Below are 55410 nucleotides of genomic sequence, written 5' to 3' on the forward strand. Positions count from 1 at the left end.
CCATTCCTTATTCTGACAATGGTGGTACCGGCGAAATTAATGTGAGCGTTTTAGAGGGAGACAGTAAGTCGTTTCCATCAGAAAACCTGCGTATTACCAAAACCGGAAACCCCGATGAATACGAAATTGTACCGATAAATAGTGATGGTACGATTGTCAGTGGTGCCGATACTATTACGGTTACTCAGGCCTCACCGGGGACGGTTGATATTACTGAGCTGGGTATTTCTCTCGATTTGACTGGTGCTGCAAATGCAGGTGACCAGTTCTTAGCAAAACCAGCGGAAAGTGCTGCGTCAGAAATCAGTTTGGCCATTCGCCGCCCGGAAGATATTGCATTAGCAAACCCTATTCGGGTTAAAGATGGTATGGATAACCAAGGCGCGGCCGGCATTGAAATAGCGGCCATTAATACGCCAGATAGTTATTATGATACTACTAACAATACACTGTTAGACAGTGCTCCCGCCCGTATCGAAGTAACAGGGCAGACAGGTAATGCTTATGACCTGGAGGTCTTTGCTAAAGACGGAACCAGTTTAGGAACTATTACCGGCACGACCGATTTAAACGGTATTTTAGATCAAGCCAGCTTAGCCAACCCAGACTACGAAGTTGACATTAATGGCGAACCAGCTGTAGGCGATGAGTACTTTATTGAATACAACACCAACGGTTTTGATGACAACAGTAACGGACAATCTATGGCTGATTTGCAACGTCAGCAGTTGGTCCGCCGCTCTGGTGGCGAAGAAGCGGAACCGACAATGACTTTTAACGAAAGTTACGGTCGTTTGGTATCTGATGTCGGTAGCCGCGTGAGCCAAAATCGTGTTTTACGCGACTCGGCTGAAGCTATTAAGTCACAAACTGAGGCGCTGTATGACTCACAAGCCGGAGTGAACTTGGAAGAAGAGGCTGCGAACTTAATTCAGTACCAACAAGCTTATACGGCCTCGGCCAGAATTATCACTACGTCGCAAACCATTTTTGACACGCTGCTGAATTCACTGAGGTAATTATTATGCGCTTAAGTACCAACTTATTTTTCCAGCGTGGTCTGGACAGTTTACAAACCTCGCAGAATCAGCTGGATAAAATTCAGCAAATGCTGACTAAGCAAACCAAAATTCTAAGTCCTGCAGATGATCCAATTGGCAACTCTCAGGTACTGGCACTGAATGAAAAAATTGGCCAGAACGAACAGTTTGAACGTAACTCGGTAACGCTGGAAAATAATCTGCGCCGCGAGGAAAGTGTATTAAGTAGCATTACTGATGCGATTCAGAAAGCGCGCACTTTGGCGGTGCAAGCGGGGAATGGTAGTTATGATCAAACCAACCGTAAAGCCATAGCGTCAGAGCTACGAAATATTGAAACCTCTATCTTTGATTTAACCAATGCGCAAGATGAGTCGGGCGAGTATATTTTTGCCGGGTACCAAAACCGTACCCAGCCGATGGAATTTGATGATGCCACCCAGTCGTATCAATATGTAGGCGACCAGGGGCAGCGTACAATTCAGTTGTCACCGACCTTATACCTGCCCGCTAACGATCCGGGTAGCCGCGCGTTTTCAAATGTGTCTAAGCGGGTGGACTTTGAGCTAACCGGCGGAAACAACTTTATTGAAAAAGTAGAAGTTACCGACAGAAACGCGTTAATTGCGGATACTGAAGCGCGCCTCGATGCTGGTGACCCGACCGATTTTACGGTTAATTTTACCGGGCCTGACACTTATGAAATTGATGATGGTGTAAATCCGGTAGTGACCGGCACAGTGAATGAAGGTAAGGTTGAATACAACGGTATGGCACTGGAGCTTAATCCTGACAACTTACCAGCAGCGGGAGATTCTTTTAGCTACAGTATAGGCGAGCCAGTCTCCCGTAACCTGCTGACTCAAATTGGGGATTTAGCTGATGCGTTGGAGGCATCGGGTCCAGACAGTAAAGGCTTCCATGAAAGCGAAATTGGTTTTGCGTTGGATGATTTTAATACGGTGATTAGTGATTTGACGGATACCCAGGCGTCTGTCGGTGCGCGTTTAAACGTTATGGATAACGCAAAACTGAGCAACGCTGATATTGAAATAGTGAATAAAAAGGCACGTGCGGATATATCCGATGTGGACTATTCAGAAGCCGTAACCGATTTGGTAAAAAATGAAACAATTTACTCAGCCGCTCAGCAAGTGTTTACTCGTATCAGCCGTTTGAGTCTGTTCGATTACTTATAATGTGTGATGTAGCCTGACGCTATTGCGTCAGGTGAGATGCACCCCATCGTGTACGCCAGAACTCACACCAATTAAAAAAACTTCAAATTTTTTCAAAAAAATTCTAAAGCTCCCCAAAACCCTGCCGATATCCTTTGTGAGAGGAAATTTTAATCAGGCGAAACACGAAGCCGAACACTTCCTCCGGCTTGGCAACAACGATTGAATCCAAGCTTAGGCTAGAAACTGAGGAGCAATACCATGGCACTTTATGTAAACACTAACGTCAGCTCACTGAACGCACAGCGTCAGCTGATGGGCTCAGGTAACCAGCTTGACCAAGCATTCGAACGTTTGTCGTCAGGCTTCCGTATCAATAGCGCTGCAGATGACGCTGCAGGCTTGCAAATCTCAAACCGTTTGGGTTCTCAAATTAACGGCTTGAATCAAGGTAACCGTAACGCGAACGACGGTATCTCTATGGCGCAAACCGCTGAAGGTGCGTTGGACGAATCAACCAACATTCTGCAACGTATGCGTACACTGTCTATTCAGTCAGCAAACGGTTCGAATTCAGATACAGATCGTGCAGCGCTGCAGAAAGAAATTGGTAACCTGCAACAAGAATTGACTCGAATTGCTGAAACTACTAGTTTTGGTGGTAAAAACTTATTAGATGGCAGTTTTGGTACTGAAAAATACCAAGTTGGTGCCAATGCGAACGAGACAATCTCTGTTAGCCTCCGCGATGTAGGTGCTAATTCAATTGGTAACAATAAAATTGAAGGAGCCGGTGGTACTTTAGGTACGCAAACTGCAACAGCAGCCGCAGACTTTACTGTTGGCCTGACAGCTGGTGATATCACTCTAGGTGGTCCTGACGGTAATTCTGTAATTAGCCTGACAGCCACTGATAAAGCAATGGATGTTGTTGGTAAAGTCAATGGGGCAGGTACTGGTGTTACAGCTTCTACTAAAGTCGAAGCTACTATTTCTAACTTCCAAAGTACTGACGAGGGCACGCTTAGTATTGGAGATGAAAGTTTTAATTTGGCTGAGTACAACGGCTCTTTGACTAAGCTTTCTGAAGATTTAGGTAAAGCAGGGATTGATGCTACCGTAGACAATGGTGAACTTACTATTTCTGCCGAAAACGTAAACGGTATTCAGATTTCAGGTGGTGTGGCTGGTAATACGGTTACGTTAACAGGCGCTGGTGCTCCAGGTACGTCGCTTGCTGTTGATGATACTAATACTAGTGTGGTCGTTGATGCAGAAATACAGCTCGAGTCTCGTGATTCATTCTCTATTACAAATGATGGAACAGCGGATGAAACGGAAGTATTTGGTGCGAGCGAATCAACGCTAAGTGAAGTCGGTCAGATTGATGTAAGCACTTATGAGGGCTCTCAAGATGCCCTTGGAACTATTGATGCCGCAATCGCTCAAATCGATGCACAACGTGCAGACTTAGGTGCGGTTCAAAACCGTTTCCAGGCGACAATTCGTAACCAATCGAACATCGCTGAGAACCTGGAAGGTGCGAAGTCTCGAATCAAAGATGCTGACTTTGCCGCAGAAACTGCGAAACTGACTCAGGCTCAGATCCTGCAGCAGGCTTCACAGACTATCTTGGCGCAGGCGAACCAGCGTCCACAGGCGGCACTGCAGTTACTGGGCTAATTGCTTAACTAACTCAACCGTCACTAAAAACCGGAGCTTTTGCTCCGGTTTTTTTATGCCTGTAATTCAAAGAGTTAACAATAAAAATCGATACCGCTTAAAAAAACTTCAGTTAAACGCTAAAGTTTTCAGCATGGCTTACCGATAACATACATGGATAATTGTTTTAGTGCTAAACTGCACAGTAACTAAGGAAAAGGTGAGTATTATGGCAGACATGTCAGTTGAAAGCCGCGCGTTAAGTCCCTTAAGTAGTGCAGCGGGTGGTTCACCGAACAAGGCGGAGCGGCCGCAGGACCAAAAGGTCATGGACGCGGTCAGCCAAGTTCAGGAACGCACCGCTGATAAAGTGGAAAAGCAGGCAAGTAGTGAGAGTATTGCAGACACGGTAGAGGAAATGAATCAGTCATCGACTATTCGGAATACCAGTTTGCAGTTTGTATTCGATGAAAGAGACGAGCCACCGGTGGTTAAGGTGATTGATACAGACAACGGTGAAATGATTCGTCAAATTCCGTCAGAATTGGTTGTGAAGTTATCTAAAGCTATTGAAGAAATGGCCGATAACGAGAACAGTCGGATGGGATTTTTATTCGACAACCAGATTTAAGTGAGGTGTTGATATGCCATTAATTTCATCAACGGGTGCGCGTTCAGGTTTAGACCTGCAGGGCCTCATCGATGCGACATTACAGGCCGAGCGTGTTCCTAAGAAAAACCGCTTGGACCAACAGGAAGGCCGCTTAACAGTGGAGCTATCGGCTGTTGGTGAAATGCGTTCGGCATTATCAAAGCTCCAGGAAAGTGCTGAGAAGCTGACTGACGGTAGCTTGTTTAGTGCCATGAAAGCGTCAGTCACTCAGCCAGACTCTGGTGATGTTGTCAGTGTTGAAAGCTCAGAAAACGCTAGTGCTGGCAACTTTGAGCTGTTTGTTCAACAGCTGGCTAAAGGAAGTCGAGCAGTGTCTGCTGACGGTGCTTTTGCCAGTGCGGATGATGAGGTTAATACCAATGCGGGTTCGTTAACCTTTGGCGCTGGAGATGAGAGCTTTACGCTAAATATTGAAGCGGGCTCAACGCTGGAAGATATTCGCAATGCGGTCAACTCATCTGATGATAACTTTGGCGTTACAGCGGATATTATTAATACCGGCACTGAGGCCAAGTTAGTCTTCCGCTCAAGTGTCACTGGTGCGGGTAATGACTTAACCGTTACTAACGACAACGCTGAGTTTGATGCTATTTCAACTCAAGCCAACGGCGGTGGTGCTGGGGGCATGGCCATTGCCGCAGATGATCAGGCGACTGATGCCATTATTGAGATTGACGGCATTCAGGCTACCAACGACACCAATACTTTCACTGATGTTATTCAGGGATCGACCATTACGGCTCTGAAAGAATCGGAAGGCACTGAAAAGGCGCAGTTGTCGATAGCTCGTGACGACGCCGGTGTTCAAAAGTCCATAGACAGCTTTGTAAAAGCCTATAACAGCACTGTTGATTTGCTCAGTGAAATTGGTGGCGAAGACAGCATGATGCAGGGGGATGCAACTGTTCGTACTCTGAAAGGACAGCTTAACAATGTGCTGACCAGCACTTTTGGTGAAGGGCAAACCTTGTTTGACTTAGGTTTCGGTTTAGACAACGATGGCCGCTTGCAGCAGGAAAACCCAGTCACTAACGTCAAGGATGTGCTCGCTGAAAACCCATCGGCATTACAAAATGTCATTGGTGGCGAAAACGGCTTGGCAGCGCGCATGGAAACTCTGCTAGATGGTTATGTAAGTGCCGGCGGCTCACTGCAAATGCGCCGAGACTCTATCAATGAAAGTTTGGACCGTGTCGAAGAAAGCCGAGAGTCATTGGCATTGCGCATGGAATCACTGCGCGAGACACTAAACTCAAAATATCAGGCACTGGATTCCTTAGTTGGCCAGCTACAAAGCCGTGGCAATGCAGTCACTGCACAGTTAGCAAACTTACCGGGTTTTACCCGGGACAATGATTAATTAGAGGTAATTACTTATGAATATGAAGCTTAAAGGCTATACTAAAGGCTCACTAGAAACCCGTGTTGCGGGTGCAGACCCTTATCAGCTAGTACAAATGCTGATGGCGGGTGTGTTAGAGAACCTGAATTACGCCAAAGGAGCGATTCAGCGTAAAGACCTTGAGAAAAAGAGCCATTATTTAAGTAAAGCGCAGGCTATTGTTGATTCTCTGCGTTACAGCCTGGATGACACTGCAGGAGCACAGGCAACTGGCAACTTACGCGAATTGTATATGTACATGAGTACGCGTATTGCTGACGCCTCTATTGATATGGATGTTGATGCGATTGATGAAGTAGCACGTTTAATGCTGGACATTAAAGGCGCATGGGACCAAATTCCTGTCGACCAGCGTGACGTTGCGATGAACCAAATGCAGCAGGCCGCCGGGGCTTAAATTGTCTGAAGAGACACGCTCACCTAAACAGTTAAGTGCGCTCTACGAGCAGCTAAAACGACAAGTGGCAGACTCAGAGTATGAGTCTGCGGCTGACACACTTCCTAAAATACTTTCCTTTTTAGAGCAATTACCTGATGGCTGGACAGAGTCTCGCGAATGGGTGACTGTAGTTGCCGAAGTTGATAGCTACCTCAATGAAGTACAACCCGAGCTAGAAAAAGTCCTTGAAGAAACCAGCGCAGCTATCACTAAAATCGGTAAAAGCAAGAAAGGCGTCCGAGCTTATACCAAATAGTCCCATATAGACATAAGCCATTTCACAATTTACTCCCCACTCATTGAATGTGAACTAGACTATTAACTGTTTTTAGACTGTTGACAATTGTCAACGGTTGATTAATATGGAGTCTGGTATCAAAAAACACCCGAATAAGGAAATTCAGGCAGCCATTGACTTCGCTTTAGTCTATGGCTGGACGTTTAAGCTGAGTAAAGGTCATGCTTTTGGGCGCTTAAAGTGTGGGAAGGGGCATCGGCAACACCAAATTAGTGTTTGGTCAACGCCACGAAACCCATATAACCACGCCAAGCAAATAGTTCGACAAGTCATTGCCTGCGAGGAGTTAACTAAATGAACACCTACAATTTTTCTCTTGTCTTAGGTGGTATTTCCAACCGCACTCCGCTGTTGGAAGACAAGATTTATAGCGCGGGTTGTGATGATGCATTGGTGTGCTTCTATGGCTCAACAGTTTATTTGCAGTTCGACCGGGAAGCGAAAAGCTTTCAGGACGCGGTGCTGTCGGCCATTCAACAGATGGAATCATTGAGCGACTGTCGAGTAACGGCCGTTGATGCCGGTGGTTACGTCGGTATTAGCGATATTGCGGAGCGAAGCGACTTAACTAAGCAGTCTATTTCTTTGCTAAAAGAGGGTAAGAGAGGGAGTGGTGATTTTCCATCGCCTTTGTATCGTTTAACAGGTAAACAGCCATTATGGCAATGGAGTGAAGTGGCTGAGTGGTTGGCCAGCTATGAGAAAATTCCAAAGCAGTTAGCGGAGCACGCAGAGCTTGTCAGTAACCTGAACTTAGCCTTGCAGTTAAGAGACAATAAAGTGCGTATAAAGGTTGGGGAGCTAATGGAAGCTTTACCAAATAAACACTAGATACAAAAAAACCGGCTCAAAAGCCGGCTTTTCTTTCCCTGCGCCTAAGCCCAGGTCAGTAATTCTTCTTACAGTGCTTTGATCTTAGCATTCAAACGGCTTTTATGACGTGCCGCTTTGTTCTTGCTGATAAGACCTTTAGTTGCGTAACTGTCCAGCATTGGGGTTACGTCTTTCATTGCAGTGTTTGCTGCATCTTTGTCTTTCTTTTCAATAGCTGCGATTACACGTTTAAGGTAAGTACGCATCATTGAACGACGGCTTGCATTGTGGCGGCGATTTTTCTCGGCCTGAATCGCACGCTTTTTAGCAGACTTAATGTTAGCCAAGGTGAACTCCTAAATTCATTAACAGAACGCTTCTCTTATAAAGGCCGCAGATTATGCCTTTTCTGCTGTAAAAGTCAACAGCGAAAAGGGAAAAACTCACCGCTTTAAGTCAGGTTTTGATAAAATAGCATCCACCATTGGTCTCAGTTACAATCAAAAACAGAAACTTAGCTGTCAGCCGAAAGGATCTCTCTTGTCAAAAGCTTTGCTCCGTTCAGGATTTATCGTCAGTGCTATGACTCTTATATCGCGTGTACTGGGTTTGGTGCGCGATGTGGTCATTGCCAACCTGATGGGCGCCGGTGCTGCAGCGGATGTGTTTTTCTTTGCCAATAAGATCCCTAACTTCTTACGCCGGCTTTTTGCCGAGGGTGCTTTCGCGCAGGCGTTTGTACCGGTTCTGACCGAGTATAAGCAGGGTAAAGAACTGCCGGAACAGCAATTATTGATAGCTCGGGTATCCGGTACTTTAGGTACTATTGTTACTTTAGTGACAATCTTCGGTGTGGTGGCTTCCCCGGTTGTGGCCGCGCTTTTTGGTATGGGTTGGTTTTTAGATTGGTGGAACGACGGGCCGCAAGGGGATAAATTTGTACTGGCCAGTGACTTACTCCGCATTACCTTTCCTTATTTATGGTTTATTAGTTTTACCGCTATGGCCGGCGCCATACTCAATACGCTGGGCAAGTTTGCCGTAGCCGCTTTTACACCGGTATTTTTGAACGTGGCTATTATTGCGGCGGCTATCTGGTTGGCTCCGCAGCTTGAGCAACCGGAATATGCACTGGCCTGGGGCGTATTTTTTGGTGGGCTAATTCAGCTTTTATTCCAACTGCCGTTTCTGAAAAGAGCCGGGTTGCTGGTTAAACCCCAATGGGGCTGGAAAGACCCCGGCGTAACCAAAATTCGCAAACTGATGTTACCGGCTATATTTGGTGTGTCAGTCAGTCAAATTAACTTACTGTTTGATACCCTCATTGCCAGCTTTTTGATGACGGGGTCAATAAGCTGGCTTTATTACTCGGATCGGTTGCTGGAATTCCCGCTTGGGCTATTTGGTATTGCCATTGCCACGGTTATTCTGCCGGCGCTTTCTTCACGCCACGTAGACCAGTCAAAAGAAAACTTCAGTTCCACGCTCGACTGGGGCATTCGTATGGTGCTGTTGTTAGGTGTACCGGCCATGGCGGGTCTTTTTGTATTAGCAGAGCCCATGCTTATGGTGTTGTTCATGCATGGCGCCTTCAGCCCGGACGATGCGCGTATGGCGTCCTACAGTCTCATGGCCTATTCGACAGGTTTGCTGAGTTTCATGATGGTGAAAGTGCTGGCAACGGGCTTTTACTCCCGGCAGGACACTAAGCGACCGGTGAAGTATGGCATTATTGCTATGGCAGCCAATATGGTATTTAACATTGCTTTGGCCATTCCTTTTAGTTATGTCGGATTAGCCCTGGCAACGGCGGCCTCTGCGGCTATTAACGCGGGGTTACTGGGCGTTACTTTATGGCGTGAAGGCGTGCTGAAAAAGCAACCGGGAACCGGACGCTTTATACTCCAGGTGCTGTTCGCCACCACGGCGATGATAGCGGGCGTGCTCTGGTTAAGTCCGGATATTGCTACCTGGCGGACCAGTTCTTTAGTTGAACGCCCCTGGCTTTTGGCGCAGGTGATTGGGTTCGGCGCGCTGATTTATATTGCTGTGCTTGTAATAACCGGTATGAGGCCACGACATTTCCGTGCGCGTGAGTACTGATTATCGCTTCAGTATCAGTTATAATCGCGTCTTTTCCGGAAAACATTAAGATTGTGCGGGCATGGAACTGATTCGCGGTACTCATAACCTAAGAGCTGGGCATAACGGCTGTGTGTTGACCATCGGTAACTTTGATGGTGTTCACCTGGGCCATCAGGCGGTATTGAGTCAGGTCCGTGAAAAAGCGCAGCAGCTGGGCGTCCCCTCGGCAGTTATGACCTTCGAGCCTCAGCCGCAAGAGCTTTTTCAACCTGAAAAAGCCCCTGCACGGCTAACCAATTGGCGTGAAAAGTATCTCGCTCTACAGGCTCAAAATGTCGACCGACATATTGTCATTGAATTTAATAAGAAGTTTGCCAGTCAACCGGCTCGTGAGTTTATTGAGCAGACGTTGGTTGGCAAGCTGGGTGTTAAGTTTCTGGTGGTAGGCGACGATTTTCGTTTTGGCTATAAACGTGAAGGCGACTTTGAGTTGCTGCAAAATGCCGGTAAAGAGCTGGGTTTTGAAGTGGTGGACACCCGCAGTTATCGCCAACAGCAACAGCGCGTAAGCAGTACTGCCATACGCCAGGCATTAGAGCAAGGCGACTTTGATCTGGCGGAACAAATGTTGGGCCGGCCTTATCAAATGTGCGGGAAAGTCGTACACGGGCGAAAGAATGGTCGAACTATTGGTTTTCCTACCGCTAACGTGCCGCTAAAGCGCTTAAAAAGCCCCCTACACGGGGTGTTCGCGGTAACCGCTCAACTTGGTAAGGGCGGAAAAACCTATTCCGGTGTCGCTAACTTAGGAACCCGGCCAACATTAAATGGCGACGAAGTACAGCTGGAGGTGCATTTGTTTGAGTTTTCAGGCAATCTGTACGGTCAGCAGATGACGGTCACGCCAGTGGCCAAATTGCGTAACGAGCAACGGTTTGCGTCGTTACAGCACTTACAAGAACAAATTGAAAAAGATGCCGCCCGCGCACGTGATGCATTAGCGTGCCGGAGTCAGTAACTATGCGGAAATGGAAACAGTGACCCATGAGTGATTACAAACACACCTTAAACTTGCCAGAAACAGCGTTCCCTATGCGCGGTAACCTGGCTCAACGCGAGCCAAAAATGCTGGAGCAATGGTATGAAGCTGACCTGTACGGTCAAATTCGTCAAGCTAAAGCGGGCAAGCCTAAATTTATTCTGCACGACGGCCCTCCGTACGCGAACGGGCAAATTCACATTGGTCACGCCGTAAATAAAATTTTAAAAGACGTTATTGTTAAGGCAAAAACCTTAAGCGACTTTGATGCGCCTTACGTGCCGGGTTGGGACTGCCATGGCCTGCCAATTGAGTTGCAGGTAGAGAAAAAGCACGGTAAGCCGGGTAAAAAATTAAACTTGGCTGAGTTTCGTGAAAAGTGCCGCGAATATGCCATGACTCAAATTGATCAGCAACGCACAGACTTTAAACGTCTGGGCGTGTTAGGTGACTGGGATAACCCTTACCTGACCATGAACTTTAAGCAGGAAGCGGACAGTGTTCGGGCTTTGGCAAAAATCATTGATAATGGCCATTTGCATCAGGGTTTTAAGCCGGTTCATTGGTGTACTGACTGTGGTTCCGCGCTAGCTGAAGCGGAAGTGGAATATCAGGACAAAAACTCACCGGCTATTGATGTGCGCCTGCCGGTTGCTGCAACGGCGGAAACCGTCGAGCGTTTTAGCACGCCGGAAGGGCATGTTGGTGAGGGCGATGTCAGCATGGTTATCTGGACCACGACTCCGTGGACCATTCCGGCTAACCGCGCCGTTACTCTGGCAGAAGGGCTTGAGTACACGTTAGTGCAGATTGAAGCCAGCGATGACCAACCAGCAGAGCGAGTAATACTTGCTGATGATTTGGTTAAAGACTGTATGGAACGCTGGAACATTACCCACTACCACAAGCTGGGTTTCTGCAAAGGTAAAGACTTAGAAGGTCTGCAGCTACAGCATCCGTTGTTTGAGTTGCAGGTGCCGGTAATACTGGGCGACCACGTAACCACTGAAAGCGGTACCGGTTGTGTGCATACAGCGCCAGGACATGGTGTCGATGACTTCCTGGTAGGCCAACGATACGGTATTGAAGTTTATAACCCAGTTGGTGATAACGGTGTGTACAAAGACGATACGCCACTGTTTGCCGGGCAGCATGTATTTAAAGCAAATGAGCCTATTGTCGACAAGCTCCGTGAAGTCGGTAACTTGATGCATGCAGAAAGCTACCGTCACTCATACCCGCATTGCTGGCGCCACAAAACGCCGATTATTTTCCGTGCAACGCCGCAATGGTTTATCAGCATGGACAAGAAAGGTTTGCGTGCCGGTGCGTTAGATCAAATCAAAAAAGTGGGCTGGTTCCCTGAGTGGGGACAAAGCCGCATAGAGTCGATGGTAGAAGGGCGCCCTGACTGGTGTATTTCTCGTCAACGTACCTGGGGTAACCCCATTGCCATTTTCGTGAATCGCGAAACTGATGAGCTGCATCCAGACACGCTGGAACTGATGGAAAAGGTCGCTCAGCTTATTGAAAAAGACGGTGTTCAGGCGTGGTTTGATTTAGAGCCGGAAACGCTGTTGGGCGATGAAGCTGACAAATACCGTAAAGTAACCGACACGTTAGATGTCTGGTTTGACTCGGGCGTTACGCATCACTGCGTATTGCGTGAGTTTGATGGCCTGCGCTGGCCCGCTGACTTATATTTAGAAGGTTCGGATCAACACCGGGGCTGGTTCCAGAGCTCGTTGGTTACAGGCGTTGCGATGTATAACGAAGCGCCGTACCACCAGGTTCTGACTCACGGCTTTACTGTGGATGCACAGGGCCGCAAGATGTCCAAGTCTATCGGTAACGTAGTTGCTCCGCAGGACGTGATGAATAAGTTGGGTGGCGACATTCTGCGCTTATGGGTTGCATCAGCAGATTATTCCGGCGAAATGACGGTTTCTGATGAAATCCTTAAACGCTCTGCGGATGCGTATCGTCGCATTCGTAATACGTCGCGCTTTTTATTAGCGAACTTAACCGGTTTTGACCCTAAAACGGACTTAGTTGCCAGAGAAGACATGGTTGAACTGGACCGCTGGATTGTGGGACGGGCCGCTGACTTGCAGAAAGAACTGCTGGAAGCCTACGACAACTATCAGTTCCATAGCGTTGTGCAGAAGCTTATGCATTTTTGCTCAATTGAACTGGGTAGCTTCTATCTGGACATCATTAAAGACCGTCAGTACACCGCAAAGTCGGAAGGACTGGCTCGTCGTTCTTGCCAGACAGCGCTGTATCATATTGCTGAGGCACTGGTGCGCTGGATGGCGCCAATTTGTAGCTTTACGGCTCAGGAAATTTGGGACTTGTTGCCGAACGAGCGCAGTCAGTATGTCTTTACCGAAAACTGGTATCAGGGTTTTGATGAATTTGCCGGTGTGAAAGACGATGAAAACGCATTCTGGATGCAGTTGCTGGAAATTCGCGACGTGGTTAATCAGGCACTGGAGCAGTCACGCCGTAACGATGTTATTGGTGGTTCATTGCAGGCCGAAGTGACCTTGTATACTGACGATAAGTTGGCGACCTCTTTGAACCGTTTAGGTGAAGAGCTGCGTTTTGCACTACTGACATCAGAAGCGCAAGTGGCTTCTATTAATGATGCACCTGCTGACGCAGTTAAAGCTGAAAAGATGGCGTTGGCGGTTAGTGTAAAGAAATCTGAATACAAGAAGTGCGAGCGTTGCTGGCATCATCGCAAAGAGGTTGGCACATTAGAAAGCCATGCCGATTTATGCCAGCGTTGTGTAACCAATATTGAAGGTGAAGGTGAGGAGCGTCGTTTTGCCTGATTTTGCTGACCAGACTAACCGTGCAACCGGGCTACGTTTTTTGTGGCTAACGTTGTTGCTGGTGGTTGTTGATCAAATTACGAAGATTTGGGTTGCAGGTGAATTTGAGCTTTACGAAAGCCGGGTTGTTATTGAAGGCTTATTTAACTTCACCTACGTACACAACTATGGTGCCGCATTTAGCTTTTTAAGTGACGGTGGCGGTTGGCAGCGTTGGTTCTTCACCGCTATAGCTATTGCTATTAGTGTTGTTTTACTTATCTGGATGCGCCGTAACCCGGTAGGCTTGTGGCGCCAGAACCTGGCCTTTTCGCTGATTCTGGCAGGGGCTATTGGTAATGTCGCTGACCGTTTAATGTACGGCTATGTCATCGACTTTTTTGATGTGCACTATCAGGGTTGGCATTGGCCGGCCTTTAACGTAGCGGACATGGCTATTACTATTGGTGCTGCACTCATGTTGCTGGAAGCTTTTTTTGATAACCGTCGGGATAAAACTGAAGACGGTCACAAGCAGTAAGGAGTTTCGTTTGAGTCGTTTACCTATTGAGCACGGACGTGAAGTGGTTATGCACTTCACCATTAAACTTGCCGATGGTTCGGTTGCGGACAGCACCAAAATGTCTGGCAAGCCAGCGAAGTTTCGTATGGGCGATGGCAGCCTGACGGAAAACTTTGAAGCTTGTCTGGTAGGTCTGCGTGAAGGCGCCGAGCGTGAATTCACATTAGAGCCCAAAGACGCTTTTGGCGAACCCAACCCGGACAACTACTACTATGTCGACTCGGCAAAGTTTAGCGACGAAACAAAACCGGAAGTTGGCGCTATTTTGGCGTTTACTCAACCTGATGGTACCGATTTACCGGGAATTGTTCGTAAAATTGAAGGTCCAACAGTGACCATCGATTTTAATCATCCGTTAGCGGGACAAACGGTGATTTTTGAAGTAGAAATTATCAGCGTTGAGCCGTGACTGGTTAAACAAGCGGGCTGAGCGCAGGAGGAAATGATGCAGATTTTGTTGGCGAACCCACGTGGCTTTTGTGCCGGAGTTGATCGCGCTATTACTATCGTCGAGCGGGCCCTGGAAATATTCGAGCCGCCGATTTATGTGCGTCACGAAGTGGTTCACAACAAGTATGTCGTCAGCAAGCTGCGCGATGCCGGTGCGGTATTTGTGGAAGAGTTGCACGAAGTGCCGGACGACCAAATCGTTATTTTTAGCGCCCATGGCGTTTCTCAGGCGGTAAGACAAGAAGCCAAAGATCGCGGTTTGAGGGTGTTTGATGCCACCTGTCCATTGGTAACCAAGGTTCATATGGAAGTGACGCGTGCCAGTCGAAAGGGACATGAATGTGTACTCATTGGCCATGCGGGACACCCGGAAGTTGAAGGCACCATGGGTCAGTATAAGAACGCCGATGGTGGTATCTACTTAGTTGAGTCGCCTGAAGACGTGAGTAAATTGGAAGTTAAAGACTCGAAAAACCTCCATTATATGAGTCAGACAACTTTATCGGTTGATGACACCGCCGATGTTATAGAGGCTTTACGTCAGAAGTTTCCTGACATTAATGGTCCACGTAAGGACGATATCTGCTACGCCACCCAAAACAGGCAGGATGCGGTGCGTGAATTAGCCAGTGATGCCGATGTTATGTTAGTTGTGGGCGCACGCAATAGCTCAAACTCAAACCGCTTACGCGAGCTTTCAGAGAAAATGGGAACTCCGGCTTATCTAATTGATGATGCCAGTTGCATCGACAAAGCCTGGTTAGATGGTCAGGATAAAGTTGCGGTAACCGCTGGCGCTTCTGCACCAGAAGTATTGGTAAAAGAAGTTATTGCTAAGCTGCAGGAATGGGGTGGTAAGACCGCCATTGAACTCAGTGGCCGTGAGGAAAATATCACTTTCTCAATTCCGCCAGAGCTAAGACCGCACCCGGCAGCGTAGCGCTAATATCTAGCGCACGAGCGATGCGTTTTAACGTGTCGCTCCTTCTCACTTTTTCACACGCAAGCAATTGGGAAGTCTTTGCAAAGCTGATATTTAAGTTATTGCTAATTTTATCGAGACAGCCAGACTTTCAATAAATACCTATTTTTTTCTCCCCAGGTTATTTCAACATCCATAGAAGCGTTGTTTTCGTCTATTGAATTAACATCTGAATGGATAATAAAACCGTTCGAAATGACTTCAGGTGAGGGGGAAGAGCCATTTATCCAGTCAATATGGGTGTCTTGTATATAGCGATTCAAAACTTCGACGGCTTGGGCTTTGCGTTTTACTTCTTCAATAGCGCCTAACCCAATCTGGAGCAGCTGCTGACTACTGACAGCCCAAATAGCGACTATTGCAGAAGCAACCAAGGTTTCGGTCAGGGAAAAACCTTTACTTTTGTGCTGACTCATAATGTTCTTTCTGTCGGTTAAAATCGGCTTCTAACTGGCCAGAAAGTACTTGCCACTGATGCTCTTGCTGAGCTTCCAGCATTTGCGCGTAGAAAAACAGGGCGGCGACGCTTGCGGAGCTTAGACTAATGAGTGTTACTAAGGTGAGTATTAACGCGAATCCTTTCGCTTGCATTGTGAACATCCTTCTCTGTGGTTAAAAGCAAAGGGCTAAGAAAATATCGTTATGCTTCGTTTAAACGATTGCTCTTGCACGCCGTTTTTAGTGACCCGTGAAATAATCATTGTAATAAACAGCTTTGATGCGCCGTCAGAGGCTGGCGGAACACTGGTTTCAACCATTAACTCCTGAACCTCAAACTGTGTTTTGTCGGTCAGTGACTGCCAACCATACCCTGAACAGTCCAGTGTCATAGGGTTATGCTGTAACTGGGAATTCTTAACCCGAAAGCCAACCGACCCGCCGCTTTGGGTAGGGAAAATAAAGCAATTGCTCTGTGGGTTTTGCATGCCTCCAGCTACTGTCTGGTTCAGGTTTTCAAAAAACTCATAAGAAACGGCTTGCCCACCCAGAATAAATTGTGCACTCGACACCGCACGAAACTGAGCGCCTTTTTGCCACTGCATTATGTGCTGAGTGGTGATCACAATAATAGAACCAAGTGCAGCAGCAATGAGTACTTCAACCAGGCTATAGCCATTACTTTTACTAACTAGCATAAGGAGGTTCCGGGCAATGACGAGCCAAGGCTAACGCAAGAGCGAATGCGACCTTTGCTGCTTATAATTACTTTTATCATTCTGTCACCGCTTACAATCCGGACATGCCCAGGTACAGCCGCACCGGAGTTACCGTAGAACTTGAGTGGACTTGCTGCGCTGTACGTCGATTCTGTCATTGCTTTAAAAACACTGGAGCGAGCGTCAAGAGGTACCAATTCAGCAACTATTGAGCGCTGTTCCTTCTGTGCCTTTGCTTTTACTTGATGCAAATACAACAACCAGCGATTACTGGCCTGTTGCAACAGCAAGGTCTCCATTTGTTGACTCAATAACGGCATTGATAACGCACCTAGGCCTGCGCTAATTGTCAGTGCAATAAGCATTTCAAGGAGGGAATAACCACGCACGGTAATAACCTTTTTGTTAAAGAGCAGAGAGTGTAGCTGCCAGAAGATAAATATCTGTAGGCCAAAACGTATCAATGAGTCAGAAAATATTTAAAAGCTGGCTCGATTCTTGAATGAAACACCGCAGGTTCAACTTTTTGACGCAACAGGAAGACGTATGGCGGGCGGTGCCGAAAAGTTAGTAGATTTAAGAAATTTCACGCAGAACAACGCGCATCTGATTAAAGGATTCGGAACGCCTGTGGCCATTATGGCCATTCTGGCGATGGTAGTTCTGCCAATTCCGGCCATGGTGCTGGATATTCTGTTCTCGTTTTCAATTACCTTGTCACTGGTAGTTATGCTGGTGGCGGTTTATACCCAACGTCCGTTAGATTTCGCTGCCTTCCCCACGGTATTGCTTATTGCGACGGTCTTACGGTTAAGCCTTAACGTTGCTTCAACCCGTATTGTTTTGCTGGAAGGTCATAACGGGCCCGGCGCGGCGGGCTCAGTGATTGAGGCTTTCGGTAGTGTTGTTATAGGCGGTAACTACACCGTTGGTCTGGTGGTGTTTGCCATTCTGGTTATTATTAACTTTGTGGTTATCACCAAAGGTGCCGGCCGTATTTCAGAAGTTACTGCCCGTTTTACCCTTGATGCCATGCCGGGTAAACAGATGGCTATTGATGCCGACCTGAACGCGGGTTTAATCAATCAGGAAGAAGCCAAAGCCCGACGCAGTGACGTAACCCGTGAGGCCGATTTCTACGGCTCTATGGACGGTGCCAGTAAGTTCGTAAAAGGGGATGCCATAGCCGGTATCCTTATTCTCTTTATTAACATTATCGGCGGCCTGCTCATTGGTATGATCCAGTACGGCCTGACCTTTAATGAGGCCGTGGAAGTTTATACCCTGTTAACCATTGGTGACGGCCTGGTCGCGCAAATCCCCTCTTTATTACTGTCGGTTGCGACCGCCATTATCATTACTCGCGAAAATGACAGTAAAGACATGGGCGATGCCGTTGTCCTGCAACTGCTTGATAACCCCAAGGTTCTGGTCATTACCAGTGCGGTACTCTTTGCTATGGGTGTTATCCCTGGTATGCCGCATCTGGCGTTCTTGAGTATGTCAGCGGTACTAGCCGGTGCAGCGTACTTTAAGCTTAAAAAGTCAAAAGTCGAAGAAGGCGAGCTGGTAGAGAAAGAACAGGAGCAGCAAGTCCAGCAGGCGCAGCAAAAAGAGCTTAGCTGGGACGATGTGCGCCATGTAGACACTATTGGTCTGGAAGTTGGCTATCGTTTAATTCCTTTGGTCGATAAGCAGCAGGGCGGCGAGCTCCTGTCACGCATAAAAGGCGTGCGTAAGAAACAGTCACAGGAATTTGGTTTCCTGGTGCCAGCTGTTCATATCAGAGACAACCTGGATTTAGGCCCTAACAGTTACCGAATTACCCTAATGGGTGTGACTATGGGCGAAGCTGAAATTCGCCATGACTGGGAAATGGCGATTAACCCGGGTCAGGTTTTCGGCGAACTGGAGGGCGAAAAAACAACTGACCCTGCCTTTGGTCTGGATGCGGTCTGGATCCGCCCTGAACAACGAGAGCATGCGCAGACCCTGGGTTATACCGTGGTGGATGCGGCAACTGTGGTTGCAACACATTTAAGTCAAATAGTGACAAACCATGCGTCACAGCTACTGGGTCATGAAGAAGCACAAGAATTACTGGATCGTTTAGGTCGCACGCATCCTAAGCTGGTTGAAGGCCTGATTCCGGATCTGCTGTCATTGGGCAATTTTGTGAAAGTACTGCAAAACCTATTGGATGAAGGTATTGCGATTCGTGACATGCGCACCATTGTACAAACCCTGGTTGAGTACGCGGGGCGTAGTCAGGACCCAGAAGTATTAACGGCTGCGGTCAGAATTTCATTACGCCGTTTAATTGTTCAGGACATTGCTGAAGGGGCGGCGGAATTGCCTGTCATAACTTTGGCACCAGAGTTGGAACAGATGTTGCATCAGTCATTGCAAATGGCTGGTAATGACGGAAATCAGCAAGGCGCCGGAATCGAACCTGGTTTGGCCGAACGCCTGCAACAGTCATTACGCGAAGTGCATCAGCAGCAGGAAATGAATGGTGAACCTTCAGTACTGCTGACCTCCGGACTTCTGCGGTCAACCATGGCGCGATTTGCGCGTCACGCTACCGATGGTATGCGAGTGTTGTCCTATCAGGAAGTACCGGATGATAAACAAATTCGCATTGTCAGCTCAATTGGTGGACAACAAAACGGTGGTGAACAAACCGCCACACAAGAGTAACGGGAGTCGCTTGTGAAGATTAAACGCTTTTTTGCCGAAGATATGCGCCGTGGTTTGCAACAGGTTAAAGAAACCTTAGGTCCGGATGCTATTATCCTGTCCAATAAGAAAGTGAATGGTGGTATTGAGCTGGTTGCAGCCATTGACCCCGATGCGCAACAGGCACAGCCAATGGCTGATCAGGCACCGAATGAGCCGGCCGCATCAAAGACACCGGAAGTACCGGCTGAATCTTTGCAGGAACTGTTACAGCGTCAGGCGCAGGCTGAACAGCCAGCGCAACGCACTGCTGAGCAAGAGGTTGCTGAGCCGGCCACACAACGGCCAGAACCGAAACCAGAACCACAAGGCTTCGCCGATTCTCAGTTAAGCGACGATATTTTTCCTGAACAAGTAAACGCACCAGCAGCGGACGACTCCCAGGCCATTGCTGAACTGCGCTCTCAGGTAAACGGTATTCGTCAATTACTGGAGCATCAGTTAAGTGGCTTGATGAAGCAGGAAATGGATCGCGAAGAACCAACCCGTGCGATGCTGATGAATCGCTTGATGTCTATGGGCTTAAGTGAACGAGTTGCGGACCAGATTGCCTGTTTTATTCCCGAAGGTGGCTCAGACGATGAAGCCTGGGAACAGACCCTGCATTTATTAGAAGGTCAGTTGAATACCACGTCCGACGATATTTTGACACGCGGCGGTGCGGTTGCTTTAGTCGGCCCTACCGGCGTGGGTAAAACCACCACTATTGCGAAGCTGGCTGCTCGTTACGCTCAGCGCCATGGTGCGGATAAAGTGGCATTAATTACTACGGATACCTTCCGTATTGGTGCCAGTGAACAATTACAAACCTATGGTCGTATAATAGGGTGTCCGGTAAAAGTTGCTAAAAATGCGCAAGAGCTGGCAGATGCGTTACTTTCACTGCGCCAGAAGAGTTTAATTTTAATTGATACTGCAGGCATGGGCCAACGCGACAAGCGTTTGAGCGAGCAGTTAAACCAGCTTATCCAGAATTCAAGACTGCGTATTCGTCCATATCTGGTGCTTTCAGCGACATCACAGAATCAAGTATTGATGGATGCCGTTAAGCAGTTTAAAACTTTGCCTTTATCCGGTTGCATTTTTACCAAGCTGGACGAATGCTTAAGTTTAGGTGAGAGTATCAGCGTGGCTATTGAGCATGGCTTACCAGTAGGCTATTTAACCAATGGTCAGCAGGTTCCTGAAGACATTCGGGTTGCCGATGCGAACTTTATGGTAGCGGAAGCCGAGCGTTTGCTTGATAAAAGCATTTGTTCCTCAGTGTCAGACGTGCCAAAATCGTATTGGAATGCGGCGTTTTCTCGCTGAATGAGCCTAAGTAATATGAAGCTGTTGTCAATTTAGTCAGAAAAGAGATACGCCCGATGGATCAAGCAAGCGGTCTGCGAAGAATGAAACAATCAAAAGTAAAAGTTATTGCGGTAACCGGTGGTAAAGGTGGCGTGGGTAAAACCAATGTGTCGCTGAATATGGCTATTGCAATGGCAAAGCAGGGCAAACGAGTATTGGTGCTGGACGCCGACTTAGGCCTGGCTAACGTCGATGTGATGTTGGGCCTTCGCGTTGAGCGTAATCTCTCTCATGTATTAAGTGGCCAGTGTGAACTGGAAGATATTCTGATAGAAGGCCCTGCGGGAATAAAAATTGTTCCGGCAACGTCTGGTACACGTTCGATGGTGGATCTCAGTGAATCTGAGCATGCTGGTTTAATTAGAGCGTTTAGCCAGTTACAGGGCAATTATGACGTGCTGATTGTGGATACCGCAGCTGGCATAGGTAACACCGTTGTCAGTTTTGCCCGAGCCTCACAGGACGTGTTAGTCGTAGTTTGCGATGAACCAACATCGATTACCGATGCTTATGCTCTTATTAAAGTATTGAGCCGTGAGCAGGGGCTTTTCAAATTTAAAGTGGTTGCCAATATGGTGCGCAATATGCGTGACGGGCAAGTACTGTTCAATAAGCTCACTAAGGTTACCGACCGGTTCTTAGATGTTGCGCTGGAGCTGGCAGCAATTATTCCTTTCGATGAAAACTTGCGTTTAGCCGTGCGGAAACAGCAATCGTTTGTCATGGCTTACCCTAAATCTCCTGCGTCATTAGCGATAAAAGCACTGGCTAAGAAGGCGCTGGACTGGCCCGTTCCGGCTCAAGCCGGAGGACATTTAGAATTTTTCCTTGAACAATTGATAACTTCTGCCGATAACGAGAGTAAGCGGGATGTTGCCAATGAATAAAGCTGCCGTTTATGCCGCCACTGCTGACAACCGGAATGCCATTATTGAGCAGCATACCGGACTGGTTAAGCGTATTGCCCACCACATGATGGCGAGACTACCCGCCAGCGTGCAAGTGGATGATTTAATACAGGCAGGCATGATTGGCTTACTAGAAGCTGCGCGTAACTTTGATAACAGCAAAGGTGCCAGTTTCGAAACTTTTGCCGGCATTCGCATTCGTGGTGCGATGCTGGACGAAATTCGTCGCGGCGATTGGGCCCCTCGCTCAGTACACCGTAACCACAGACGTGTGCTGGAAGCCATTCGCCAGGTTGAAAACGAGACCGGGCGGGACGCAAAAGATACGGAAGTAGCCGCAAAATTGAATATGGGTATGGATGAATACCACCATATTTTACGGGATGTGAGTTCAGGACGAATTGTCGGAATTGAAGATCTTGGCGTGTCGGAAGATGCGTTAATGCCAGAGCAGGTAACAGGTTCAGCTTATGAGCCACAACGAGATGTTGAGAACGCTGCGTTTCATAAAGCATTGGTATCGACAATTTCATCGTTACCAGAACGTGAAGCCTTGGTGCTTTCGTTGTATTATGACGAAGAATTGAATTTAAAAGAGATAGGTGAAGTGCTGAGCGTGAGTGAATCACGTGTCAGTCAGATTCACAGTCAGGCAATGTTGCGACTGAAGTCGCGAATGCAAAATTGGGTTGAATAAACTTTGGTGGTAATCGAGAGCCTCAGTGGAGGGTGCTTTGGATAAAAATATGAAAATTCTTGTTGTGGATGACTTTTCTACAATGAGACGAATCATTAAGAATTTACTTCGTGATCTTGGCTTTACCAATATTCAGGAAGCTGATGACGGTAATACGGCTTTACCCATGTTGCAGAACGGTGATTTCGACTTTGTCGTAACCGATTGGAACATGCCCGGTATGCAGGGAATTGACTTGCTGCGTGAAATTCGCAAGGACGATAACCTGGCGCATTTACCGGTATTGATGGTAACGGCCGAAGCTAAGCGTGAGCAAATCATCATGGCCGCACAAGCGGGGGTTAATGGTTACATCGTGAAACCGTTTACAGCCGTAACGTTGAAAGAAAAGCTCGACAAGATCTTCGAACGTATTAGCTAAAGGGCGAATGACTATGTCTGATAACGCCCATGATATTTCTCTGGAGCAAGCCAAGGAACTCGTAGCCTTGCTTGAAGACGGGAAGCAGCAGCAGGCAAATCAATTACTGGAAGACGTTTACAACCGTCGTAACGACAAGTTATTTACTTCTGTCGGCCAGTTAACACGCGACCTCCACGAAGCACTTCAGGATTTTCAGGTAGACCCTCGCATTGTGCAAATGACACAAGATGATCTTCCTGATGCGCAAAACCGTTTGTTGTATGTCATTGAGAAAACCGAAGACGCAGCCAATAGAACAATGGATGCGGTAGAGGCTTGCCTGCCTTTAGCAGATGAGATGCATCAGCGTGTAGAGAAGGTCATGCCAGCCTGGAACAGGCTGATGAGTAACGATATTGAGTTAAATGAATTCAAGTCTTTATGCCATCAGGTCGATGACGTACTTAAGCGCTGTGGTGAAAACATGCCACAAGTGCATGGGTTGATGACTGAAGTATTGATGGCTCAGGACTTTCAGGATATTACCGGGCAAGTCATTCGCCGGGTTATTCAGTTAGTTGAAGACGTTGAAAAGAACTTAATTGAGCTACTCAAAATATTCGGTAAAGAAGAAGAGCGCCGTAAGGCAGCAACCTCAACGCCTGATAAGAAAAATGCAGGTGTTGCGGAAGGCCCTATTATAGATGCTGATCAACGCGATGACGTGGTTGGCGGACAAGACGAAGTGGACGATTTGCTGTCCAGTTTAGGTTTCTAGGAGCATCAGTCGCATGAGCTTTGATATGGACGAAGACATTCTGCAGGACTTTTTGATCGAGGCGGGAGAGATCCTCGAGCAATTGTCTGAACAGCTGGTTGAACTGGAAAATGATCCAGAAAATAAAGACCTGCTGAATGCTATTTTCCGTGGTTTTCATACCGTTAAAGGTGGTGCCGGTTTTTTGTCGCTGGGCGCACTCGTTGATACCTGCCACGGTGCGGAAAATGTGTTCGATACCCTGCGTAATGGCCAACGTACCGTCACCTCCGACTTGATGGATGTTATTCTACAGTCGCTGGATACCATTAATGCTCAATTTGCACAGGTTCGGGCCAAAGAAGAACCTGAAGCTGCATCACCTGAATTACTGGAGCTTCTGCATAAGTTGAGTCAGCCGGAATCGGAAGATGAAGAGCCGGTTAAAGCGCCGGAGCCCGAACCAGAGCCAGAACCAGAACCCGAGGCAACCGACGCAAGTAGCGGCGAAAGTATTGATGAAATTCAGGACGATGAATTTGAAGCCTTACTGGATGAGCTGCATGGTGAAGGTAAAGGACCAGGCAAGAAAGAAGAAGCTAAAGCTTCCGCTGCTGGGTCGGCACCGGGCGATGACAACGATGAAATAACAGACGATGAGTTTGAATCGTTGCTGGATGAATTGCACGGTAGTGGTAAGGCTCCTCAGAGTGCAGAGAAGACACAAGAGAAGCAAAAAGAGCCGGCAAAAGATGACGAAATAACAGATGACGAGTTCGAGTCGCTGTTAGATGAACTCCATGGCAGTGGTAAAGCGCCGACGCCGAAAGGAGATAAGCCAGCAGAAAAAGCCGCTGAGAAGAAACCTGAGCCAAAAGCGCAAGCTAAACCTCAACCTAAGCCTGCAGCTAAACCAGAGCCGAAAGCAGCTGCGGCCAAAGCGGAAGATAAACCTGCGGCAGCAAAAGCCGTGGATAAAAAGCCAGCGGCGCCGGCACCAGCTCAGGCTGAAACCACAGTCCGGGTTGATACCAAACGTTTAGATGAAATTATGAATATGGTCGGTGAGCTGGTTTTAGTCCGGAATCGTCTATTAAGCCTGAGTAACTCAGATGAATCAGACAGTGACGAGATGGGTAAAGCCATTTCTAATCTGGATGTTGTAACTGGCGACTTGCAAGGCGCGGTTATGAAAACCCGTATGCAGCCTATTAAGAAAGTTTTTGGGCGTTTCCCTCGGGTTGTCAGGGACTTAGCGCGCAGCCTTAAGAAAGAAATTAACCTTGAGATGTACGGTGAAGATACTGACCTGGATAAAAACCTGGTAGAAGCACTGGCCGATCCTTTGGTGCATTTGGTTCGTAACTCTGTTGACCACGGTATTGAAATGCCGGACGTGCGCGAAGCTAATGGTAAACCGCGTGCGGGGACGGTAACGCTGTCGGCGTCTCAGGAAGGCGACCATATTATGCTGTCGATTAAAGACGACGGTGCAGGTATGGATGCGGAAAAGCTTAAGGGCATTGCTATCAGCAAAGGTATTCTCGATACCGACGCCGCTGCGCGTCTGAGTGACGAAGATGCTTATAATCTGATTTTTGCCGCTGGCTTTTCGACCAAAGAAGAAGTTTCAGACATATCCGGCCGCGGTGTCGGGATGGATGTGGTTAAAACCAAAATTAGTCAGCTTAACGGTAGTGTCAAAATTCAGTCTGAGCTGGGTAAGGGCACGGAGCTTTTAATTAAAGTTCCACTGACTCTGGCGATACTGCCTACCTTAATGGTTGCGGTAAAAGAGCAGACATTTGCTCTGCCACTGGCTGTGGTAAGCGAAATTATCGATCTGGATATGAAGCGTACCAATACCGTTGATGGTCAATTAACACTGATTGTACGTGACCGTGCTATTCCGCTGTTTTTCTTAGAGCATTGGTTGGTTCGTAATCCGGATCGTTCAAGCCGTAATGAGAAAGGCCATGTCGTGGTTGTGCAAATTGGCAACCAACAGGTTGGTTTCGTCGTCAACGCATTGATTGGTCAGGAAGAAGTGGTCATAAAACCATTAGATAAGCTATTGCAGGGTACACCGGGTATGGCTGGAGCAACTATCACCAGTGATGGCGGTATTGCTTTGATTGTTGATGTACCAAGTATGCTTAAGTATTACGCAAAACGATAACGGGACACACCGTTCATGACTGTAAAAGTTCTCGTGGTAGATGACTCGGCGTTTTTCCGCCGCCGGGTGACTGAGATTTTAGAAGACAATGCCAACATTAAAGTGATTGGTAGTGCCAATAACGGAGAAGAAGCGGTTTCACAAAGTCGCGTGCTTAAGCCGGATGTCATTACCATGGACATTGAAATGCCGGTAATGAACGGTATTGATGCTGTGAAAGCCATAATGAGCAGCAACCCTTGCCCTATTTTGATGTTTAGCTCGCTGACTCATGAAGGCGCTACAGCTACGTTAAACGCGTTAGAAGCGGGCGCCGCTGACTTCCTGCCAAAGAAATTTGAAGACATTGCACGGAATCGCGATGAAGCAGTGAACACGCTGCAGGATCGCGTACTGGCAATTGCCCGGCAACCTGTTAGCCGCACGCCTGCCAGACCCTCACCGGCACCGGCAGTAAAGAAACCAGCAGAACGCCCGGATGAGCCAAAGACCGCGCTTGAGCGTATTCGTCAGCGCAACCAGGAATTACAGAGCCAGCGTGAAAGTGATGCCCGCACCGCAAAGTCTGCAGGGTCACTAACAACGAACCGGGCGTATCAGATTTTGGCAATAGGAACGTCGACTGGAGGCCCTGTCGCGCTGCAGAAAATACTGACTCAGCTACCGGCTAATTTCCCTTATCCAATTGTAATGGTTCAGCATATGCCGGCAGCGTTCACAAAAGCTTTTGCACAGCGTCTGAATGGTTTGTGTCAGGTTAATGTGAAGGAAGCAGAGGATGGCGACGTGCTCAGAGCCGGGACAGCGTATTTAGCGCCGGGCGGAAAACAACTTATGGTCGAAGGCAGGCCGGGTAGTGCACGTTTAAGGGTAAAAGACGATACCAGTGGACGCATTACTTATAAGCCGAGCGTGGATTTAACCTTTGCAAGCTTATCAAAGACCTATATGGGTAAAGTGCTTGGTGTCATTTTAACCGGTATGGGAGCCGATGGTCGTGATGGCTCTCGTATGCTGAAAGATCAAGGAGCCACGATATGGGCCCAAGATCAGGCCAGCTGTGTTGTCTATGGTATGCCGCAGGCTGTTGCGCAAGCGGGAATTTCAACTCGCAGTATTAGCCTGGATGACATGGCCAGGATGATTATGAAAGAAGTCGGTTACAGCGGCTTATAGCGGGATGAGTGAATGATCGTATGGACGGTAGCTAATCAAAAAGGCGGGGTCGGCAAGACCACGACAGCTGTTGCTTTGGCTGGACTTTTGGCTGAGCAGGGTAAGCGAGTCCTTTGTATTGATACCGATCCTCACGCGTCATTAACTTACTATTTTGGCATTGACTCGGAAGAACTTGAATCCAGTGCTTTTGATGTATTTAGCGCCGGTAAGAACATAACGGCTGAGCTAATGCGTCGCAGTATTTTGCCAACCGAGTTTAACAACCTGAGTGTTATGCCGGCCACTATGGCATTAGCAACGCTGGATAGAAAGCTGGGGACTCAGGACGGCATGGGGTTAGTACTTAAGCGCGGCCTGGCGATGATAGCCGATGACTTCGATTATGTCCTGATTGATGTACCGCCGGTATTGGGGGTTCTTATGGTCAATGCGCTGGCCTGTTGCCGTCGAGTGCTAATTCCGGTGCAGACTGAGTTTTTGGCCTTAAAAGGCCTTGACCGGATGATGCGAACCCTGACACTCATCCATAAGTCGCGTGGCGAGAATTATGCTTATACCATTATCCCGACACTTTACGACAAACGAACCAATGCATCGCTGCAAACATACAAAAAACTGATTGCCCGTTATGGACGTTCGGTCTGGAATGGCATGATTCCAATAGATACTAAATTTCGGGATGCATCCAACGAGCAACAGCCTCCTTCAGTTTATGCGCCTAAGGCGCGGGGAGTTTTGGCTTATCAATCCTTGTTGACCAATTTACAGCAGTTGGATGTACGTTGATTTATGAACATGAAACGCGATAACAGTGAAGCGGCAATGGCCGAATACCTCGACGCTTTATTGCTCGAGGAAGAAACGGTTGAGTTTGATAATGAGCCGGTAAAACGACTGCTTGCACAGGCTGCGCCGAAAATTCAGGCGGTATCTGAGAAAGAAACCGTTAGTCTGAATCGCGAACAGGATTTATTACCTTTAGTTTCTGTAAAAGCTGACGATATCTATACAGAGCCGGAGGTTGAAGTTGCCACTGAAGTGGATACCTCGACCGAAACAGTAACCGATGATTCATCGGCTGCTGAAATAGATAACGAAACAGACAACGAAACAGAAACTGAAGCGGAAGTTACTGAAGAACTGGAGACACAGGCAGAGCCACTGCCGGATGCGATGTCTGAGTACATGGAACACGATTTTCAGGCTCTGTTTTTTAAAGTAGCCGGACTGACACTGGCAGTACCATTGAAAAGTCTTGGCGGTATTCATCAATTGGGAAAAATTAGTCCGTTGATGGGTAAACCGAAATGGTTCCGCGGTATTATGACCGAACGAGACAACAAGCTTCAGGTGGTCGATACGGCTCGCTGGGTTATGCCGGAGAAATGCACGCCTGAGCTGGAAGAGAGTTTAGACTATCAGTATTTGATTACACTAAACGACAGCCCGTGGGGCTTGTTGTGTGAAGAGCTGGTTACCAGCGAACCTTTGCAGCCGCATTCAATTCAGTGGCGTAAAGAGACGAATAACAAGCGACCCTGGCTTGCCGGGGTTGTCCGTGACAGAATGTGTGCATTGCTCGATGTTAACGCATTGATTACACTTCTGGATAAAGGTCTGGGACATATCCAGCAAGATTAATAACGCATGGCGGAGTAAGACATGAGTAAAGACAATCGCGCTATCAAGAATGAAACTGACGTTGATAGTAATGACGAAGTTCTGCAGTGGGTAACATTCCAGCTGGAGCAGGAAACTTACGGTATCAATGTAATGCAGGTTCAGGAAGTGCTGCGTTACAGCGAAATTGCTCCGGTACCTGGCGCACCTAACTATGTATTAGGCATTATCAACTTGCGCGGAAATGTCGTTACCGTTATTGATACGCGTCTGCGTTTTGGTCTGCAAACAACAGAAGTCACCGACAACTCCCGTATCGTCATTATTGAGTCTGAACAGCAGGTGATTGGTATACTGGTCGATAGCGTGGCTGAGGTTGTCTACCTGAAAACGTCAGAAATTGACAGCGCACCAAATGTTGGCACCGATGAAAGTGCTCGCTTTATTCAGGGGGTCAGTAACCGCGATGGTGAATTACTGATTTTAGTCGATTTGGACAAAATGCTAACCGATGAAGAATGGGATGAAATTTCCCGTCTGGGTTAATTCATGACGAACTGGTTATTTGTTATTTCAGCGCTGGCTCTTGGGCTGGCCCTCATTGCGTTAGTAGCCGTGGTTATTACTTCGCGGCGGCAGGCTGAGTTAATTGAGCGTCAGCAGCAGCGCCTATTAATGCTGACAGAAACGGCCAGTGAAGTTTTATCGCTGCGTGAGCAGTTTAAACAGCAGCCAGAAGCATCATCTAAAGCTGATTTCGCCCAGCAGCAGGTGGTTGCACAACTGCAACAGCAGGTTGCACAGCTAAACGACGAGCAACAACAGTTGCAGCAGAAATTACAGGAAGTGGCGGAGCAGGACCCGGGCAGTAAGCTTTATCAGCGCGCGGCTAAGCTGGTTGCCAGTGGTGCCAGTGCAGAGGAACTGATGCAAGAATGTGACTTACCTCAGGCCGAAGCGGAGTTGCTCATTTCCTTGCATAAAAAAGGCGCGTAGCTTCGTATTAACCTTCTTCCCATTGCCTTGGGAACTTGCCATCCAACAAATAAGCGAAAGCAATAATTTCGGCGATAATAATGTAAAGCTCTCTGGGAATTTCATCGCCTACATTGAGCTTTGCCAGTGAATCTGACAAGAGCGGATCTTCGTGCACTAAAACTCCATGCTCTTTAGCTACGGCGATGATTTCTTCCGCTAGTTCGTCGAAACCGCGAGCGATTACCTTGGGCGCGTTAAAGCCGTCGTACGACAGTCCTATTGCCTGCTTTTCTTTTTTCTCACTCATACTGTCACCCGAATAATGCCACTGTGCTGCTGTGCCAGGTTGTCTGGAATTTTGCCTTGCTGAACCCGAAGTTTAACGCTGTTTACTTCTAATTCTTCCAGTCTGTTATCGAGCTTTTCGACATGACTTTCCACAACTTTTTGCGCTGTTTTAGTTTCAGTATAGAAGTCAACTGAAGAGCCCTGAGGGTGGTAGCGACCTTTGACCAAAAGAGGGCCTGTGCTATCTAATTCGAAGCGCAGAGTAAATAACCATAAAGTACGGCCGCTGCTTTCTTTGTTGCTACTGTCCTTTTCTCTGCGAATAAGAAGCTCATGTTGCTGCGGCTTTTGTGTGTCGGCCGGTAGCAAAATGTAATATTCCGGTTGCTGCGGAGCCGACTCCTGCAGCCGTGCCTGACTGCTTTGCGCTGAATTCAGAATGCCGGTAAAGAGTTGCAGTAGTCGCTGCAATTGCTGTTGTGGCAGCTGTTGTAACAGCGCATTTATGCGCTCACGAACCTCTCCGGCATTTTCCGGAGCCGGGTTAAGTATCTGCTGTATCAGCGCTTGAGTAAACTGGTTAGGCAAGGCTCTGGGGGCTGAGTTATTGACCGTTGTTGTTTCAGGCTTTTGTTGCATAGCCAGCCCCAGCAGCGTCATTAACATTTGCCCCAGGCTGCCCATTTGCTGGCTGGGTTGGGCACTGACCGGACGTGCAGCAAACCAGTCGCTGACCCAGCTCTGTAGTGCTTGTGGGCGTTGCATAGACTCCGGAGCAGGCATTTTCTGCAACACCTTCAATAAAAGCTGCTGCAGGGCTTTCGGTGGCGACTGAGTGGCTTCCCGCATTGCATCAGCAGACAGCCGCGGGGTTGTTTGTTGTAGCCCTTCAACCGTTGGCTGAGTAAAGAGCTTAGGCCTGATATTTTCAGGTATAAAGCTCTGCAGGGCTTGCTGAAATTGCTTTGGGGTCAGTTGTTGAGCCTGTTTGATTGCCAGCCCACTGGCAACAGGCACCGTTAATTTTTGCGCTGCCTGCAAGTTTAAGTTGCTTTGGCTGCCCGGCTGGCTATCGACTTTAGCTGCAGGAGTTGTTTGAAATGCTGACTGCGAAATAGGTTGAGGTTTAACCGGTAGCTGCACGGTTGCAACTTTTCCCTGTTCAACAAAGGCTTTAATCAACTTGGCCGGTAACTGTGTTAACGGTATTTCTGCAACGGCAACCGGCTTCGCATTACCGGTGGTATTCAGGCTTAACTGCACAACCGGTAGCTTGGGATCCGGCTGGGTAATGGTTAGCTGCAATTTTGCGGGGGCGGTCAACTGGGGTTGTAAATTCTTAGGTGGATTCGGCCACTGCCAGTTGTTGCCCTGAATACGCGCTGGTTGCTGTTCGCCTTTTGCCGGTTCATAAGTCACGGGCAAACTAATTTGAACCAGTAGTTTAGAGAGTACTTTTGCAGTGCTGGCCTGAACTAAAGGTGAATTGTTGGTGGTAGCTGATACCGTCTGGCCCTGTTGAATGTTAGCCGAAGGCGAAGATGGCATATTATTGGTTTTCGGTGTATCAGCCCCACTATTAAAAATGCGCATGAGACTGGATAATTGCTGTTGTTCGGCACGAGCTAAAGTCCGTTCCGGTGATGCCATCATTTGTTGTAGCAGTTGCTTAATATCAGCCATGCGCTTTACCTAAATTTTATGGTAGAATCGTGGGCATTTGCGTCAGCTTACCAGTAAGGTTTCGGTTGTAAAATCCGCATGACACAGGTTGCTTCCACCAATAGTCCACTATTGCACGCAGAGCAGTTAAGCTCAATCCGTGGTGGGCGAGTATTGTTTGAAAATCTCAACTTTTCGGTAAGTGCTGGTCAGTTGTGGCAAGTCAGCGGACCTAACGGAGCCGGCAAGTCCTCACTGTTACGCATTCTGACAGGCTTATTAGAGCCGTCAAATGGTCGTGTGTCGTTTTACGGCAAGCCATTAAGTCATAACTGGTCAGAGTATTGCGAACAACTCTTGTTTATTGGTCATAAGGCCGCCGTCAAAGGTGAGCTAAGTGCCCGTGAAAACTTTCACTGGCAGCAACAATTGTCTTCGACCGAAAATATCGATGCCTGGGAGCTACTTGAAAAGCTCGGCTTACTCGGTTTAGAAGATGAACTGACAACCCGTTTATCGGCAGGTCAGCAAAGACGGGTGGCTTTAACCCGGCTGTGGGCTACGCAGGCTTCACTTTGGATCCTGGACGAACCTTTCACTGCACTCGATGTGCAGGGAATTGCTTTGTTGCAGCAGCGCTTTGTAGAGCATATACAAAACGGCGGTACTATCATTTTTACTTCGCACCAGTCGCTGACCCTTTCCGATCTGACCCCTGAAAAACTGTCACTGGAATATCAGGGGGAAATACTATGAGCCAGTTATCGAGCCGGCAAATTTGGGTGACCTTGCTAAAGCGCGATCTTCGCATAGCGGCACGGCGGCGCAGTGACGCACTGAACCCGTTACTTTTTCTGTTGATGGTTGTGACTTTGTTCCCCCTGGGCATTGGCCCCGGGCCGGATATTTTAGCCCGCATTGCACCGGGTATTATTTGGGTCGCGGCATTATTAGCCAGCTTACTGGGTCTTGAACGGCTGTTCCGCGATGATTTCCAGGACGGTACATTGGAGCAACTATGCTTGTTGCCCCAGCCTTTGGCTTTTACTGTGACGGCAAAAATGGCCGTACACTGGTTGTTAAGCGGATTACCCTTAGTTATTTTGTCACCCGTGCTGGCATTGCTGCTGAGTTTACCGTTGCAAGGCTGGTGGGCATTGGCATTAAGTTTATTGTTGGGCACCCCGGCGTTAAGTGCTTTAGGCGCTATTGGTGCGGCGCTAACCTTACAAGTTCAGCGCGGTAGCTCGCTGGTGAGTTTAATCCTCATTCCGCTCTTTATTCCTTTATTGATATTTGCCACAGCTGCGGTGGAAAATGCGTCGATGGGGCTTGCAGTTCATGGCCAGTTAGCGATACTGGCGGCAATTTCTGTTTTAACCGTAACATTGGCTCCGCTGGCTGTCGCAGCGGGCATTAGAATGAGTGTAAATTAATATGTGGCGATGGTTACACCCTTACGCAAAACCGGAAGCAACTTACCATTTATTGCAGAAACTGCTGCCTTGGTTCGTAGCTCTGACATTAGTGACCCTGGTTACAGGTGTTATCTGGGGGCTGGCGTTTGCTCCGGGTGACTACCAACAGGGCGACAGCTATCGAATCATTTTTCTGCACGTGCCTTCCGCTATTTTCTCTATGGGGGCGTACATGGGTATGGCGGTAATGGGGGCTATTGCTCTTATCTGGCAGATTAAGACCGCGGAGTGGTCTATTCCGGCCATAGCTCCGGTTGGTGCTGCGTTGACTGTGGTTGCTTTGCTTACCGGGGCTATCTGGGGTAAACCGATGTGGGGAACCTGGTGGGTATGGGATGCGCGACTGACCTCTGAACTCATTCTGCTGTTTCTTTATGTTGGTGTCATGGCTCTGTATTTCGCCTTTGATGACGCCAGAACAGGGGCAAAAGCTGCGGCAATACTGTCTCTGGTAGGGGTTATTAACTTACCGATTATTCATTTTTCTGTGGAATGGTGGAACACCTTGCATCAAGGCGCCACCATTACGAAGTTCGAGCGGCCTTCAATAGCGACCAGTATGCTTATACCTTTACTGATATGCCTTGCAGGCTTTGCTTCTTTAACGGTTTCACTAGTGATGATGCGGTTAAAAAATGAGATACTCAGACATGAATTACATCGTCCATGGGCACAACAACGACTGGAGCAGGACTAATGGCTTTTGACAGCTTCACTGACTTTGTCGCAATGGGTGGTTATGGATTTTATGTCTGGTTGTCATTCTTTCTCAGTTTTGTGGTGCTGGCTGGTGTTGCGCTTGAAACTTTATTAGCAAAACGACAGCTGGCTAAGAAAAGCAAGCAGTTACAGCAGCGTCAAGAGCGTTTAGCAAGACGCAAAGCAAGCCGTGCAGAAGTAGGAGACGGTAATGAATCCAAGACGTAAAAAACGCTTAACCTGGGTGGCTGTTTTAGTCATTGGGGTGTCTGTTGCAACCGGGCTTATGTTGTATGCCCTAAGTCAAAGTATTGACCTGTTTTATACACCAACTGAGTTGGTAGAAGGCAAGGGCAAAGACAAACAGAAGCCGCAGGTTGGTCAGCGCATCCGGGTAGGCGGTATGGTGGTTGAAGGTTCCGTCGAGCGTAACCGCGAAACTCTGGAAGTCTCCTTTGAAATTACTGACATTGGGCCCGAAGTTACGGTGCTGTATCAGGGCATTTTGCCGGACTTATTCCGCGAAGGTCAGGGCATTGTCGCGCAAGGTGAACTGATTGAGCCAACGGTGTTAAAAGCCAGCGAAGTATTAGCTAAGCATGACGAAGAATATATGCCACCGGAGCTTGCCGAGCAGATGAAAGGCATAAAGCACGTTAACCCCAATAAAGTTGAAGAGGGTGGCGAGCAATGATTGCTGAAGCAGGACACCTTGCCATAGCCATTGCTCTGGCTTTTTCAGTATTACTAGCGGTTTACCCGTTATGGGGAGCGGCAAAAGGTAACGGCGGTATGATGTCACTAGCCCGTCCTTTTGCCTATGGCCAGTTCTTCTTTACCGCTATTGCCTTTGCTTTACTTGTCGCAGGCTTTGTTACTAACGACTTTAGTATTGCTTATGTTGCTGCTAACTCAAATAGCCAACTACCGGTCGTGTATCGGGTAACGGCTGTATGGGGTTCTCATGAAGGGTCGTTCCTGTTATGGATGTTAATGCAGGCCGGCTGGATAGCTGCCGTTGCGATATTCTCCCGCTCTATGCCGCTACCAATGATAGCTCGAGTGTTAGCTATTCTGGGTTTGATTAGCATTGGCTTTTACCTGTTTATGATCACGGTGTCTAACCCCTTTGATCGCAGTTTGCCATTAATTCCCGTTGACGGAAGAGACTTAAACCCGTTATTGCAGGACCCGGGGATGATCATTCACCCGCCGTTGTTGTACATGGGGTATGTCGGCTTTTCAGTTGCTTTTGCGTTTGCTATAGCCGCACTATTGTCGGGTAAACTTGATGCTGCCTGGGCGCGCTGGTCTCGTCCCTGGACACTCGCCGCGTGGATTTTTCTGACGCTGGGTATTGCTATTGGTAGCTGGTGGGCTTATTACGAGCTTGGCTGGGGTGGCTGGTGGTTCTGGGACCCAGTCGAAAATGCGAGCTTTATGCCATGGCTGGTAGGAACCGCATTGCTGCACTCGTTAGCAGTAACTGAGAAGCGGGGGAGTTTTAAATCCTGGACCGTTTTATTGGCAATTTCTGCCTTTAGCTTAAGTTTACTGGGGACATTCCTGGTGCGCTCAGGCGTTCTCGTTTCAGTACACGCCTTTGCTTCTGACCCCACTCGTGGTCTGTTTATTCTGGTACTGCTGGGGCTGGTTGTTGGCGGCTCTTTGATTTTATATGGACTGCGTGCCGGCAAAATGCAAAGTTACAGTCGTTACGAATTGCTCTCTCGCGAAGTCATGCTTTTGGGTAATAACGTACTGTTAATGGCAGCCATGGTGGTGGTGTTTTTAGGAACCATGTTACCGCTGGTTCATAAAGAAATAGGGCTGGGTACCATTTCAATTGGCGAGCCTTTCTTTAATGAACTCTATAGCTGGCTAGTTATTCCATTTGCGTTAATGCTCGGCCTGGGGCCTTTAATGCGCTGGCGCCGTCAGGCTATGAAGCCGCTTTTAAAACCGCTGGCGTTGGCGTTATCGATAGCTATTGTTCTGGCGTATGCGTTACCCAAAATTTGGGCTGATGAGCTTCCTGCGATGGTTGTTATTGCTTTGTTTCTTGCCTTCTGGGTAGCGCTTGCGACTCTAACGGAAGTTCAGCAAACCGTGAAGCAACGCAAGCAAGGCTTATCGGGGCTTACGAAGATCTCCGGCAGTCACTGGGGAATGGTGCTTGGACATTTAGGGTTTGCTGTAACACTTATCGGTATTAGTCTGGTATCGCACTACGAGCAAGAGCGCGATATTGCGATCGCCCCGGGCCAATCAGCGGACGTTATGGACTACCAGGTGGTATTCGAGAGGCTGGAACATCGAGAAGGGCCTAACTACGACGCAGATAAAGGCTTGTTTACGGTGTATCAGGACGGAAAACAAATTACTCAGTTAACGAGTGAAAAACGCTTCTACCGAGTTCAGCGCACCAGCATGACCGAAGTCGGTCTCGATGCCAGTCTATTACGTGATATTTACATTGCCATGGGTGAGCCCTTAGATGATGAAACCTGGGCAATTCGCTTTTATATAAAACCTTTTGTGCGCTGGATATGGCTCGGAGCCATTATTATGGCGATTGGTGGCGCTATGGCGTTGGCCGACAAGCGCTATAGAAAGCGCAGTAAAAAGGAGGCAGCCGATGACTAAGTTTCGTTGGTTGATTCTGTTTGGGCCGTCGGTTTTGTTTGCAGGTCTTGTGCTTTTCTTACTGAAAGGTTTAGGTAGTGACCCGACGGAGCTGGATTCTGCACTGGTCGATGACCCCGTGCCGCAGTTTCAGGCGAAAGACCTTTATGATACTGATATTACTTATGACCAGTCTGTACTTCATGACGGTCCGCTACTGATGAATGTATGGGCAACCTGGTGTCCTACTTGCCGGGCTGAACATGAGTTTCTAAATGAGTTGGCGGCTAAGGGGATTCCTATTGTTGGTCTCAATTATAAAGACGACTCCAGGGAAAAAGCGATTAATTGGCTGAACACGCTGGGCGACCCTTATACCGTTAACCTGTTCGACCCTGAAGGTGAAATTGCCTTTGATTTTGGTGTCTATGGGGCGCCGGAAACCTACTTTATTGACCATAAAGGTGTTATCCGATATCGCCACGTGGGCGATGTGAATGAACGTAATTGGTCGAATAAACTGCAGGGAATTTATCAGCAGTTGGTGGAGGAAGCGAAATGATACGCACACCTCTATTGGCTTTAATTACTGCTTTTTTGATGGTTTCTTTTGTTTCCGCGGAAGATGAGAACACTCGCCAGTTCGAAAACGAGCAACAACATGAGACCTATCGTCAGCTGATAAAAGAATTGCGCTGTCCTAAGTGCCAGAACCAGAATATTGCCGACTCTAATGCCCCTTTAGCTGAAGATATGCGCGACCGCACATATCAGATGCTGAAAGAAGGCAAATCTAGAGAAGAGATTATCAACTTTATGATCGCGCGTTATGGTGACTTTGTTCACTATCAACCTCCGTTTACGAAAGTGACCAGTATTTTGTGGTGGGGGCCATTATTAATTCTGGTTATTGGTGTGGGCACAGCGATAGCACTAACTCGAAAGAAAAAAGCAGTAGCGGAATTAACACAGGATGAGCGTGAGCGTTTAGAGCAACTGAGGAAGTCGCGCGATGAGTAGTTTATGGTTATTAATGTTGTTGATGTTGCTCGTTGCCGTAGTTTTCGTCTTACTGGCAACAGGCAAGCAACGCCGTTATCACAAGCGTCAGGATGAAAACCAACGCTGGTATGAACAACGTCTGGCCGAGCTTGAAGAAGAGCGCTCTCAATATGACCTGCCTGAAGAAGATTATCAGCACGCAAAGCAAGAATTGGACAAAACGTTTTTGCATGACAGTGAAGACGTTGAAGAAAACGTTCACTGGCACCGGGCTCCTGTGGCATTGCCTATTGTTTTGTTGTTGGTTGTTTCTGCTGGTCTTTACTGGGCTTTTGGAAGTTGGCAATTACAGCTGCAGGCGGAAGATGCACGCAAACAACTTCCGGAATTAGGCAAGACTTTACTGCAGCAACAGAACCAACAAGCCAGTCGTGAAGATTTAAATACCTTTGCATTAGGCCTGCGACAGAAGCTGATGCGTGAACCAGAGGACGCCATAGCCTGGTGGATTTACGCGGGCATAATGGTTGATTTAGGAGCCGGAGAGGATGCTGATGAAGCATTCCAGAAGTCACTGCAAATAGAGCCCAATAGGGTTAATACGTTAGTCAGCTATAGCCGCTTTCTATTGATGTCAGGTGCTGAAGATGGTCAGCCTAAAGCAGCTCGTCTGCTAGCTCGAGCATTAAAGCAAGACCCGGACAATATCGAGGCTCTATCTTTACTGGGTTTTGTTGCTTTTGAACGTCAGGACTGGGCACAGGCAATCAGTGCCTGGGAGTTACTAAAAGAACGGCTGCCGAAAACTTCCGAGCGATATCAGGCTGTAGTCAACGCGTTAGACAACGCTAAAGAGCAGCAGGAAAAAGCCGAGGTGCAATTACAGGTTAGGGTGACGTTAAGTGATAACATGCGCCATCACCTGCCGGAGAATGGCACGCTCTTTGTTTATGTAACGGGAATGGAACAGCCTATGCCGGCTGCCGTCGTTCGCCAACCAGTCAGCGAGTTTCCGGTTACTGTAACTTTGTCCAATCAAAACGCCATGCTACCTGATTATAAGATGAGCGACCTCGAACAATGGCAGGTGCATGCACGTATTTCGCAAGACGAGAAAATAGATCGACAAGCGGGTGATCTTGAAGCAGAAAGAGTCACTATAAATGCTGACGGTTCAGCCGAATTAACTTTGACCTTATCAAGCCGGATTGAAGAATGAAAAAATATGGATTGTTACTACTTGTTTCTCTACTAACGGCGGGGTGTTCGTCAACACCAGACGACCCTTATGCAGACCCTCGTGACCCGTTTGAAGATTTTAACCGGGGAATGTGGGAGTTCAACCGCGATGTAGACAAAGCGGTTATAAAGCCTGCAGCGGAAACCTATGAATATATTCCGCAGCCAATTCGAACTTCTTTGTATCAAGCCGTAGAGAATCTTGAAGAACCGTCTTCATTTGTGAATAACTTACTGCAGTGGAAAGTAGCCGATGCCGGCATCTCTCTGGGCCGCTTTGTTGTGAACTCCACCGTTGGTTTAGTGGGTTTGTTCGACGTTGCAACACCTATGGGTTTGACAAAGCGGGAAGAGAGCTTTGGGCAAACACTGGCAGTCTGGGGTGTGCCTGAGGGGCCTTATTTAATGCTGCCGCTCATGGGGCCTACGGTAGTGGTTGATCGCGGTGGTGATTACGCCGATGGCCAGTACTTTCCGTATCCTCTCTTAAGCTGGCCTCTGGATGTTGCACGTTACGCAATCAAAGGTCTGGAAATGCGCCTGCGGTTACGTGAACAGGAGCGAGTATTAGAAAACTCTCTTGACCCCTATTCTTTTGTTAAAGATGTTTACTATCAGCGCTGGCAGGACCAAGTTTTTGATGGCAACCCTCCGCTTGAAGACGAAGACTTCGAAGACTTTGACGATTTGGACGATGACTGGGACGCTGATGATGAATTCGACGACTCTGACGATTCCGGCGATGAGTCTTATTGACGATTAGCCATTCCTGAACAATGCTTAGGGTATGAGTCAAAGCAAAGAGTAGACCATGCCCCGAGCACACATCGCACTAATTGAAGATGATCCCGTCTTCCAGTCTGTTGTCAGACAGTATCTGGAAAAGAAAGGATACGATGTGTGCTGTGCTGATAATGGTATTGAGGGCATTGAAATTTGCCGTACCCAGTGTCCTGATATTGTACTTTGTGACTTAAAGCTGCCGGATATTGATGGTCTTGAGGTCATTGAGCAACTTCTAAAAGTCTGCACCCACATTCCAATTATTGTTATTTCCGCTTCGGAGAAAATGTCAGACATACGCGAAGCCGTGCGACTGGGCGCCTGGGACTATCTCGTAAAACCAATTCAAAGCCTGGATATTATTGAAAATGCGGTTGAGCATTGCTTACGCCGTTATCAGTTGGAAGAAACCTACCTGCACGATGTTTGGGAGTTAGATGCACACATTGACATCCTTTATCAGGACGACTTGATAGTCGGCCGCCTGGTAGAAGAGCTACACCCCGACGGAGTTTTAAGCCTTAACGATTACCGGTTTGACTGTAGCTTTAATGATATTGGGCAAGCACCAGTTTGGGTTGATTACAGGCCTTTAACTGATGGTAAAGTGCTGGTTATTATGGCTGCCGCGCAGAATGCGACAGAGCAGAATCTGCTGCCGCTGCTGGTATTAAAAACATTGATTGATCCACTGATAAGACAACATTTATCCGGACATGATGACACTCTGCTGTCGCCTGGCGTGTTATTAAGCCACTTGAACCACGAACTATGCCATTCACAAGTCAGAACCGCGTTCGACACTCTGGTTGGCGTGGTGGATACCCAAAAACACAGTTGGGTATGGGCTCAGGCCGGGGATAAATTTAAACCTGAGCCGGGCGCTAAGCCTGATTTGGCTCTCGGTATCTGGCAACACGCTAACTTTCGTGAGCACAAAATTGAATATTTACACAAGTTACACTGCGCTTTTCAGGGCACCGAACTTATTGTGAGTGCTGTGCCTCAAACTGCTTAATGGCTCTATCCAGATAAGGTAATGACATATTCAGATTAATGGGCTGAGTAAATAATGGATACCCAATACCGGCGGCCAACAACGCAGGAACTTTCCACCATCCCTCAACTTCGACAATAAAGAAGAAAATAAGACAAATAGGCACCAGTTTGGCCATATTGCAAATGAGGCGACGGGGAACCGGCATCTTTTCCTGTGCCATGGACAAAATCATAGCGCGTTCAGTAAAGCTGTACTGGGATAGTTGCGGGATGTTACGCGAAGAAAAATACAAAGCCATAGTCAGTCTTTCATTTGAATTTTGTTAATTGGGTTGCATTATAACATGGGAAAAGGTTATAAACTTCCGCTTCTGAAGCGAACAGAATTTAAGGACAGCTGTTATGGTCAAAAAAGTCGTTATTCCAGTAGCCGGGCTCGGAACTCGGATGTTACCCGCTACCAAAGCCATCCCGAAAGAGATGTTACCTTTAGTGGACCGTCCGCTGATTCAATATATTGTTGAAGAGTGCGCAGCAGCAGGGCTGACGGATGTTATTTTAGTGACTCACTCAAGTAAAAACTCCATAGAAAACCACTTTGATACCAGTTTTGAACTGGAAACGACTTTAGAACAGCGCGTAAAACGTCAGTTACTGGCTGAGGTTAAAGCTATTTGCCCAGAGAAAACCACTATTATGCATGTCCGTCAAGGTGTTGCTAAGGGTCTGGGGCATGCGGTTCTTTGTGCTCGTCCTTTAATTGGAGACGAACCTTTTGCGGTTGTTTTGCCCGATGTTTTAGTTGATGAAGCCAGCTGTAAATTGAATAAAGATAATTTGGCAGAAATGGTTAAAAACTTTGAGGAAAGTGGTCATTCACAGGTAATGGTTGAAAAGGTGCCGCAACAGGATGTCAGTAATTATGGTATTGCAGATATTAATGGCGCAGACCTTAAGCCGGGTGAGCAAGCGGAAATTACACAGTTAGTTGAGAAACCGCCGGTTAAAGAAGCGCCATCTGATCTGGCTGTTGTCGGGCGTTATGTTTTCTCGGCTGACTTATGGCCGCTGCTTGAAAAAACGCCTGTTGGTGCCGGCAATGAAATTCAGTTGACCGATGCTATGGCAATGTTGCTTGAAAAACAGCCGGTAAATGCTTACTACATGAAGGGAAAAAGTCACGACTGCGGTAATAAGCTAGGCTATGCTCAGGCTTTCGTTGAGCACGCACTGCGTCACCCGGATTTGGGGGACGATATGAAAGCCTACATAAAGTCTTTGAAGTAATTGCCTCAGCGGGGCTGGTGCTTGAGTATCAGCTCCGCTAAAGTTTTCGCACAGGGACCGGTCTGCTCCGCTTTGGGCAGTACCATGTACAAGCTGCCTTTGCGCGAACTGCTCCCTTCAATTTCTATGCGACTCAGTCTGCCGGAATCCAGATCCTCCTGAACGACATAGGGAGGCAGCCAACAGAAGCCGAGGCCGTTGCGAATAAGCCTTAAAGCCTCGTCGAAGTGACTGACGGTCCAACGTTGTTCAGCTTTCAACCAGCCTTCATCTTCGACCGGGTTACTGCCGGTATCCTGAATAACAATTTGTAAGTGCTGAGACAATTCATTTTGATCAATAGGTTGCGGTAAGTCAGCTAACGGATGGTCAGGGTGACAGACGAGGTCCATACTGTATTGACTGATGGGCTCACCAATAAATCCGCGGGGCAAATGATGAGTGATCACGACATCGGCGGTCTGTTCCTGAATTTGTTCTACAGTACCGGTTAAGACTGTGTCGTTAATGAGAAGACGACTGCCGCGACTTAGCTGTTGAAACTCGTTAAGAACAGGAATGAGCTGACTACGGTCAAAAACCATTTCCAGAGCAAGCTTTACTTCGGGTTCCCAACCTTGTTCCAGGTTATCAGCAAGCTGTTCTATCTCTTCTGTAAGGTTAGTTAGCTGACGAGAACGCCTTAGTAAAACTTCGCCAGCGGTGGTTAAGTGAGCCTTTCTGCCTTTGACCTCAAGCAATTGAACACCAACCACTTGTTGCAGTTTTGCTACTGCGTGATTCAGTGATGATTGGCTTTTATTCAAGGCTTCAGCGGCGTGGGCATAACCGCCATAGTCAACGACCGCTTGCAATATGCGCCATTGTTCAATGGTCGACTTGGGTCGATAAACACTCATTTAGATTCTACTCCGGTGGGCGTTAAACCCGGGCAGTAATTACCGCCCGAATCGGTGCTTGGTAACCTTCAATAGTCATATTGGTGTCATTTGGATCAAGAAAGTCCGCTAAAGATTCTCCTGTCATCCACTGCGTTCGTCTTTGTTCGTCTAAAGATGTGGTGTTGTGATCAACAATAGCGATATCTTTAAAGCCGAGCCGCTCTAACCAAACAGATAGCGCACGGGCACTTGGCAGAAACCATACATTGCGCATCTGTGCGTATCGCTCACCGGGCATCATCACGGTTGTTTCGTCACCCTCAACAACGATGGTTTCTAATACTAGCTGGCCGCCAGGACGAATTAACCCTTTTAGCTGCTGCAAAAAGTCGATGGGTGAACGGCGGTGGTAAAGTACGCCCATGCTAAAAACGGTGTCGAAGCTTTTTAGCTCGGGCATTTGCTCAATACCAACCGGGAAAAAATGTGCGCGCTGTTGTAAGGCCAACGGCATCAGTTGGCGAATAGCCCGAAATTGCATAAGAAAAAGCTCGCCGGGGTCAACGCCCCAAACCGCTTCGGCACCTGCTTCAAGCATGCGCCACAAGTGGTAGCCACTGCCACATCCCACATCCAGTACCTGACGGCCATTTAAGTCGTCTAAATGAGGTGCAACGCGCTGCCACTTCCAGTCTGAACGCCATTCGGTGTCAATAAAAACACCAAATAAGTTGAAAGGACCTTTGCGCCAGGGCTGTAACTGCTGGAGTAACCCCGTTAAACGAGCCCGGTCGGTATCGGATGCCTCATCAGAGTGACCAACCTGAATGGTATCAGATAGCTCGGTATGTTCAGCGTTTAACTCGGGCAATTGCTGTAGAACGCGCTGCCAACGTTTTAAGTTACCGTGAGGGTTATTCTTAAAAGCGGTAAGTTGCGGCGCTAAGGTATCCAGCCATTGAGCGTGCGGGCTTTGCAGAAGTGCACGGAGCTCCTTGCTAAAATCGATCATAGTATTCCTTATTTAACCGCGAGCATTGCTGCAAAATTAAAGCACTGGAACCAGACTGTACTGTGTCGAAAGCCTGCATCCTGAAAGCGTTGCATATGGTCTTCTAATGTATCGACTTTCATGACATTTTCGATAGCTGCACGTTTCTGGCTGATCTCCAGTTCGCTGTAGCCATTAGCGCGTTTAAAGTTGTGGTGCAAATCGACAAGTACATCATTCATATTAGCATCGCTGTGGCGCACCTTTTCTGCCAATAACAGGGCTCCGCCATTGTTCATGCCGTCAAAGATACGTTGAATAATGTCGTTTCTCTTCTCTTGTGGAATGAACTGTAGGGTAAAGTTTAATACAACCACAGAAGCATTCTCAATGTCGGTTTCAGCTAAGTCCTGACAATGAAGTTCTGCAGGGATTTGGCTTTTAAAACCCTCCAAATGTAACCTTGCGCGCTCTATCATTGGTTGGGAGTTATCTACACCAATAATTCGGCAGTGACTTGTCTGTTCGCAACCTTTGCGCATAGCAAGTGTAGCTGCGCCAAGGGAACACCCTAGATCGTACAAATTGGAATTTGGCTGAACGTAACGGCTCACCAATTGAGGCAGAGTTTGTAATATACTTGAGTAGCCCGGCACCGAACGGTTTATCATATCCGGAAAGACTTCCACGACTTGTTGATCGAAACAAAAGTCGGAAATGCTGGGTAAAGGTTTTGCAAATAACGTGTCGTGTTGCGTCATAAAGCTACTTTTATTCAATAAATGGCTTAGATTTATTGGTATTTTACCGATAAATGAGACAGACGCACAGGCAATATTGGACTAAAATTCCGCCATTAGTCCGGGAGGAGAGTACATTGAATCGAGTTTTGGCTATCGTCAGTGCCTTTTTCGCTGCATTTTCGGTGACGTTATCGAGTAGCTATGCCAGCCAACCCGAGAGGTGGCTGGAAGACTATAAAGAAATTCGTGTCGGAGTGCCCGATCAGTTGGCGCCTTTGGTGTCTTTTGAAGATGGCAAAGCCGAAGGTCTGGATGTCGATTTACTGGAAAAGTTTACTCGCGATTTGGCGGTAGAAATTGTTTGGAAACCTTGTGGAGCATGGCAGCAATGCCTGAACGCCATCAAGGCGAAAGAAATTGATGTTCTGACCAGTGTGTCATACTCAGTCGAACGCAATCAGTTTATGGACTTTACTCAAAGCTATTGGTCAATGCCATGGGCTGCAATTTCCCCGATAAATCAAAAAGCTAGCGAGGGAAGTATTGGTTTAAATCAGTTAAGTGATAGTAAAGTTGGTGTGGTTGAAGGCTACAGCATAGAGTCACAGTTGTCTCAGTTGAGAGGTATTCAGCTTATTCAGGTTGATGGAATTCGCGAAGGTTTGAATTTAATACGCAATAGTGGTGTTGATTATTATGTCGACAGTCTGCCTATGCTGGTCTACGAACTGCAGCGAAGACCTCTGCCGGGTACAAAACTTTCGGTTATTGACGATACTCAGGGTGAAGAGCTTTATTTAGGCGTTAGGGAAGACTGGAAGCCACTGGTTATGGCGCTGAATGGTGGTATTGACTCAGTTACTGAAAGTGAGAAAAGTCAGCTTAAACAGAAATGGTATGGTTTTGAGCTAGAGCAGGGCTGGAGTAATAAAGAGCTTCTGGACATTGCTATGAAAGTGGGCTCAGTTGTTTTGTTAATCATTGTTAGCTTTGCGGTCTGGAACAGTCGGCTGCGTAAGGAAATTAAGTTACGCAAAGCTGCCGAAAGACAAATTCGGCATATCGCAACTCATGATGAATTGACGGGTCTTCCCAACAGAAACTTAATGCAGGACCGACTGGAGCAGACTTTAAGTCAAAACGAAAGAACCGGAAAGCCATTCGCTGTTCTGTTTCTGGATCTCGATGGTTTTAAAAAGATTAACGACGATTTTGGTCACAGTTATGGTGATGAACTACTGGTGCAGGCTGCGCACCGCATGAGCAGTCTTTTACGCCGATCAGATACGGTATGTCGTCATGGCGGTGATGAGTTCGTAGTGATTCTTCCGACAGCGAATAATGTCGGGTCCGCACTGGCGGTATCGCGTAAGTTAGTTGTGCAGTTGGCAAAGCCCTACAAAGTGAAGAAAAAGTCACTGGATATCAGTGTGTCTATTGGGGTCAGCCTTTACCCCCAGCATGGGTTAACCTCAGACGATTTATTACGTTCGGCGGACAAGGCGATGTACCGTGCCAAGGCCGCTGGTAAAAATGATGTGCGTCTGGCTGGCGACGACGGATGACATTCGGCGTCAGTCCGCTATAATGTTGCGCTTCGTAAAAACATTCATTGCAACAGCTAGCAGGATAAACGCGCATGCGAACTCATTACTGTGGACAAATAAATGCTGAATTGGCGGGACAAGAGGTCACGCTATGTGGTTGGGTCAATAAACGCCGTGACTTAGGCGGCCTAATTTTTATTGATCTGCGTGACCGTGAAGGGATGCTGCAGGTCGTTTTCGACCCGGACCAAAAAGCCTTATTTGAGACAGCAAACAGCCTGCGTCAGGAATTCTGCGTTCGCTTAAGTGGTAAAGTTAACCGTCGCCCGGAAAGCCAGGTCAATAAAAACATGGCTACCGGCGAAGTCGAACTGCTGGCAACCGATTTAGAAATTCTAAGTCGCTCTGAACCTCTCCCTATCGACTTCAACCAGCAAGTGAGCGAAGAAGCACGACTGCGTTATCGCTACCTTGATTTACGTCGTCCGCAAATGAATGAAAAATTGCAGTTTCGTGCGAAAGTAACCAGCGCGGTGCGTCGCTTTTTTGATGACAACGGCTTCTTAGATATAGAAACGCCAATGTTAACGCGAGCAACGCCGGAAGGCGCGCGCGACTACCTGGTGCCAAGCCGTACTCATAAAGGACGCTTTTTCGCGCTGCCACAAAGCCCTCAGTTGTTTAAACAGCTGCTGATGATGTCGGGTTTTGATCGCTACTATCAAATTGTTAAATGCTTCCGCGACGAAGATTTACGCGCTGACCGCCAACCTGAATTCACTCAGATAGATATCGAAACCTCGTTTATGAGCGCTGAGCAGGTCATGGAAATTACCGAGCAAATGGCTCGTGACCTCTTCAAGCAACTACTTGATGTGGATTTGGGTGAATTCCCGAGCATGACCTGGCACGAAGCCATGCGCCGTTTTGGTAGTGACAAACCCGACCTGCGTAACCCATTAGAGCTGGTTGATGTTGCTGATGTTTTAAAAGACGTTGAGTTTAAAGTCTTTTCTGGCCCGGCGAATGACGAAGAAGGCCGTGTTGCAGCCATTCGCTTACCAGGGCAGGCTGAGAACGTTTCACGCAAAATGATTGATGAATACACACAATTTGTCAGCATTTATGGCGCGAAAGGGCTGGCTTGGATTAAAGTGAATGACCGCAGTACAGGCCGTGACGGGTTGCAGTCGCCGATTCTTAAATTCTTGCCGGATGAAGTGATTGAGCCATTACTAGAGCGCACTGAAGCAAAAACGGGCGATGTCCTCTTCTTTGGTGCTGATAAAGCGAACGTTGTTGCTGAAGCTCTGGGTGCTTTACGCCTGAAGTTGGGTAAAGACTTTGAACTTGTCAGTAATGAGTGGAAACCGCTATGGGTCGTTGACTTCCCAATGTTCGAAGTCGCTGATGATGGCAGCCTGGCCGCATTACACCACCCCTTCACCGCACCGGTCAATGTGACTCCGGAAGAATTAAAAGCCAACCCGGCAGCCGCTATTTCAAATGCCTATGACATGGTATTAAATGGTGTTGAGTTAGGTGGTGGTTCGGTTCGTATCCACGAAAACGCTATGCAGCAAGCGGTGTTTGAAGTATTAGGTATTGAAAAAGACGAAGCTCAGGAAAAATTCGGCTTCCTGCTGGAAGCGTTAAAGTACGGTACGCCGCCGCATGCTGGCCTAGCTTTTGGTCTGGATCGTCTGGTTATGTTGATGGTTGGCGCAACCTCAATTCGTGATGTTATCGCTTTTCCTAAAACAACGACCGCAGCTTGTGTTCTTACCGATGCGCCAGGCGCTGCAAACCCCGCTGCGTTGCAAGAGCTGGGCGTAAAAAGTATGGTAGAGGAAGACGAATAACCAACAAGGGTGAAATATGGCTGGTCATTCCAAATGGTCTAATATTAAGCACCGAAAAGCCGCGCAGGACGCTAAGCGCGGCAAAATTTTTACTAAATTAATACGTGAGATTACGGTTTCCGCTCGTGAAGGGGGCGGAGACCCTGAAACCAACCCTCGCTTACGTGCTGCTATCGATAAAGCCTTATCGAATAACATGAAGCGTGACACCATAGATACCGCAGTAAAGCGCGGCTCTGGTGATCTTGAAGGCGATAATCTTGATGAGCTGACCTATGAAGGCTATGGCCCTAATGGTGTCGCTGTATTGCTGGAGTGCATGACCGACAACCGAAACAGAACGGTTTCCGATGTTCGTCATGCATTCACTAAATTTGGAGGCAATTTGGGCACAGATGGCTCGGTCGCTTACTTATTTAATAAAAAAGGCGTTATTAGCTACCCAGCAGAGGTTACAGAAGAGCAGCTCATGGAGCCCGCACTTGAAGCCGGTGCAGAAGATCTTATTACATACGAGGGCAGCGGTATCGATGTCATGACCTCACCGGAAAATTTCGGTTCCGTAAAAGACGCTCTGGATGAAAAAGATTTAGAAGCCAGTAACGCTGAAGTGACTCAGGTGCCTGATACTCGAGTTGACTTAGATGAAGAATCTGCAAGAACCTTCTTAAAATTACTGGATGCACTTGAAGACCTGGATGACGTTCAAAATGTCTATCATAACGCCGATATCTCAGATGAGATAATTGCACGGCTGGACGACTAAGTGGCCATTATTCTGGGTATTGACCCGGGCTCAAGGTTAACGGGTTATGGTGTTATTGAACAGCGCGGTAGGCAGCTAAGCTATTTAGGCAGCGGCTGTATAAAAATTATCGGAAGCCGCGCTGAGCCGCTGACATTAGCCGAAAAACTTCGCCGCATACACGACAGTGTGAGTGAATTAATCACTCAGTTTAAACCTGACGAGTTTGCAATAGAGCAGGTATTCATGGCAAAGAACCCGGATTCGGCATTAAAGCTTGGACAGGCGAGGGGCGCGGCAATAGTAGCGGCTGCTTGTGCTGAGCTTCCCGTAGCGGAGTACTCTGCTCGCCAAATAAAGCAGTCGGTTGTGGGGAACGGCGGTGCCGAGAAGTCCCAGGTGCAGCATATGGTGATGGCACTATTGAATTTGCAACGGTGTCCGCAAGAAGACGCAGCGGATGCGTTAGCGGTAGCCTTATGCCATGCTCACAGCTCTCAAAACTTGATAAAAATGGCAGGTGCTGCGCGCAAAACTGTGCGTGGACGCCTGCGTTAATGGAGTACAAAAGTGATAGGTCATATTCAGGGCGTACTTACCAGTAAACAACCACCTGAGGTCGTGCTTGATGTGCAGGGCGTTGGTTACGAAATTCAATTGCCAATGACGTGTTTTTATCAACTGCCCGCAGTAGGCGAGACGATTAAACTCATCACTCATTTTGTGGTGCGGGAAGATGCCCAGTTACTCTATGGTTTTATTTCCTCTTCCGAACGCTCGCTGTTTCGGTTGCTGATAAAGACTCAGGGGGTAGGTCCAAAACTGGCATTGGCTATTTTATCGGGTATGTCGGCAGATGAGTTCGTCATTGCGGTTAATCACAATGACGTTAGCCGGCTGGTAAAACTGCCTGGTGTGGGTAAGAAAACCGCCGAGCGGTTAGTCATTGAAATGCGCGACCGTCTTAAAGACTGGCAGCCCGCGACACCATTTACTGACAGCGCTCCGCTTGATAACCAGGGTACAGACGCCAGGGAGCACCCGGCAGATGCACGCGCAGATGCGGTGAGTGCGTTGCAGGCTCTTGGTTATAAAGAAAATCAAGCTGAAAAAGCCTTACAAAAGGTGTACTCTGCAGAACATAATAGCGAGACCTTGATTCGACTGGCGCTAAAACAGCTGTCGTAAGGAAGTCCAATGATTGAAGCCGATCAGATACCCACTCAACGCCTCATTGAGCCCGATGTACAAGGTGAAGATGAAGCCGTTGACCGTGCTATACGACCCAAAGCTTTGGCGGAATATACCGGCCAGAAGCACGTGGTTGAGCAAATGGGCATTTTTATTGAGGCCGCGCGTAAACGTCAGGAAGCCCTTGACCATTTATTGATATTTGGTCCGCCAGGGTTGGGGAAAACCACACTCGCAAACATTGTCGCTAACGAGTTGGATGTCAGTATTAAAACAACGTCAGGACCTGTTCTCGAAAAAGCCGGAGACTTGGCGGCCCTATTGACAAACCTGGAAGCACACGATGTTTTATTTATTGATGAGATTCATCGGCTGAGTCCCGTTGTTGAAGAAATTCTCTATCCTGCCATGGAAGATTACCAACTGGATATCATGATAGGCGAAGGTCCGGCTGCCCGCTCTATCAAATTGGATTTACCACCTTTTACGTTAATTGGTGCAACGACCCGGGCGGGAGCGTTAACTTCACCACTTAGGGATCGTTTCGGTATTGTTCAACGTCTTGAGTTTTACGATGTTAATGAATTAACGGACATCGTAGCGCGCTCCGCTCACTTTATGAATGTCCGAATGCTGGATGGAGGCGCAAGGGAGATAGCCCGTCGCTCCAGAGGTACGCCTCGTATCGCCAATCGACTTTTGCGCCGAGTACGGGATTACGCTGAGGTCAGAGGTAATGGTGATGTTGATGAAGCCACTGCAAATGCAGCTTTAACCATGGTGGATGTTGACCAGGCTGGTTTTGATTATATGGATCGGAAGCTGTTATTAGCCATTATGGAAAAATTTACCGGTGGACCGGTAGGGTTAGATAATTTGGCGGCGGCAATAGGTGAAGAGAAAGATACAATTGAAGATGTGCTTGAACCTTACTTGATTCAACAAGGCTTCTTACAGCGAACACCGAGAGGCCGGATAGCTACGCCACGCGCTTATCAGCATTTTGGGTTAAAGCCTGAGAAATAAAAAAAAGCCCGCACAATGTGCGGGCAAACAGAACAACAAGAAGGAAGTTAAATCCAGGGAACTATTACTCAATAAACAATCTCAGAAAAAGTGACAACCAATCTCTTTGTCTTTGATATGCTGAGTATTATAAGGTTAATCTGATTCTGATCAAACAAGAAAAATTAGATGTTCGAATTAAAAAAACTAATCTGGAATTGATTTTTGTTGACTAAAAAAAGCGCAACATATTTATAACAATGAAATAAAGTTTATAAAAAACAACATGTTGTTATTTTTGTGTTTCAATACTGTCATAAAAAAAAGTCTGTTGATAAAGTGACCAGTGACAGTTTTGAAGGCTTCTTTACAAAATATTACACAACAGTAACTTTTCGGAACTTTACTTGAGGTGGTAATGTCTCATTGTGACTTTGAATGGCCGATTCGTGTTTACTACGAAGATACGGATGCAGGTGGTATCGTTTATTATGCCAACTATCTCAAGTTTATTGAAAGAGCACGGACAGAGTGGTTACGATCGTTAGGGATTGAACAGGATACTTGGTTAGCTCACAATATCGCTTTTGTGGTTCGTAAGGTTGAACTCGATTTACGACTGGCAGCAAAGTTTAATGCCGAGTTGAATGTGACTGTAAAAGTTACACAGATAAAGAAAGCTTCATTGGTTTTCGAACAAAAAGTTTTGGCGAAGGATGGCAGAGTACATTGCCAGGCAACAGTTGTAGCCGCTTGCATTGATAATCAGGCAATGCGTGCTGTTGCTATTCCGGAACCGATAATTTCGCGTATTCAGTCAGGGGTTTAAAGCGTGCAAGCAGAGTTATCGTTTATTGATTTATTCATGCAGGCCAGCTTATTAGTAAAGCTGGTAATGGTAATGTTATTGGCGATGTCAGTCTGGGGCTGGGTGCTAATTTTTCAGCGCAAGAAAGTGCTGAAGCAAGCACGAAACGATGCGCTAAAATTTGAAGACCGCTTTTGGTCAGGCGTCGATCTTGCTCGCCTTTATCAGGAAATTTCGGCCCGTGCGAAAAACGCGCGAGGTCTGGAGTTATTATTTCATGCGGGCTTTAAAGAGTATGCCCGGCTGCGCAACCATTCAACGACAAATACACAAACAATGCTTGAAGGTGCGTTTCGTGCAATGCGTGTTGCACACGCCAGAGAAACTGAGAAGTTAGATAATAACCTGGGAATTCTTGCGACCATTGGCTCTATCAGCCCGTATATCGGCTTGTTTGGAACCGTTTGGGGCATTATGAACGCTTTTATCGCTTTAGGTGCCGTACAGCAAGCAACCTTAGCTATGGTTGCTCCGGGAATCGCTGAAGCACTTATCGCTACCGCTATGGGTCTTTTCGCTGCTATACCGGCCGTTATTGCATACAACCGATTTACGACAACCGTTGAAAAAGTAGATAATCAATACATGAACTTTATTGATGAATTCATCTCGATATTACAACGTCAGTCTTCGGCGCAGGCAGGAAAGAGTAAAGTAGAGGGCGAAACGGTATGATGGTAATGCCGCGCAAGCGTCGTAAGCCGGTTGCGGAAATTAATGTGGTTCCTTATATCGACGTGATGTTGGTTCTGCTTATTATTTTCATGGTAACAGCGCCATTAATTACGCAGGGTGTTAAGGTCGACTTACCAAAAGCAACCGCAGAGCCACTTTCTGAGGAAAGTAAACCGCCACTAGTCGCGTCAGTTGATGCTGAAGGCCGGTATTATCTCAATCAGGGTGATAGCAAGGATACGCCTATGCAGGCGGACGAGTTAGCAACACTGGTTGCGGCGCATTTGCAAGTTGAACCCGATACACCCGTAATGGTGAACGGTGATGGTGCGGTATCGTATAATCAAATTGTACAACTGATGGTGTTACTGCAAAGAGCAGGTGTGCCTTCAGTCGGCTTAATGACAGATTCGTCGGATAATTAGTTGTGGCAAAATCAGATAGCTTAACCTTACCGCTGATATATTCGATTGCGATTCATGCCGTGATAGCCGGTGTGTTGTTGATCAGCTTTGAATTTACGCCATCAGCGCCTGAAGCGATGGAAGTCAACCTTGATCAAAGCGAACTCGGCATGTCTGAGGAAATTGTCAGCGCAGTTACTGTAGATAAATCGAAAGTACAGCAACAGGCCGATAAAATTCGACAGAAAAAAGCTGAACAAGAAGCGGCTGAGCAACGTCGAATAGAAAGACTGGAAAGACAAGCCGAGGAAGCTCGTAAAGCCCGTGAGCGAGAAGAGCAGCGTAGAAAAGAGATTCAGCGTCAGCAAGAGCTGGAAAGGCAGGAAGCTGAAAAAGCGAGACAGCAGGCTGAGCGAGAGAAAAAAGAAGCGGAACGGTTAGCCCAGGAAAGAGCTAAAGCAGAAGCTGCCGCAAAAGAAGCGGAGCGGCGTAAGCGCGAAGCAGAAGAGGCTGAGCGCCGAGCTGAAGAGGAGCGGCGTAAGCGCGAGGAAGAACGCCGTAAGCGCGAGCAGGCGGAGCGTGAAGCTGCAGAGCGCGAAGCGCAACTGCAAAAAGAGATGGAAGAAGAACGAGCCCGGCGTCAGGCCGCACGACGCCAACAGGTGATGAGTGAAGTTGAAAAATATCAGGCACTTATTCAGCAAACTATTCAGCGTAACTGGAATGTTGATGACTCTATGCGTGGTAAGTCTTGTGAACTGACTATCAGGGTTGCACCGAGTGGGTTCGTTAAGTCAGTAGACACAGGTAGTGGCGATGCGAACGTTTGTCGCTCAGCCCAGAACGCGGTATTGAAGGCGACAACCTTGCCGGTTTCTGAAGATCCAGAAATTTATGAACAAATGAGTACGATTAAACTGACTGTAAAACCGCAGTTGTAACAAGGTGACCGATGAAAAAAATATTAATTAACAGCTTATTACTCTTTGTTGCGCTAACAGCTATTGCTCGCGCAGGGGTATTGGAAATCGTCATCACGGAAGGTATTGATACCGCACGACCAATTGCGGTTGTGCCGTTTGAATGGAAGGGCGAAGGTGAAGCTCCGAGCGAGCTTACCGACGTAATTGCGGCTGACTTGATGCGCAGTGGTAAGTTTAATCCAATTCCTTCAAGCGCCATGCCGCAACGTCCGGCTGCAGATGACGACATTGATTACTCTGCATGGGCGAAAATGGGAGTTGAGGCGATTTTAGTAGGTTCGATAGAGCCATACTCTGTTGATCGTTACATGGTTAAGTTTGAAGTTATTGATGTGCTAAGAGGACAAATTACGGGCGGTAATTCGCAAATGTTACGCAATGGCGAATTAGTTCAGAGTAATGACCATATTCTCGATTCTCGTTCAAGCGTTATCGATGGCGACCAGTTTCGTTCTTATGCGCATCGAATTTCCGATGTGGTTTATGAGGCGTTAACGGGTGAACGCGGCGCCTTTATGACTAAAATTGCTTATGTGACAGTGAATCACGAAGACCGTTATCCTTATAAACTGGCAGTAGCGGACTATGACGGAGCGAATGAGAAAATCCTGCTGCGTAGTCCGGAGCCTCTCATGTCACCATCCTGGTCTCCTGATGGAAACAAGCTTGCGTACGTCAGTTTTGAGAACAAAACGGCGGAAATATTCATACAGGACATCTACACCACCCGTCGGGAAAAGACAACATCGTTTCCGGGTATTAACGGAAGTCCGGTTTTCTCGCCAGATGGTAAAAAATTAGCTATGGTGTTATCAAAGGATGGTAATCCTGAGCTTTATGTATTTGATATTAATACGAAGGACTTGCAACGTATCACTCGTAATCGTACGATTGATACAGAGCCTAACTGGACGCCTGATGGTGAATCCTTAATTTTCACCTCAGAAAGAGGTGGCAGACCACAGTTATATAGCGTAAATTTATCATCAGGTCAGGTTCGTAGGTTAACCTTTGAAGGTGAACAGAATTTAGGTGGTACAATAGTACCGTCTGGCAAGGATATGGTTTTAGTTAACAGAACACGAGGCAACTACCATATCGCTAAACAAGAATTCCCGCGTGGGAATATGCAAGTTTTAACAAAAACGGCATTAGATGAGTCACCCAGTGTGGCACCAAATGGCAGTATGGTTATTTACAGTACAACGCATAATAACAAACAAGTACTGGCATTGGTTTCTATCGATGGGCGTTTTAAAGCACGGTTACCGGCAACCGATGGTGAAGTGAAGTCACCGGCTTGGTCGCCATACATGTAAAACACAGCCTGAATGGTTAAATTGTTCGATAAAACGATAAGGACGAAAAGGATGCAGCTTAATAAACTTTTTAAAGCTCTGGCAATCGTTGTACCAATGGCAACTCTGGCCGCTTGTAGCTCAAATCAAGAAACTGATTCAGGTGCAGGTGCAGGTCAAGAGACCAATCAACAAGCTGAGCAAGACTCTGGTGTTCAAACTGGAGCAGCAGAGCGCGCTAAAACGATGGAAGAAGAGCGTCAAGAGAAAATGGAAGCGTTACGTAAAGAACACATCGTTTACTTCGCTTTTGACAAATCTAACATCCAGTCAGAATACACTGACTTGTTGTCAGCTCACGCTGACTACTTAGTGAAAAACCCGTCTGTAAAAGTTGTTATTGAGGGTCATACCGATGAACGCGGTACACCTGAATACAACATTGCGTTGGGTGAGCGTCGTGCTCAAGCGGTTGAAAACTACCTGCATAACTTAGGTGTTCAGGATTCTCAAACCTCTACTGTGTCATATGGTGAAGAGAAGCCGATGGTAAACGAATCAAACGAACGCGCATACGCCAAAAACCGTCGTGCCGTTTTAGTTTACTAATCTAAGAAAAGCGGATAGTACATGAGAAAAACGCTGTTAGCTGTATGTTTGTGTGTGCCTGGGGCCGTTATGGCCCAGGCACCTGTTTCTGGATTGTCATCTTCAGGTGATGT

The 55410-nt window shown here is 47.5% G+C and carries 63 protein-coding genes and 2 pseudogenes (2 of these 65 running past the window's edge); 53 read left to right on the plus strand and 12 right to left on the minus strand.

Annotation, left to right across the window (positions count from 1 at the left end; translation table 11 throughout):
- The 10 genes and pseudogenes from flgK to ACP7FG_RS10670 form a co-directional block, all read left to right on the plus strand.
- On the plus strand, positions 1 to 1019 hold the 3' portion of the coding sequence (gene flgK / locus ACP7FG_RS10625) for a flagellar hook-associated protein FlgK (protein WP_439226354.1). 997 nt of this gene lie to the left of the window's left edge; the window shows 1019 of its 2016 coding nt (coding positions 998–2016); its start codon lies off the left edge, out of view; its stop codon occupies positions 1017 to 1019.
- A gap of 5 nt (positions 1020 to 1024) precedes the next feature.
- A complete protein-coding gene (gene flgL / locus ACP7FG_RS10630; RefSeq protein ID WP_054486747.1) occupies positions 1025 to 2239 on the plus strand; it encodes a flagellar hook-associated protein FlgL in 1215 nt (404 codons plus the stop codon).
- A gap of 240 nt (positions 2240 to 2479) precedes the next feature.
- Positions 2480 to 2890: pseudogene (locus ACP7FG_RS10635) on the plus strand (flagellin N-terminal helical domain-containing protein); the annotation flags it as partial.
- A gap of 249 nt (positions 2891 to 3139) precedes the next feature.
- Entirely contained in the window at positions 3140 to 3901 is a 762-nt protein-coding gene (locus tag ACP7FG_RS10640; RefSeq protein ID WP_439226385.1) for a flagellin, read from the plus strand.
- A gap of 208 nt (positions 3902 to 4109) precedes the next feature.
- Complete coding sequence (locus ACP7FG_RS10645) at positions 4110 to 4511, plus strand: flagellar protein FlaG (RefSeq protein WP_053952963.1); 402 nt, start codon at positions 4110 to 4112, stop codon at positions 4509 to 4511.
- Between the two features lie 13 nt (positions 4512 to 4524).
- A complete protein-coding gene (gene fliD, locus ACP7FG_RS10650) occupies positions 4525 to 5913 on the plus strand; it encodes a flagellar filament capping protein FliD (protein WP_439226355.1) in 1389 nt (462 codons plus the stop codon).
- Between the two features lie 16 nt (positions 5914 to 5929).
- The gene (fliS, locus tag ACP7FG_RS10655; RefSeq protein WP_199493111.1) at positions 5930 to 6352 is read left to right on the plus strand and encodes a flagellar export chaperone FliS; all 423 of its coding nucleotides are present in this window, start codon (positions 5930 to 5932) and stop codon (positions 6350 to 6352) included.
- A 1-nt stretch (position 6353) separates the two neighbouring features.
- Complete coding sequence (locus tag ACP7FG_RS10660; RefSeq protein WP_199493108.1) at positions 6354 to 6650, plus strand: hypothetical protein; 297 nt, start codon at positions 6354 to 6356, stop codon at positions 6648 to 6650.
- A 106-nt stretch (positions 6651 to 6756) separates the two neighbouring features.
- Entirely contained in the window at positions 6757 to 6990 is a 234-nt protein-coding gene (locus ACP7FG_RS10665; RefSeq protein WP_200795856.1) for a hypothetical protein, read from the plus strand.
- A complete protein-coding gene (locus ACP7FG_RS10670) occupies positions 6987 to 7523 on the plus strand; it encodes a helix-turn-helix transcriptional regulator (RefSeq protein WP_199493105.1) in 537 nt (178 codons plus the stop codon). The genes ACP7FG_RS10665 and ACP7FG_RS10670 overlap by 4 nt, the downstream gene beginning before the upstream one ends.
- A gap of 68 nt (positions 7524 to 7591) precedes the next feature.
- Here the strand turns inward: ACP7FG_RS10670 and rpsT are convergent, their stop codons facing one another.
- Positions 7592 to 7852, minus strand: a complete 261-nt coding sequence (gene rpsT, locus ACP7FG_RS10675) for a 30S ribosomal protein S20 (protein WP_054486760.1) — start codon at positions 7850 to 7852, stop codon at positions 7592 to 7594.
- 193 nt (positions 7853 to 8045) lie between these two features.
- On the opposite strand from rpsT, the gene murJ reads away from it, so the two are divergent.
- From murJ to ispH, 6 genes are all read left to right on the plus strand, one after another.
- Positions 8046 to 9608, plus strand: coding sequence for a murein biosynthesis integral membrane protein MurJ (murJ, locus tag ACP7FG_RS10680; RefSeq protein WP_439226356.1), 1563 nt, complete (start codon positions 8046 to 8048; stop codon positions 9606 to 9608).
- A 61-nt stretch (positions 9609 to 9669) separates the two neighbouring features.
- The gene (gene ribF, locus ACP7FG_RS10685) at positions 9670 to 10608 is read left to right on the plus strand and encodes a bifunctional riboflavin kinase/FAD synthetase (protein WP_439226357.1); all 939 of its coding nucleotides are present in this window, start codon (positions 9670 to 9672) and stop codon (positions 10606 to 10608) included.
- 26 nt (positions 10609 to 10634) lie between these two features.
- Positions 10635 to 13469 carry an isoleucine--tRNA ligase gene (gene ileS, locus ACP7FG_RS10690; RefSeq protein WP_439226358.1) on the plus strand — a complete coding sequence of 945 codons (2835 nt, stop codon included), beginning with the start codon at positions 10635 to 10637 and terminating at the stop codon, positions 13467 to 13469.
- A complete protein-coding gene (gene lspA / locus ACP7FG_RS10695; protein WP_439226359.1) occupies positions 13462 to 13989 on the plus strand; it encodes a signal peptidase II in 528 nt (175 codons plus the stop codon). The genes ileS and lspA overlap by 8 nt, the downstream gene beginning before the upstream one ends.
- A gap of 10 nt (positions 13990 to 13999) precedes the next feature.
- Positions 14000 to 14440, plus strand: a complete 441-nt coding sequence (fkpB, locus tag ACP7FG_RS10700; protein WP_054486769.1) for an FKBP-type peptidyl-prolyl cis-trans isomerase — start codon at positions 14000 to 14002, stop codon at positions 14438 to 14440.
- A 36-nt stretch (positions 14441 to 14476) separates the two neighbouring features.
- Positions 14477 to 15421 carry a 4-hydroxy-3-methylbut-2-enyl diphosphate reductase gene (ispH, locus tag ACP7FG_RS10705; RefSeq protein ID WP_439226386.1) on the plus strand — a complete coding sequence of 315 codons (945 nt, stop codon included), beginning with the start codon at positions 14477 to 14479 and terminating at the stop codon, positions 15419 to 15421.
- 113 nt (positions 15422 to 15534) lie between these two features.
- Here the strand turns inward: ispH and ACP7FG_RS10710 are convergent, their stop codons facing one another.
- The 5 genes and pseudogenes from ACP7FG_RS10710 to ACP7FG_RS10730 all read right to left on the minus strand — a co-directional run.
- Positions 15535 to 15879, minus strand: coding sequence for a PulJ/GspJ family protein (locus ACP7FG_RS10710; RefSeq protein ID WP_439226360.1), 345 nt, complete (start codon positions 15877 to 15879; stop codon positions 15535 to 15537).
- A complete protein-coding gene (locus tag ACP7FG_RS10715) occupies positions 15860 to 16054 on the minus strand; it encodes a hypothetical protein (RefSeq protein ID WP_054486775.1) in 195 nt (64 codons plus the stop codon). Before ACP7FG_RS10715 ends, ACP7FG_RS10710 begins: the two co-directional genes overlap by 20 nt.
- Positions 16055 to 16089: 35 nt before the next feature.
- Positions 16090 to 16599 carry a prepilin-type N-terminal cleavage/methylation domain-containing protein gene (locus ACP7FG_RS10720; protein ID WP_439226361.1) on the minus strand — a complete coding sequence of 170 codons (510 nt, stop codon included), beginning with the start codon at positions 16597 to 16599 and terminating at the stop codon, positions 16090 to 16092.
- Complete coding sequence (locus ACP7FG_RS10725) at positions 16593 to 16940, minus strand: pilus assembly FimT family protein (protein ID WP_439226387.1); 348 nt, start codon at positions 16938 to 16940, stop codon at positions 16593 to 16595. The genes ACP7FG_RS10720 and ACP7FG_RS10725 overlap by 7 nt, the downstream gene beginning before the upstream one ends.
- A gap of 9 nt (positions 16941 to 16949) precedes the next feature.
- Positions 16950 to 17009, minus strand: a pseudogene (locus ACP7FG_RS10730) (prepilin-type N-terminal cleavage/methylation domain-containing protein); the annotation flags it as partial.
- Positions 17010 to 17166: 157 nt separating this feature from the next.
- Between ACP7FG_RS10730 and flhA the strand changes: the two are divergent.
- The 12 genes from flhA to ACP7FG_RS10790 are packed head-to-tail and all read left to right on the plus strand — an operon-like array spanning position 17167 to position 29451.
- Positions 17167 to 19320, plus strand: a complete 2154-nt coding sequence (gene flhA, locus ACP7FG_RS10735; RefSeq protein WP_224798056.1) for a flagellar biosynthesis protein FlhA — start codon at positions 17167 to 17169, stop codon at positions 19318 to 19320.
- A 12-nt stretch (positions 19321 to 19332) separates the two neighbouring features.
- A complete protein-coding gene (gene flhF / locus ACP7FG_RS10740; RefSeq protein WP_439226362.1) occupies positions 19333 to 20670 on the plus strand; it encodes a flagellar biosynthesis protein FlhF in 1338 nt (445 codons plus the stop codon).
- 56 nt (positions 20671 to 20726) lie between these two features.
- Positions 20727 to 21599: a MinD/ParA family protein gene (locus tag ACP7FG_RS10745; RefSeq protein WP_054486785.1), complete on the plus strand. Its 873-nt coding sequence runs from the start codon at positions 20727 to 20729 to the stop codon at positions 21597 to 21599.
- Positions 21592 to 22317: an RNA polymerase sigma factor FliA gene (locus ACP7FG_RS10750; RefSeq protein WP_054486787.1), complete on the plus strand. Its 726-nt coding sequence runs from the start codon at positions 21592 to 21594 to the stop codon at positions 22315 to 22317. Before ACP7FG_RS10745 ends, ACP7FG_RS10750 begins: the two co-directional genes overlap by 8 nt.
- Positions 22318 to 22354: 37 nt before the next feature.
- Positions 22355 to 22738, plus strand: a complete 384-nt coding sequence (gene cheY, locus ACP7FG_RS10755; protein WP_016341317.1) for a chemotaxis response regulator CheY — start codon at positions 22355 to 22357, stop codon at positions 22736 to 22738.
- Positions 22739 to 22751: 13 nt separating this feature from the next.
- The gene (locus ACP7FG_RS10760) at positions 22752 to 23498 is read left to right on the plus strand and encodes a protein phosphatase CheZ (RefSeq protein WP_054486789.1); all 747 of its coding nucleotides are present in this window, start codon (positions 22752 to 22754) and stop codon (positions 23496 to 23498) included.
- A gap of 13 nt (positions 23499 to 23511) precedes the next feature.
- Positions 23512 to 25656, plus strand: coding sequence for a chemotaxis protein CheW (locus ACP7FG_RS10765; RefSeq protein WP_439226363.1), 2145 nt, complete (start codon positions 23512 to 23514; stop codon positions 25654 to 25656).
- A 15-nt stretch (positions 25657 to 25671) separates the two neighbouring features.
- Positions 25672 to 26832 (plus strand): protein-glutamate methylesterase/protein-glutamine glutaminase, encoded by a 1161-nt coding sequence (locus ACP7FG_RS10770; protein WP_439226364.1) that lies wholly within the window; start codon positions 25672 to 25674, stop codon positions 26830 to 26832.
- A gap of 12 nt (positions 26833 to 26844) precedes the next feature.
- Entirely contained in the window at positions 26845 to 27621 is a 777-nt protein-coding gene (locus ACP7FG_RS10775) for a ParA family protein (protein ID WP_054486795.1), read from the plus strand.
- A 3-nt stretch (positions 27622 to 27624) separates the two neighbouring features.
- The gene (locus ACP7FG_RS10780; protein ID WP_224797943.1) at positions 27625 to 28476 is read left to right on the plus strand and encodes a chemotaxis protein CheW; all 852 of its coding nucleotides are present in this window, start codon (positions 27625 to 27627) and stop codon (positions 28474 to 28476) included.
- Between the two features lie 21 nt (positions 28477 to 28497).
- The gene (locus ACP7FG_RS10785) at positions 28498 to 29001 is read left to right on the plus strand and encodes a chemotaxis protein CheW (RefSeq protein WP_054486799.1); all 504 of its coding nucleotides are present in this window, start codon (positions 28498 to 28500) and stop codon (positions 28999 to 29001) included.
- Positions 29002 to 29004: 3 nt separating this feature from the next.
- On the plus strand, positions 29005 to 29451 hold the full coding sequence (locus ACP7FG_RS10790; protein ID WP_199493078.1) for a DUF2802 domain-containing protein: 447 nt from the start codon (positions 29005 to 29007) through the stop codon (positions 29449 to 29451).
- 7 nt (positions 29452 to 29458) lie between these two features.
- Here ACP7FG_RS10790 and ACP7FG_RS10795 read toward each other — a convergent pair whose 3' ends face one another.
- Together ACP7FG_RS10795 and ACP7FG_RS10800 are read right to left on the minus strand one after the other, a co-directional pair.
- Entirely contained in the window at positions 29459 to 29740 is a 282-nt protein-coding gene (locus ACP7FG_RS10795; protein ID WP_054486803.1) for an EscU/YscU/HrcU family type III secretion system export apparatus switch protein, read from the minus strand.
- Positions 29737 to 31404: a flagellar hook-length control protein FliK gene (locus ACP7FG_RS10800; protein ID WP_439226365.1), complete on the minus strand. Its 1668-nt coding sequence runs from the start codon at positions 31402 to 31404 to the stop codon at positions 29737 to 29739. The genes ACP7FG_RS10795 and ACP7FG_RS10800 overlap by 4 nt, the downstream gene beginning before the upstream one ends.
- A 78-nt stretch (positions 31405 to 31482) precedes the next feature.
- Between ACP7FG_RS10800 and ccmA the strand changes: the two genes are divergently transcribed.
- The 11 genes from ccmA to ACP7FG_RS10855 are packed head-to-tail and all read left to right on the plus strand — an operon-like array spanning position 31483 to position 40227.
- A complete protein-coding gene (gene ccmA / locus ACP7FG_RS10805; protein WP_439226366.1) occupies positions 31483 to 32139 on the plus strand; it encodes a cytochrome c biogenesis heme-transporting ATPase CcmA in 657 nt (218 codons plus the stop codon).
- A complete protein-coding gene (ccmB, locus tag ACP7FG_RS10810) occupies positions 32136 to 32819 on the plus strand; it encodes a heme exporter protein CcmB (protein ID WP_224797946.1) in 684 nt (227 codons plus the stop codon). Before ccmA ends, ccmB begins: the two co-directional genes overlap by 4 nt.
- 1 nt (position 32820) lies before the next feature.
- The gene (locus tag ACP7FG_RS10815; RefSeq protein ID WP_439226367.1) at positions 32821 to 33558 is read left to right on the plus strand and encodes a heme ABC transporter permease; all 738 of its coding nucleotides are present in this window, start codon (positions 32821 to 32823) and stop codon (positions 33556 to 33558) included.
- Positions 33558 to 33788 carry a heme exporter protein CcmD gene (gene ccmD / locus ACP7FG_RS10820; RefSeq protein ID WP_439226368.1) on the plus strand — a complete coding sequence of 77 codons (231 nt, stop codon included), beginning with the start codon at positions 33558 to 33560 and terminating at the stop codon, positions 33786 to 33788. The genes ACP7FG_RS10815 and ccmD overlap by 1 nt, the downstream gene beginning before the upstream one ends.
- A complete protein-coding gene (gene ccmE / locus ACP7FG_RS10825; RefSeq protein WP_054486815.1) occupies positions 33772 to 34254 on the plus strand; it encodes a cytochrome c maturation protein CcmE in 483 nt (160 codons plus the stop codon). Before ccmD ends, ccmE begins: the two co-directional genes overlap by 17 nt.
- The gene (locus ACP7FG_RS10830) at positions 34251 to 36206 is read left to right on the plus strand and encodes a heme lyase CcmF/NrfE family subunit (protein ID WP_439226369.1); all 1956 of its coding nucleotides are present in this window, start codon (positions 34251 to 34253) and stop codon (positions 36204 to 36206) included. Before ccmE ends, ACP7FG_RS10830 begins: the two co-directional genes overlap by 4 nt.
- Positions 36199 to 36747 carry a DsbE family thiol:disulfide interchange protein gene (locus tag ACP7FG_RS10835; RefSeq protein WP_439226370.1) on the plus strand — a complete coding sequence of 183 codons (549 nt, stop codon included), beginning with the start codon at positions 36199 to 36201 and terminating at the stop codon, positions 36745 to 36747. Before ACP7FG_RS10830 ends, ACP7FG_RS10835 begins: the two co-directional genes overlap by 8 nt.
- Positions 36744 to 37205 carry a cytochrome c-type biogenesis protein gene (locus tag ACP7FG_RS10840; protein ID WP_439226371.1) on the plus strand — a complete coding sequence of 154 codons (462 nt, stop codon included), beginning with the start codon at positions 36744 to 36746 and terminating at the stop codon, positions 37203 to 37205. Before ACP7FG_RS10835 ends, ACP7FG_RS10840 begins: the two co-directional genes overlap by 4 nt.
- A complete protein-coding gene (gene ccmI, locus ACP7FG_RS10845; RefSeq protein WP_439226372.1) occupies positions 37198 to 38406 on the plus strand; it encodes a c-type cytochrome biogenesis protein CcmI in 1209 nt (402 codons plus the stop codon). Before ACP7FG_RS10840 ends, ccmI begins: the two co-directional genes overlap by 8 nt.
- Positions 38403 to 39182, plus strand: coding sequence for an MlaA family lipoprotein (locus tag ACP7FG_RS10850; RefSeq protein ID WP_439226373.1), 780 nt, complete (start codon positions 38403 to 38405; stop codon positions 39180 to 39182). The genes ccmI and ACP7FG_RS10850 overlap by 4 nt, the downstream gene beginning before the upstream one ends.
- A 55-nt stretch (positions 39183 to 39237) precedes the next feature.
- Entirely contained in the window at positions 39238 to 40227 is a 990-nt protein-coding gene (locus ACP7FG_RS10855) for a response regulator (protein WP_439226374.1), read from the plus strand.
- On the opposite strand, the gene ACP7FG_RS10860 is transcribed toward ACP7FG_RS10855, so the two are convergent.
- On the minus strand, positions 40196 to 40507 hold the full coding sequence (locus tag ACP7FG_RS10860; protein ID WP_224797952.1) for a DUF6170 family protein: 312 nt from the start codon (positions 40505 to 40507) through the stop codon (positions 40196 to 40198). The two genes, ACP7FG_RS10855 and ACP7FG_RS10860, sit on opposite strands and share 32 nt — an antisense overlap.
- 103 nt (positions 40508 to 40610) lie before the next feature.
- Between ACP7FG_RS10860 and galU the strand changes: the two genes are divergently transcribed.
- Positions 40611 to 41495, plus strand: coding sequence for a UTP--glucose-1-phosphate uridylyltransferase GalU (gene galU, locus ACP7FG_RS10865; RefSeq protein WP_054486831.1), 885 nt, complete (start codon positions 40611 to 40613; stop codon positions 41493 to 41495).
- A 5-nt stretch (positions 41496 to 41500) separates the two neighbouring features.
- On the opposite strand, the gene ACP7FG_RS10870 is transcribed toward galU, so the two are convergent.
- Genes ACP7FG_RS10870 through cmoA form a run of 3 tightly spaced genes read right to left on the minus strand, consistent with a single transcriptional unit; the run spans position 41501 to position 44128 of the window.
- On the minus strand, positions 41501 to 42394 hold the full coding sequence (locus tag ACP7FG_RS10870) for a LysR family transcriptional regulator (RefSeq protein WP_054486834.1): 894 nt from the start codon (positions 42392 to 42394) through the stop codon (positions 41501 to 41503).
- A 22-nt stretch (positions 42395 to 42416) separates the two neighbouring features.
- Positions 42417 to 43388: a tRNA 5-methoxyuridine(34)/uridine 5-oxyacetic acid(34) synthase CmoB gene (gene cmoB / locus ACP7FG_RS10875; protein WP_439226375.1), complete on the minus strand. Its 972-nt coding sequence runs from the start codon at positions 43386 to 43388 to the stop codon at positions 42417 to 42419.
- An 8-nt stretch (positions 43389 to 43396) separates the two neighbouring features.
- Positions 43397 to 44128 carry a carboxy-S-adenosyl-L-methionine synthase CmoA gene (gene cmoA, locus ACP7FG_RS10880; RefSeq protein WP_054486838.1) on the minus strand — a complete coding sequence of 244 codons (732 nt, stop codon included), beginning with the start codon at positions 44126 to 44128 and terminating at the stop codon, positions 43397 to 43399.
- 116 nt (positions 44129 to 44244) lie between these two features.
- Here cmoA and ACP7FG_RS10885 point away from each other — a divergent pair, with 116 nt between their 5' ends.
- The 13 genes from ACP7FG_RS10885 to ybgF all read left to right on the plus strand — a co-directional run.
- A complete protein-coding gene (locus ACP7FG_RS10885; protein WP_439226376.1) occupies positions 44245 to 45675 on the plus strand; it encodes a diguanylate cyclase domain-containing protein in 1431 nt (476 codons plus the stop codon).
- Between the two features lie 74 nt (positions 45676 to 45749).
- A complete protein-coding gene (aspS, locus tag ACP7FG_RS10890; protein ID WP_224797956.1) occupies positions 45750 to 47519 on the plus strand; it encodes an aspartate--tRNA ligase in 1770 nt (589 codons plus the stop codon).
- Positions 47520 to 47535: 16 nt separating this feature from the next.
- The gene (locus ACP7FG_RS10895) at positions 47536 to 48285 is read left to right on the plus strand and encodes a YebC/PmpR family DNA-binding transcriptional regulator (protein WP_439226377.1); all 750 of its coding nucleotides are present in this window, start codon (positions 47536 to 47538) and stop codon (positions 48283 to 48285) included.
- Positions 48286 to 48822, plus strand: coding sequence for a crossover junction endodeoxyribonuclease RuvC (ruvC, locus tag ACP7FG_RS10900; RefSeq protein ID WP_439226378.1), 537 nt, complete (start codon positions 48286 to 48288; stop codon positions 48820 to 48822).
- Between the two features lie 12 nt (positions 48823 to 48834).
- Positions 48835 to 49452 carry a Holliday junction branch migration protein RuvA gene (gene ruvA / locus ACP7FG_RS10905; RefSeq protein WP_439226379.1) on the plus strand — a complete coding sequence of 206 codons (618 nt, stop codon included), beginning with the start codon at positions 48835 to 48837 and terminating at the stop codon, positions 49450 to 49452.
- Positions 49453 to 49461: 9 nt separating this feature from the next.
- The gene (gene ruvB, locus ACP7FG_RS10910; RefSeq protein ID WP_054486848.1) at positions 49462 to 50481 is read left to right on the plus strand and encodes a Holliday junction branch migration DNA helicase RuvB; all 1020 of its coding nucleotides are present in this window, start codon (positions 49462 to 49464) and stop codon (positions 50479 to 50481) included.
- Positions 50482 to 50878: 397 nt separating this feature from the next.
- Positions 50879 to 51289 carry a tol-pal system-associated acyl-CoA thioesterase gene (gene ybgC / locus ACP7FG_RS10915; protein WP_224797958.1) on the plus strand — a complete coding sequence of 137 codons (411 nt, stop codon included), beginning with the start codon at positions 50879 to 50881 and terminating at the stop codon, positions 51287 to 51289.
- A gap of 3 nt (positions 51290 to 51292) precedes the next feature.
- Positions 51293 to 52003 carry a protein TolQ gene (tolQ, locus tag ACP7FG_RS10920; RefSeq protein WP_224797959.1) on the plus strand — a complete coding sequence of 237 codons (711 nt, stop codon included), beginning with the start codon at positions 51293 to 51295 and terminating at the stop codon, positions 52001 to 52003.
- Positions 52000 to 52428 carry a protein TolR gene (gene tolR / locus ACP7FG_RS10925; RefSeq protein ID WP_054486855.1) on the plus strand — a complete coding sequence of 143 codons (429 nt, stop codon included), beginning with the start codon at positions 52000 to 52002 and terminating at the stop codon, positions 52426 to 52428. Before tolQ ends, tolR begins: the two co-directional genes overlap by 4 nt.
- A 2-nt stretch (positions 52429 to 52430) precedes the next feature.
- On the plus strand, positions 52431 to 53348 hold the full coding sequence (gene tolA, locus ACP7FG_RS10930; protein ID WP_439226380.1) for a cell envelope integrity protein TolA: 918 nt from the start codon (positions 52431 to 52433) through the stop codon (positions 53346 to 53348).
- 11 nt (positions 53349 to 53359) lie between these two features.
- Positions 53360 to 54709, plus strand: coding sequence for a Tol-Pal system beta propeller repeat protein TolB (gene tolB / locus ACP7FG_RS10935; protein WP_439226381.1), 1350 nt, complete (start codon positions 53360 to 53362; stop codon positions 54707 to 54709).
- Positions 54710 to 54760: 51 nt separating this feature from the next.
- Positions 54761 to 55297 (plus strand): peptidoglycan-associated lipoprotein Pal, encoded by a 537-nt coding sequence (gene pal / locus ACP7FG_RS10940; protein WP_054486859.1) that lies wholly within the window; start codon positions 54761 to 54763, stop codon positions 55295 to 55297.
- Positions 55298 to 55366: 69 nt separating this feature from the next.
- Positions 55367 to 55410, plus strand: the beginning of a protein-coding gene (ybgF, locus tag ACP7FG_RS10945; RefSeq protein WP_439226382.1) for a tol-pal system protein YbgF. It continues 667 nt past the right edge of the window; only the first 44 of its 711 coding nucleotides appear in the window; it begins with the start codon at positions 55367 to 55369; its stop codon lies off the right edge, out of view.

Source organism: Idiomarina sp. ST10R2A5 (genome assembly GCF_051842325.1).
Lineage (GTDB): Bacteria > Pseudomonadota > Gammaproteobacteria > Enterobacterales > Alteromonadaceae > Idiomarina > Idiomarina abyssalis.

What these genes read in the sequence shown, in the direction of transcription:
- flgL (WP_054486747.1), top strand. Translation starts at nt 1,025, where the DNA reads ATGCGCTTAAGTACCAACTTATTTTTCCAGCGTGGTCTGGACAGTTTA.
- ACP7FG_RS10640 (WP_439226385.1), top strand. Translation starts at nt 3,140, where the DNA reads ATGGATGTTGTTGGTAAAGTCAATGGGGCAGGTACTGGTGTTACAGCT.
- ACP7FG_RS10645 (WP_053952963.1), top strand. Translation starts at nt 4,110, where the DNA reads ATGGCAGACATGTCAGTTGAAAGCCGCGCGTTAAGTCCCTTAAGTAGT.
- fliD (WP_439226355.1), top strand. Translation starts at nt 4,525, where the DNA reads ATGCCATTAATTTCATCAACGGGTGCGCGTTCAGGTTTAGACCTGCAG.
- fliS (WP_199493111.1), top strand. Translation starts at nt 5,930, where the DNA reads ATGAATATGAAGCTTAAAGGCTATACTAAAGGCTCACTAGAAACCCGT.
- ACP7FG_RS10665 (WP_200795856.1), top strand. Translation starts at nt 6,757, where the DNA reads ATGGAGTCTGGTATCAAAAAACACCCGAATAAGGAAATTCAGGCAGCC.
- ACP7FG_RS10670 (WP_199493105.1), top strand. Translation starts at nt 6,987, where the DNA reads ATGAACACCTACAATTTTTCTCTTGTCTTAGGTGGTATTTCCAACCGC.
- ribF (WP_439226357.1), top strand. Translation starts at nt 9,670, where the DNA reads ATGGAACTGATTCGCGGTACTCATAACCTAAGAGCTGGGCATAACGGC.
- ileS (WP_439226358.1), top strand. Translation starts at nt 10,635, where the DNA reads ATGAGTGATTACAAACACACCTTAAACTTGCCAGAAACAGCGTTCCCT.
- ispH (WP_439226386.1), top strand. Translation starts at nt 14,477, where the DNA reads ATGCAGATTTTGTTGGCGAACCCACGTGGCTTTTGTGCCGGAGTTGAT.
- ACP7FG_RS10710 (WP_439226360.1), bottom strand. Translation starts at nt 15,879, where the DNA reads ATGAGTCAGCACAAAAGTAAAGGTTTTTCCCTGACCGAAACCTTGGTT.
- ACP7FG_RS10715 (WP_054486775.1), bottom strand. Translation starts at nt 16,054, where the DNA reads ATGCAAGCGAAAGGATTCGCGTTAATACTCACCTTAGTAACACTCATT.
- ACP7FG_RS10720 (WP_439226361.1), bottom strand. Translation starts at nt 16,599, where the DNA reads ATGCTAGTTAGTAAAAGTAATGGCTATAGCCTGGTTGAAGTACTCATT.
- ACP7FG_RS10725 (WP_439226387.1), bottom strand. Translation starts at nt 16,940, where the DNA reads ATGCCGTTATTGAGTCAACAAATGGAGACCTTGCTGTTGCAACAGGCC.
- flhA (WP_224798056.1), top strand. Translation starts at nt 17,167, where the DNA reads ATGGCGGGCGGTGCCGAAAAGTTAGTAGATTTAAGAAATTTCACGCAG.
- ACP7FG_RS10745 (WP_054486785.1), top strand. Translation starts at nt 20,727, where the DNA reads ATGGATCAAGCAAGCGGTCTGCGAAGAATGAAACAATCAAAAGTAAAA.
- ACP7FG_RS10750 (WP_054486787.1), top strand. Translation starts at nt 21,592, where the DNA reads ATGAATAAAGCTGCCGTTTATGCCGCCACTGCTGACAACCGGAATGCC.
- ACP7FG_RS10760 (WP_054486789.1), top strand. Translation starts at nt 22,752, where the DNA reads ATGTCTGATAACGCCCATGATATTTCTCTGGAGCAAGCCAAGGAACTC.
- ACP7FG_RS10765 (WP_439226363.1), top strand. Translation starts at nt 23,512, where the DNA reads ATGAGCTTTGATATGGACGAAGACATTCTGCAGGACTTTTTGATCGAG.
- ACP7FG_RS10770 (WP_439226364.1), top strand. Translation starts at nt 25,672, where the DNA reads ATGACTGTAAAAGTTCTCGTGGTAGATGACTCGGCGTTTTTCCGCCGC.
- ACP7FG_RS10775 (WP_054486795.1), top strand. Translation starts at nt 26,845, where the DNA reads ATGATCGTATGGACGGTAGCTAATCAAAAAGGCGGGGTCGGCAAGACC.
- ACP7FG_RS10780 (WP_224797943.1), top strand. Translation starts at nt 27,625, where the DNA reads ATGAACATGAAACGCGATAACAGTGAAGCGGCAATGGCCGAATACCTC.
- ACP7FG_RS10785 (WP_054486799.1), top strand. Translation starts at nt 28,498, where the DNA reads ATGAGTAAAGACAATCGCGCTATCAAGAATGAAACTGACGTTGATAGT.
- ACP7FG_RS10790 (WP_199493078.1), top strand. Translation starts at nt 29,005, where the DNA reads ATGACGAACTGGTTATTTGTTATTTCAGCGCTGGCTCTTGGGCTGGCC.
- ACP7FG_RS10795 (WP_054486803.1), bottom strand. Translation starts at nt 29,740, where the DNA reads ATGAGTGAGAAAAAAGAAAAGCAGGCAATAGGACTGTCGTACGACGGC.
- ACP7FG_RS10800 (WP_439226365.1), bottom strand. Translation starts at nt 31,404, where the DNA reads ATGGCTGATATTAAGCAACTGCTACAACAAATGATGGCATCACCGGAA.
- ccmA (WP_439226366.1), top strand. Translation starts at nt 31,483, where the DNA reads ATGACACAGGTTGCTTCCACCAATAGTCCACTATTGCACGCAGAGCAG.
- ccmB (WP_224797946.1), top strand. Translation starts at nt 32,136, where the DNA reads ATGAGCCAGTTATCGAGCCGGCAAATTTGGGTGACCTTGCTAAAGCGC.
- ACP7FG_RS10815 (WP_439226367.1), top strand. Translation starts at nt 32,821, where the DNA reads ATGTGGCGATGGTTACACCCTTACGCAAAACCGGAAGCAACTTACCAT.
- ccmD (WP_439226368.1), top strand. Translation starts at nt 33,558, where the DNA reads ATGGCTTTTGACAGCTTCACTGACTTTGTCGCAATGGGTGGTTATGGA.
- ccmE (WP_054486815.1), top strand. Translation starts at nt 33,772, where the DNA reads ATGAATCCAAGACGTAAAAAACGCTTAACCTGGGTGGCTGTTTTAGTC.
- ACP7FG_RS10830 (WP_439226369.1), top strand. Translation starts at nt 34,251, where the DNA reads ATGATTGCTGAAGCAGGACACCTTGCCATAGCCATTGCTCTGGCTTTT.
- ACP7FG_RS10835 (WP_439226370.1), top strand. Translation starts at nt 36,199, where the DNA reads ATGACTAAGTTTCGTTGGTTGATTCTGTTTGGGCCGTCGGTTTTGTTT.
- ACP7FG_RS10840 (WP_439226371.1), top strand. Translation starts at nt 36,744, where the DNA reads ATGATACGCACACCTCTATTGGCTTTAATTACTGCTTTTTTGATGGTT.
- ccmI (WP_439226372.1), top strand. Translation starts at nt 37,198, where the DNA reads ATGAGTAGTTTATGGTTATTAATGTTGTTGATGTTGCTCGTTGCCGTA.
- ACP7FG_RS10850 (WP_439226373.1), top strand. Translation starts at nt 38,403, where the DNA reads ATGAAAAAATATGGATTGTTACTACTTGTTTCTCTACTAACGGCGGGG.
- ACP7FG_RS10855 (WP_439226374.1), top strand. Translation starts at nt 39,238, where the DNA reads ATGCCCCGAGCACACATCGCACTAATTGAAGATGATCCCGTCTTCCAG.
- ACP7FG_RS10860 (WP_224797952.1), bottom strand. Translation starts at nt 40,507, where the DNA reads ATGGCTTTGTATTTTTCTTCGCGTAACATCCCGCAACTATCCCAGTAC.
- galU (WP_054486831.1), top strand. Translation starts at nt 40,611, where the DNA reads ATGGTCAAAAAAGTCGTTATTCCAGTAGCCGGGCTCGGAACTCGGATG.
- ACP7FG_RS10870 (WP_054486834.1), bottom strand. Translation starts at nt 42,394, where the DNA reads ATGAGTGTTTATCGACCCAAGTCGACCATTGAACAATGGCGCATATTG.
- cmoB (WP_439226375.1), bottom strand. Translation starts at nt 43,388, where the DNA reads ATGATCGATTTTAGCAAGGAGCTCCGTGCACTTCTGCAAAGCCCGCAC.
- cmoA (WP_054486838.1), bottom strand. Translation starts at nt 44,128, where the DNA reads ATGACGCAACACGACACGTTATTTGCAAAACCTTTACCCAGCATTTCC.
- aspS (WP_224797956.1), top strand. Translation starts at nt 45,750, where the DNA reads ATGCGAACTCATTACTGTGGACAAATAAATGCTGAATTGGCGGGACAA.
- ACP7FG_RS10895 (WP_439226377.1), top strand. Translation starts at nt 47,536, where the DNA reads ATGGCTGGTCATTCCAAATGGTCTAATATTAAGCACCGAAAAGCCGCG.
- ruvB (WP_054486848.1), top strand. Translation starts at nt 49,462, where the DNA reads ATGATTGAAGCCGATCAGATACCCACTCAACGCCTCATTGAGCCCGAT.
- ybgC (WP_224797958.1), top strand. Translation starts at nt 50,879, where the DNA reads ATGTCTCATTGTGACTTTGAATGGCCGATTCGTGTTTACTACGAAGAT.
- tolR (WP_054486855.1), top strand. Translation starts at nt 52,000, where the DNA reads ATGATGGTAATGCCGCGCAAGCGTCGTAAGCCGGTTGCGGAAATTAAT.
- tolB (WP_439226381.1), top strand. Translation starts at nt 53,360, where the DNA reads ATGAAAAAAATATTAATTAACAGCTTATTACTCTTTGTTGCGCTAACA.
- pal (WP_054486859.1), top strand. Translation starts at nt 54,761, where the DNA reads ATGCAGCTTAATAAACTTTTTAAAGCTCTGGCAATCGTTGTACCAATG.